This is a genomic window from Azotobacter chroococcum, assembly GCF_004339665.1.
Lineage (GTDB): Bacteria > Pseudomonadota > Gammaproteobacteria > Pseudomonadales > Pseudomonadaceae > Azotobacter > Azotobacter chroococcum.
Genome location: NZ_SMMU01000005.1, coordinates 112853 through 167111, shown reverse-complemented (window position 1 = coordinate 167111; position 54259 = coordinate 112853). Strand labels below are relative to the sequence as shown.

Sequence of the window (54259 nt, the reverse complement as noted above, 5' to 3'; positions counted from 1 at the left end):
TCGGATTTCACCACCAGCACCTTGTCGACGACTCGTCCATCGCCGGCAACGGGCACGCTGGCCTGCGAGAGGCCGGCAAGAAACAGGCAAAGGAATGCAAGCAACCAGCGCATCGAAAGTTCCCTATCAGCGATCAGGATTGTTCCAGGGGGTTCGTCAGGAGTGTGTGCAAGGGCGCAAGCGGTTCGTTGCGCACCGGGTAGAACTGCCGAACCCGGTCCTTGAAGAAATATTCTAGGGTATGACCGACCGTCGGAAAAGCCAGCTCTGGCCAGGGGATGTCAGCTTCATCAAAGAGACGCACCTCAAGGCTCTCCGCGCCGGCGGCAAAGTCGGCAGCGACCAGGCGGGCGCGGAAGAATACATGCACCTGCTGGATGTGTGGTAGATCGAACAGGGTATACAGCGCGAGTCCTTCGACGCGCGCGCAGGCCTCCTCCAGGGTTTCCCGGGCCGCTGCCTGCTCCATGGTTTCGTCGTTCTCCATGAACCCGCCGGGCAGCGTCCAGAAGCCGCGGCGCGGTTCGATGGCCCGCCGGCACAGCAGGAGCTGCCCGTCCCAGAGCGGCAGGCAGCCGGCGACTATCCGGGGGTTCTGGTAATGCACGGTGTGGCAGGCGGGACAGACGAAGCGCGGACGATGGTCGCCGCTGGGTATCTGCCAGTTCAGCGAGCTGCCGCATTGGCTGCAGAATTTCATGGGGGCTTTCCCGAGCATTGGTTGTCGGCCGCCGCCGACGCCGCGGGTGGAGCGAGGCTTGGGCGGGCTGTGCGGTTCGTGTCATGATGTTTTCATGGAGTAAAGATAGAGAATGACGATGCAGGAAGATCTACTCCGACGCGTGCGCAGCTATTCGCCCCGGCTCCTGGAGTCCGCTGGGCGTTTTTCCGAAGCGGCGGTGCTGATGCCGATCACCCGCAGCGACGAGCCCGAGCTGGTGCTGACCCTGCGCGCCAGCGGCTTGTCCACCCACGGCGGCGAAGTGGCCTTTCCCGGCGGGCGCCGCGATCCGGAAGATCTCGATCTGGTCCGCACCGCCCTGCGCGAGGCGGAGGAGGAGATCGGCCTGCCGCCGGGGCTGGTCGAGGTGGTGGGGCCGCTCAGCCAGCTGGTGTCGCGTCACGGCATCCAGGTCACCCCGTACGTGGCGCTGGTGCCCGACTACGTCGAATACCGGCCCAACGATGGCGAGATCGCCGCGCTCTTCTCGGTGCCCCTGGCGTTCTTCTGCGAAGATCCTCGAGAAACCACCCACCGCATCGATCACGAGGGGCGCAGCTACTATGTGCCCTGTTACCGCTATGGCCCGTACAAGATCTGGGGGCTGACGGCGATGATGGTGGTCGAGCTGGTGAATCTGTTGTTCGATGCAGGCATCGAAACCGGACATCAGCCGGCGAGCTTCGTCGAGCTGAGCTGAGGATGTGACAATGACGCCTCCTGCCGCCGCGTGCCCGGTGCGTGGCGAAGGTCGTGATTTCGCGGTTAAAGACTGATGAACGACGAACGACCCGTCCCTTCGCCCTGTGTGCAGTTGTGCGCCCTGGACGAGCATGATGTCTGCCTCGCCTGCCAGCGTACGGTGGATGAAATCAGATGCTGGCGACGATTGGACAATTTTGAACGTCGCCAGATACTGGCATTGTGCGCCGAACGGGCCCGCGCCAAGGGCCTGATCGCGTAGATTGCACCTGTTCGTGCCTCCGGGCGTGGGCAGGTCCCCTCATGTTGAAGGAAAATCCATGTCCCGTATTGGAACTCCGCTGTCGCCGAGCGCGACCCGTGTATTGCTCTGTGGCTCAGGCGAGCTGGGCAAGGAAGTGGTGATCGAGCTGCAGCGTTTCGGTGTGGAGGTGATCGCCGTGGATCGTTATGCCGATGCTCCGGCCATGCAGGTCGCCCATCGCAGTCACGTGATCAACATGCTCGATGGTGCCGCCCTGCGCGCGGTGATCGAGCAGGAGCGACCGCACTACATCGTGCCGGAAATCGAAGCCATCGCCACCGCGACCCTGCTCGAGCTGGAGCGCGAGGGCTTTACGGTGATTCCCAGCGCGCGTGCGGCCCATCTGACCATGAACCGCGAGGGTATCCGCCGTTTGGCCGCGGAAGAGCTGGGGTTGCCGACCTCGCCCTACCGGTTCGCCGACAGCTTCGAGGAGTACCGTGCGGCGGCGGAAGCGCTCGGCTTCCCCTGCGTGGTCAAGCCGATCATGAGTTCCTCCGGCAAGGGGCAGAGCCTGCTGAAAGGGCCGGAGCAGCTGCAGGCTGCCTGGGACTATGCCCAGGAGGGCGGGCGTGCCGGCAAGGGGCGGGTGATCGTCGAGGGATTCATCGACTTCGACTACGAAATCACCCTGCTCACCGTGCGCCATGCAGGCGGTACCACCTTCTGCGCGCCCATCGGTCACCGCCAGGAGAAGGGCGACTATCAGGAGTCCTGGCAGCCGCAGGCGATGACCGCCGCGGCGCAGGCCGAGTCCGAGCGCATCGCCAGGACGGTCACCGAGGCGCTGGGCGGGCGCGGGCTGTTCGGCGTCGAGCTGTTCGTCAAGGGCGACCGGGTCTGGTTCAGCGAGGTTTCGCCGCGTCCCCACGACACCGGGCTGGTGACGCTGATTTCCCAGGATCTCTCCGAGTTTGCCCTGCACGCACGGGCCATTCTCGGCCTGCCGATCCCGGCGATCCGCCAGTTCGGGCCGGCCGCCTCGGCGGTGATCCTGGTCGAGGGCAACTCCCGCGAGGTGAGCTTCGCCAATCTGGGTGCGGCGCTCGCCGAGCCGGATACGGCACTGCGCCTGTTCGGCAAGCCGGAAGTGGCAGGGCAGCGGCGGATGGGCGTGGCCCTGGCGCGGGACGCTTCGGTGGAGGCTGCACGGCAGAAGGCAACGCACGCCGCGCAGGCGGTCGAGGTGCTGCTGTAACGGCTCCAGGCGGCCCGCGGGGCCGCCTTCCCGTCATTCGGTCGTCGGTGTCGACGAAGGCTGCGCTTCGGCCTCCCAGATGCGCACGTTTTTCACCCGGTTCCCCGTCGTTTCGAGGATCTCCAGGCGATAGGCGCCGATGCTCAGGCAGACCCCGCACTCGGGCATGCTTTGCAGGGCTTCGGTGATCAGTCCGTTGAGGGTCCGCGGGCCGTCGCTCGGCAGCTGCCAGCCGAGCACCTTGTTCACTTCGCGTATGTGGGCGGCGCCATCGATGATCTGGGCGCCGTCTTCCTGCGGCTGGATGTCCGGACCGAGCAGGCTGTCGCGGTTGGTGAACTCGCCGACGATCTCCTCCAGGATGTCCTCGAGGGTGACGATGCCCTGCACGTCGCCGTATTCGTCGACCACTATGGCGATGCGCCGCTTCTGCTGCTGGAAATGGATCAACTGGGTGGCCAGCGGCGTGTTCTCCGGGACGAAGTAGGGTTCCTGGCAGGCCTCGCGCAGATTCTCCTTGGTCAACTGGTCCCGGGTGAGCAGGCGGGCGATGTGGCGCATGTGCACCACGCCCTCGATCTGGTTGATGTCTCCGCGGAACACCGGGAGGCGTGTGTGCGAAGTGCTGCGCAGCTGGTCGACGATGGCTTCCAGCGTATCGTCCAGATCGATGCCGACGACCTCGTTGCGCGGGATCATGATGTCGTTGACGCTGACCCTCTCCAGATCGAGGATCCCGAGCAGCATGCCCTGCCGGTTCAACGGCAGCGCTTCGCCGGACTCGTGGAGCATGCTGCGCAGCTCCTCGCTGGTCAGGCTCTCGCTGCCCTGGCTGTGCGGGGCGATGCCGACCAGGCGGAGCAGACCGTTGCTGATCCAGCCGAGCAGGACTACCAGCGGGTAGAGGATCTTCTGCAGCTGTGCCAGCGGCAGACTGAAAGGGTAGGCCACCATTTCCGGGCGTACGGCGGCCAGGGTCTTGGGGGTGATCTCGCCGAAGATCAGCAGGGCGAGGGTCAGGCCGAGGGTGGCGATGGCGATGCCGGCCTCGCCCCACAGGCGCGTGGCCAGCACGGTGGCGATGGCGGAGGCGAGGATGTTGACGAAGTTGTTGCCGATCAGGATGGTGCCGAGCAGGCGGTCGGGACGTTTAAGGAGCGCATTGGCGCGCTGGGCGCCGCGATGCCCCTCACTGGCGCGGTGACGCAGGCGATAGCGGTTGAGGCTGAGCAGACCTGTTTCGGCGCTGGAGAAGAACGCCGAGCACAGCAGCAGAAAAATCAGCAGTCCGATCAGGTAACCGGGATGCAGGGCGTCCATGGGTGGTCCGGGGTGTGCGCGGGAGAGTGGACGAGGCATGCCTCCTGCCGGCCTGCCTGCTGGCTGGGACTGCCCTTGCGTCGGGCGGCCTTTCGGGATGGAGCGCTAGACATGCAGGATGAATTCGCGGACCAGCTTGCTGCCGAAGTAGGCGAGCATGAGCAGGCAGAAGCCGCTCAGAGTCCAGCGGATCGCCGTGTGCCCGCGCCAGCCGAGCCGGTGGCGGCCGACCAGCAGGGCGGCGAAGACCAGCCAGGCCAGGCAGGCGAGCAGGGTCTTGTGCACCAGATGCTGGGCGAACAGGTCGTCGAGGAACAGCCAGCCGGAGATCAGCGACAGCGAGAGCAGTCCCCAGCCGGCCCAGAGAAAGCTGAACAGCAGGCTCTCCATGGTCTGCAGCGGCGGGAAGTTGCGGGTCAGGCCGGAGGGATGCTTGTGCTTCAGCTGGTGATCCTGCAACAGCAGCAGCAGGGACTGGAACATGGCGATGGTGAGCATGCCGTAGGCGAGGATCGACAGCAGGATATGGGCGAGAATCCCGGGGTCCTCGTCGATTCCCTGCAGGGTGCCGACCGGCATGAACTGGGCCAGCAGCACGGTGAGTGCGCTCAGCGGCAGCAGCAGCAGCAACAGGTTCTCCACCGGCATGTAGCAGCTGGCGAGCAGGGTCAGGGCGATCACCGAGGCGGCAACCAGGCTGGAGGCATTGAAGAAGTGCAGGGTCAGGCCGTTCGGCCCCAGCAGTTGCGGAACCAGGCTGATGCCGTGGGCGATCAGGGCCAGGATGCCCAGCAGGAGCAGCAGGCGCTTGTCCGGCAGGCTGCGTCTGGCCAAGCGCACGCCTTGGTAGAGCGTGGCGGAGGCGTATAGACCGGCGGCGGCGAGGCTGGGCAGCAGTGGGTGCATGAGTCCGTGTCTGGCAGGTCCTAAAGCCCGGAGTGTGGCATATAACGGGCTTCTCACGAAAGACCGCCAGCGGTGTCGGCTCCAAGTGCCTTCGTTTATAATTGTCGGCCCGCTGCAAGCCCACCCCAGGCTCTTCAGAGCCCGAAAGGAACGCGCATGTTCGAAAACCTTACCGATCGCCTTTCCCAGACCCTTCGCCATGTCACCGGCAAGGCCAAGCTGACCGAGGACAACATCAAGGACACCCTGCGCGAGGTGCGCATGGCCCTGCTCGAGGCCGATGTCGCGCTGCCGGTGGTCAAGGAGTTCGTCAATCGGATCAAGGAGCGTGCCGTCGGCACCGAGGTCTCGAAGAGCCTGACCCCGGGGCAGGCCTTCGTGAAGATCGTCCGCGCCGAACTGGAAGAGTTGATGGGGGCGGCCAACGAGGATCTGGCGCTGAATACGGCGCCACCGGCGGTGGTGCTGATGGCCGGCCTGCAGGGGGCGGGCAAGACCACTACCGTGGGCAAGCTGGCGCGCTTCCTCAAGGAGCGCCGCAAGAAGTCGGTCCTGGTGGTTTCCGCCGACATCTATCGTCCGGCAGCGATCAAGCAGCTGGAAACTCTGGCCGGGGAGGTCGGCGTCACCTTCTTTCCGTCCGATGCCAGCCAGAAGCCAGTGGACATCGCCCAGGCGGCGATCCGCGAGGCCCGGCTCAAGTTCATCGATGTGGTGCTGCTGGATACCGCCGGTCGCCTGCACGTCGATGCCGAGATGATGGAGGAGATCAGGCTCCTGCATGCCGCCGTCAAACCGGTCGAGACCCTCTTCGTGGTCGATGCGATGACCGGCCAGGATGCCGCCAACACCGCCAAGGCCTTCGGCGACGCCCTGCCGCTGACCGGCGTGGTGCTGACCAAGGTGGATGGCGATGCGCGCGGCGGCGCGGCCCTGTCGGTCCGCTACATCACCGGCAAGCCGATCAAGTTCATCGGCATGGGTGAGAAGAGCGAGGCGCTGGAGCCCTTCCATCCGGACCGCATGGCCTCGCGCATCCTCGGCATGGGCGACGTGCTCAGCCTGATCGAGGAGGCCGAGCACAAGCTCGATCGCGAGAAGGCCGAGAAGCTCACCAGCAAGCTGAAGAAGGGCAAGGGCTTCGATCTGGAGGACTTCCGCGACCAGTTGCAGCAGATGAAGAACATGGGCGGGCTCGGCGGGCTGATGGACAAGTTGCCGGCCATCGGCGGCATCAACCTGGCGCAGATGGGCAATGCCCAGGGTGTGGCGGAGAAGCAGTTTATGCAGATGGAGGCGATCATCAACTCCATGACTCCGGCCGAGCGTCGCGATCCGGACATGATCAGTGGTTCGCGCAAGCGCCGCATCGCCCTCGGCTCCGGCACCCAGGTGCAGGATGTCGGCCGGCTAATCAAGCAGCACAAGCAGATGCAGAAGATGATGAAGAAGTTCAGTGCCAAGGGGGGCATGGCCAAGATGATGCGCGGCATGAGCGGCATGTTCCCGGGCGGCCGGCTTCCCAAGGTCTAGTGGCCGGTTTGGCCGGCCCGGTTGCCCCGCCGGTTCCTGGGGCCCTGGGCGGTTCGGGGCGAGGTTCGTCGGCCGTCTGGTGAAAAGCCGTTTGCAAAACGCTGCATAACCTTTAGAATCTGCGGCCTTTCGGGCCATGAGCCCAGTATGCAATCTGGTTTTGCAGCACCGACTACAGGAACGATGTTCACATGGTAACCATCCGTCTTGCCCGTGGCGGCTCCAAGAAGCGCCCCTTCTACCACCTGACCGTGACCAACAGCCGCAACGCCCGCGACGGTCGTTTCGTCGAGCGCATCGGCTTCTTCAATCCGGTCGCCTCGGGTGCCGAAGTCAAGCTGTCCGTGGATCAGGAGCGTGCCACCTACTGGCTGAGCCAGGGCGCCCAGCCGTCCGAGCGCGTTGCCCAGCTGCTCAAGGAAGCGGCCAAGGCGACTGCCTGAGTTCGCTATGGACACGACGCCTGCATCCGCCGATGAGCTGATCGTTCTCGGCAAGATCACTTCGGTGCACGGCGTCCGCGGGGAAGTGAAGGTCTATTCCTTCACCGATCCGATCGACAACCTGCTCGACTATCGTCGCTGGACGCTCAGGCGCGGCGATGAGTGGCGGCAGGCAGAGCTGGTCGGGGGCCGCCTGCAGGGCAGGGTCCTGGTAGCCAAGCTGAGGGGGGTCGATGATCGCGACGAGGCGCGCGCCTTGGCGGACTTCGAAATTCTCATTCCCCTCGCTCAGCTGCCCCGGCTGGATGAAGGCGAGTACTACTGGCATCAGCTTGAAGGCTTGCGGGTAATCGACCAGGCGGGCCGCTTGCTCGGCAGGGTCGACCATCTGCTGGAAACCGGCGCCAACGATGTGCTGGTGGTCAGGGCCTGTGCTGGCAGTCTGGATGATCGCGAGCGCCTGCTGCCCTATACGGAGCAGTGCGTGCTGCGGGTGGATCTGGCCGCCGGTGAGATGCAGGTGGACTGGGATGCGGATTTCTGAGCATGCAAGTCGAAGTCATCAGCATCTTTCCGGAGATGTTTGCCGCCATCCGTGATTTCGGCATAACCAGCCGCGCGGTCAAGCAAGGGCTGCTCAGGCTCAACTGCTGGAATCCCCGGAGCTTCACGGAGGACCGCCACCAGACGGTGGATGATCGTCCGTTCGGCGGCGGCCCGGGCATGGTCATGAAGATTCAACCCCTGGAGCGTGCGCTGGCTGCTGCCAGGGAGGCCGTCGGGGGGCGGGCGAAGGTGATCTACCTGTCGCCGCAGGGCCGCCAGCTGAAGCAGCAGGCGGTGCGCGAGCTGGCGCGGGAGGAGGCTCTGATCCTCATCGCTGGTCGTTACGAGGGCATCGACGAGCGCTTCATCGAAGCGCACGTGGATGAGGAATGGTCGATCGGCGACTACGTCCTGTCCGGCGGCGAGCTGCCGGCCATGGTGCTGATCGATGCGGTTACGCGGTTGTTGCCCGGTGCGCTGGGGCATTCCGATTCAGCCGAGGAGGACTCGTTCACCGACGGCCTGCTCGACTGCCCGCACTACACCCGACCGGAGGTGTATGAGGGTAAAGGTGTTCCTGAGGTGCTGCTCAGCGGCAATCACGAGCACATCCGGCGCTGGCGCTTGCAGCAGTCCCTTGGGCGGACCTGGGAGCGCCGTGCCGATCTTCTGGATAGCCGCTCGCTTTCTGGAGAAGAGCAAAAGCTGTTGGCGGAATACCTTCGCCAGCGGGACGATAGTTGACGTATCGATGGCAGGCCAGGGGTCTGTCTCAGGAGCACTCAGATGACCAACAAGATCATTCAGCAGCTCGAAGCCGAGCAGATGAGCAAAGAGATTCCGGCCTTCGCCCCGGGCGATACCGTGATCGTGCAGGTTAAGGTGAAGGAAGGCGAGCGCCAGCGTCTGCAGGCTTTCGAGGGCGTGGTCATCGGCAAGCGCAACCGCGGCCTGAACAGCGCCTTCACCGTGCGCAAGATCTCCAGCGGTGTGGGCGTCGAGCGTACCTTCCAGACCTACAGCCCGCTGGTCGACAGCATTTCCGTCAAGCGTCGCGGTGACGTGCGCAAGGCCAAGCTGTATTATCTTCGCGACCTGTCCGGCAAAGCGGCACGTATCAAGGAAAAGCTCTCCTGATCAGCGCTTTTCACCTCGAAAAAGCAGCCGAAAGGCTGCTTTTTCGTTTGTGCGGCGTTGTGTGGCACGTAGTCCTGCCTTGCCGCGCACAAAGGCAACATCCCGCCAGTGGCAGCCACCTATTTTTATCAGGAAGTAGTGGCATGACCCCTAGAGAGCAAGAAATCCAGCGTCGGATCGCGTCATCCGAAACCCGCATCACCAAAGTGGTCTTTCCGTTCACCACTAACCACCACAACACCCTGTTCGGCGGCACCGCGCTGGGCTGGATGGACGAAATCTCGTTCATCCCCGCGACGCGCTTCCGCCGTCTGCCGCCCGTCACGGTCTCTTCGGACCGGGTCGATTTCAAGCATCCGATTCCAGGCGGCTCAATCGTCGAACGGGTCGGTCGGGTGGTGAAGGTCGGCAACACCAGTTGCAAGGTCGAGGGAGAGATCTTCGTCGAAGGCATGTGTTGCGGCAGCCGCAAGAAGGCGATCACCGGCGTCTTCAGCTTCGTCGCCATCGACGAGGACAGGCGGCCGCGGGCGATACTGCCCGATTTCCCCATGGAAAAGGACGAGGCAGCCTGATTGGACTGCCGCTGCCAGCGGGCCGCCGCTGGCGGCTCTTCTCTGTCCGTCTTGTTGGCAAGGAGCAGCATGACCGCCGTCGAGCATCCACAGATCGAGCGTTTTCTCGAGGTCCTCTGGCTGGAGAAGGGCCTGTCGGCGCATACCCGGGCGGCCTATCGCAGCGACCTCGAGCTGTTCAACGGCTGGCTGCGCGAGCGCGGTCTGGAACTGATCGGGGTGGGGCGCGAGCTGATCCTCGATCATCTGGCCTGGCGGGTCGATGCCGGTTACAAGGCCCGCTCCACGGCGCGCTTCCTCTCCGGTCTGCGCGGCTTCTTCCGCTACCTGCTGCGCGAGGGGGTGATCGCCAGCGATCCGACCCTGCAGGTGGATCTGCCGCAACTGGGCCGTCCCCTGCCCAAGTCCCTCTCCGAAACCGATGTCGAGGCGCTGCTGGCTGCTCCGGAAAGCGACGACCCGCTCGGCCTGCGCGACCGGGCCATGCTCGAGGTGCTGTATGCCTGCGGCCTGCGCGTCAGCGAGCTGGTCGGCCTGCGCCTGGAGCAACTGAACCTGCGCCAGGGCGTGGTGCGGGTGTTCGGCAAGGGCAGCAAGGAGCGCCTGGTGCCGCTGGGTGAGGAGGCCATCGTCTGGCTCGAGCGCTATCTGGCCGAGGGCCGGTCGCTGTTGCTGGGTGGCCGGCCGAGCGACGTGCTCTTTCCCAGCCTGCGCGGCGAGCAGATGACCCGGCAGACCTTCTGGCACCGCATCAAGCATCACGCCCGGGTGGCGGGGATCGACAAGAGCCTGTCGCCGCACACCCTGCGCCATGCCTTCGCTACCCATCTGCTCAACCACGGCGCCGACCTGCGCGTGGTGCAGATGCTCCTCGGCCACAGCGACCTGTCGACCACCCAGATCTACACTCACATCGCCCGGGCACGCCTGCAGGAGCTGCACGCGCGGCATCATCCACGCGGCTGAATAGACCGTTCGGCGTGTCCCGCCTGTGATAGGCTCTGCCCATTCGCACCATCCCATCCCTCCGGAGTATCCATGCGCGTTTCCTCCCTTTTCGCCGTCGCGGCGCTCGGCCTGGCAAGCACTCTGGCCCTGGCTGCCGATCCCGACCAGGCCATTCGCAAGGCCCTGCAGCAGATGCAGCCGGGGCTGCCGATCGAGTCCATTGCCGAAAGTCCGATGGCAGGGCTCTACCAGGTCCAGTTGAAGGGTGGGCGGATGCTCTATGCCAGTGCCGATGGTCAGTTCGTCATGCAGGGCTACCTGTATCAGCTCAAGGGCGGCAAGCCGCTCAACCTCACCGAGAAGGCGGAAAGCCAGGCCGTGGCGAAGACCATCAATGGCATTCCGGCCAGCGAGATGGTGATCTTCGCGCCCAAGGAGCCGAAGACCCACATCACCGTCTTCACCGACACCGACTGTGGCTACTGCCAGAAGCTGCACAGCGAGGTGCCGGAGCTTAACCGGCTCGGTGTCGAGGTGCGCTACGTGGCCTTCCCGCGCCAGGGCGTCGGCTCCCATGGCTATGGGGACCTGGTCAGCGTCTGGTGCGCCAAGGACCGCCAGGCGGCGATGAACAAGGCCAAGGCGCGCGAGAAGGTGCCGGCGGCCACCTGCGACAACCCGGTCGCCAGGCAGTTCGAGCTGGGCCAGATGGTCGGCGTGCAGGGCACCCCCGCCGTGGTGCTGGCCAACGGGCAGATGATCCCAGGCTACCAGCCGGCGCCGCAACTGGCCAAGCAGGCGCTGGCCGCCCAGGCGACCAACTGACCGTGCAGCCGTCGGGTCGCGCCGCCGGCGCCCTGCGGGCGGTGCGCCAATTGACTAAAGGCTGAGTGCTTCGTAATGTGCGGCTCTTTTCTCTGCGCCCGGGGCATGCCCGGTCGTTTTCTGCGGTGAGGATGGGGAGTTTCAGCGTGAAACCGGTCAAAGTAGGCATCTGTGGACTGGGTACCGTCGGTGGCGGCACCTTCAATGTGCTCAAACGCAATGCTGAGGAGATCGCCCGCCGTGCCGGGCGCGAAATCGAGATTGCCCAGATCGCCATGCGCAGCGCCAACCCGAAATGCGATATCGCCGGCACCCCCATCGCCGCCGATGTTTTCGAGCTGGTCGACAATCCGCAGATCGAGGTCGTCGTCGAGCTGATCGGTGGTTGCGGCCTGGCCCGCGAGCTGGTGCTCAAGGCCATCGACAATGGCAAGCACGTGGTCACCGCGAACAAGGCGCTGATCGCCGTGCATGGCGACGAGATCTTCGCCAAGGCCCGCGAGAAGGGCGTGATCGTCGCCTTCGAGGCGGCGGTGGCCGGCGGCATCCCGGTGATCAAGGCCATTCGCGAGGGGCTGGCCGGCAACCGCATCAACTGGGTGGCCGGCATCATCAACGGCACCGGCAACTTCATCCTCAGCGAAATGCGCGAGAAGGGCCGGGCCTTTGCCGACGTGCTCAAGGAAGCCCAGGCGCTGGGTTATGCCGAGGCCGATCCGACCTTCGACGTGGAAGGCATCGATGCCGCCCACAAGCTGACCATCCTCGCCTCGATCGCCTTCGGCATCCCGCTGCAGTTCGACAAGGCCTACACCGAAGGCATCTCCAGGCTGACCAGCGCCGACGTCAACTATGCCGAGGCGCTGGGCTATCGCATCAAGCATCTGGGCATCGCCCGGCGCACCAGCGAGGGCTTCGAGCTGCGCGTGCATCCGACACTGATCCCCGCCGAACGCCTGATCGCCAACGTCAACGGCGTGATGAACGCGGTGATGGTCAACGGCGACGCGGTCGGTTCGACCCTGTTCTGCGGCGCCGGCGCCGGTATGGAGCCGACCGCCTCGGCGGTGGTGGCCGATCTGGTGGACGTGGTTCGCGCCATGACCTCCGACCCGGAGAACCGCGTGCCGCACCTGGCCTTCCAGCCCGATGCGCTGTCCGCCCACCCGATCCTGCCGATTGCCGCCTGCGAGAGTGCCTACTACCTGCGCATCCAGGCCAAGGACCATCCGGGCGTGCTGGCCCAGGTGGCGAGCATCCTCTCCGAGCGCGGCATCAACATCGAATCCATCATGCAGAAGGAAGCCGAGGAGCACGACGGCCTGGTGCCGATGATCCTGGTCACCCACCGGGTCCGGGAGCGTTGCATCGACGAGGCCATCGCTGCCATGGAGGCGCTCGAGGGCGTGGTCGGCAAGGTCGTCCGCATCCGCGTCGAACAGCTCAACTAATCCGCTACAAGCCGCCCGCCGCCCGCCGCCAGTGCCCACGTCGCTGCGGCCTGGGGCCTGCGGCCCGAACCGAAGGTTTGCACACATGCGCTACATCAGCACCCGCGGCCAGGCGCCGGCCCTGAATTTCGAAGACGTGCTGCTGGCCGGCCTCGCCAGCGACGGCGGTCTCTACGTGCCGGAAAACCTGCCGCGCTTCACCGTCGAGGAAATCGCCTCCTGGTCCGGCCTGCCGTACCACGAGCTGGCCTTCCGTGTGATGCGCCCGTTCGTCGCCGGCAGCATCGCGGACGCCGACTTCAAGCGGATTCTGGAAGAAACCTACGGCGTGTTCGCCCACAAGGCGGTCGCCCCGCTGACCCAGCTGGGCGCCAACGAGTGGGTGCTCGAGCTGTTCCAGGGACCGACCCTGGCGTTCAAGGACTTCGCCCTGCAGCTGCTCGGCCGCCTGCTCGACCACGTGCTGACCAGGCGCAACGAGCGCGTGGTGATCATGGGCGCCACCTCCGGCGACACCGGCTCGGCCGCCATCGAAGGCTGCAAGGCCTGCGACAACGTCGACATCTTCATCATGCACCCGCACAACCGCGTGTCCGAGGTGCAGCGCCGGCAGATGACCACCATCCTCGGCGACAACATCCACAACATCGCCATCGAAGGCAACTTCGACGACTGCCAGGAGATGGTCAAGGCCAGCTTCGCCGACCAGGGCTTCCTCAAGGGCACCCGGCTGGTGGCGGTCAACTCGATCAACTGGGCGCGGATCATGGCCCAGATCGTCTACTACTTCCACGCCGCCCTGCAGCTCGGCGCGCCGCACCGCTCGGTGGCCTTCTCGGTGCCGACCGGCAACTTCGGCGACATCTTCGCCGGCTATCTGGCGCGCAACATGGGCCTGCCGGTCAACCAGCTGATCGTCGCCACCAACCGCAACGACATCCTGCACCGCTTCATGTCCGGCAACCGCTACGACAAGGACACCCTGCACCCGTCGCTGTCGCCGTCGATGGACATCATGGTGTCATCCAACTTCGAGCGCCTGCTGTTCGATCTGCACGGCCGCAACGGCGCCGCCGTGAGCGCGCTGATGGACAGCTTCAAGGCCACCGGCAAGCTGACGGTGGAGGACGAGCGCTGGACCGAGGCGCGCCGCCTGTTCGACTCGCTGGCGGTGGATGACGAAGGCACCTGCGCCACCATCGCCGAGGTGCACGGCGAGACCGGCTATCTGCTCGACCCGCACACCGCGATCGGCGTCAAGGCCGCCCGCGAATGCCGCCGCAGCCTGGCCCTGCCGATGGTGATCCTCGGCACCGCCCATCCGGTCAAGTTCCCGGAAGCGGTGGAGAAGGCCGGCATCGGCGCAGCTCCGCAGCTGCCGGCACACCTGGCCGACCTGTTCCAGCGCGCAGAGCGCTGCACCGTGCTGCCCAACGACCTCAAGGCGGTACAGGCCTTCGTCGGCCAGCACGGCAACCGCGGCAAGCCGCTGTGAGGCGTGCCGCTGGCCACTGAAGCGCGCTGACGCTCGAGCTACGAAGCCGCCTCCCGGCAGGGAGGCGGCTTTTTTCTTTCATATTCCCTCCGTAGCCTGTTCTGTGCATCGCGGGCCGGTCATGGCGACCGCTCGCGGGTCTCTCTGCTTTCCATGAGCGCCGTGCCCCGATGCCTGGAGAACAGGCCGGGCGGAAACTTTCCGCGTGCTGGCAAGTCATTTGCAGGCTGTAAGCAGCCTTCTCATCACCTGAGGTGTTTGGATATGGAGAGCACGCGTGCGTTGCTGGTCGAGGCGCTGGCGCCTTACAAGATCGATATAGGAGCGGTTCGCCCGGATGGAAGTCGGCTGCTGACCCTGCACAATGGAGCAGGCGAGATCCTGATCGAGCGTCTGCTCCGTCCGGTGCAATTGATGGACAAGTGGTTGCTCATCGATGTGGTGGATGGTCTCCATCGCGACCTGCGCATCCTCGAAGGGCGTCTCTCGCCCAAGGTGATCGCGGCGCTGGAGCGGGGGCAGTGCGCTCGGCAGAGCGCCGTGTTCTGAGCCCTGCGAGCGACGAAAGGCCCCGCGACGACTGCGGGGCCTTTCGTTTGGGGCCCCGGACAGGGCAATGCCGGAGGTCAGACCGCTCCGTTTTCGCGCAGGGCGGCGATCCGCTCTGCACTGTAACCGAGCGCTTGCAGCAGCTCGGCCGTGTGCTCGCCCAGCGCCGGCCCCACCCAGTCCGCCGAGCCGGGCGTGTCCGACAGCTTGGGCACGATGCCGGGCATCTTGAACTGCTTGCCGTCCGGCAGGCGGGCGGAGAGGAACATCTCGCGGGCGAGAAACTGCGGGTCGGCGACCATGTCTTCCACCGAATAGATGCGGCTGGCCGGTACCTCGGCGCGGTTGAGCAGGGCCATGGCCTGGTCTGCCGGCAGGGACGCGGCCCAGCGGTCGATCACCCCGTAGAGTTCGTCGCGGCACGCATCGCGGCCGGCGTTGTCGGCGAGCGTCGGGTCGTCGGCCAGATCAATGCGGCCGATGGCCCGCATGAAGCGCCGGAAGATCGCATCGCCGTTGGCGCCGATCTGCAGATGGCGGCCGTCGGCGCAGGTGTGGATGGAGGAGGGGGTGATGCCGGGCATGATGTTGCCGCTGCGCTCGCGGATGAAGCCGAACACGTCGAACTCCGGCACCAGGCTTTCCATCATGGCAAACACCGCCTCGTAGAGCGCCACGTCCACCACCTGGCCCTGGCCGCCGCCGACCTCGCGATGGCGCAGCGCCATGAGCGCGCCGATCACCCCCCAGAGCGCGGCGATGGAGTCGCCGATGGAGATGCCGGTGCGCACCGGCGGACGGTCCTCGAAACCGGTGATGTAGCGCAGGCCGCCCATCGACTCGCCGACCGCGCCGAAGCCCGGCTGCTCCTTCAGCGGCCCGCTCTGGCCGAAGCCGGACAGGCGCACCATCACCAGCTTCGGGTTGAGTTCATGCAGTACCTCCCAGCCGAGGCCGAGCTTCTCCAGCACGCCGGGACGGAAGTTCTCGATCAGGATGTCCGCATCGGCCAAGAGCTGCCTGAGGATCGCCAGGCCGTCCGGATGCTTGAGGTTGAGGGTGAGCGACTTCTTGTTGCGCGCCTGGACGAACCACCACAGTGAGGTGCCCTCGTAGAGCTTGCGCCACTTGCGCAGCGGATCGCCGCCGTCGGGTGATTCGACCTTGATCACCTCGGCGCCGAACTCCGCGCAGAGGCGCGCAGCGAAGGGGCCGGCGATCAGACTGCCGAGTTCGATCACCTTGAGGCCGGCGAGAGGTTTGGCTGGGCTGGGCATGGCGTGGGGTCCGTCGGGCTGGCGATGGCGGCGACTCTACCCCGTGCCGCCGGACCCGAACAGTCCGGGCGTGGCATCCAGGCTCTGGCGCCCGGCCGGTGGCGCACGTAGAGTTTCGCCTTCCGGTACCGCTTCCGGCCCGCCCATGAGCCTGCATCTGCCCACGCTGTTTTTGCTGAATGTCTACGTGCTCACCCTGCTGGGCTGCCTGATGCTGCATGTATGGTGGCGCAGTGATGGCGAGTTGACCCTCGGCTGCTCGGCCGGAACGCTCCTGCTGGCGGGGCTGGGCGTGCTGGTGGTCGGCTTGCGTGGCCGGGGGATGGACACCCTGTCCATCATGCTTGGCCATATGCTGCTGCAGCTGGCGAGCGGCCTGGGCTGGGCGACCATGCGCATATTCGTCGGGCGGCGCCTCTGGTGGCCGGGCATTGCCGGCGGTGCGCTGCTGTGGGCGCTACTCTGCCAGTGGCCGTACTTCATGAGCACGGTATCGTTGCGGCTGACGGTCGCCACCCTGCTCACGATCCTCTATACCCTGCTGACGGCTGGGGAGCTGTGGGGCGCGCGCCGGCTGCTGGAGGTCGCCATTGGTCCGGTACTGGCCTTGCTGCTGGCGCACGCACTCTTCTGCAGCGGGCTTCTGTTGCTGAGCGGCAGGCACGACATCGACTGGATATGGGGCGGACTGGACGGCGGCTTCCTGACCTGGCGGCTGCTGGAGGCCTTCCTGTTCGTCATCGGCATGGCCTTCGCCACCCTGGCCATGGTCCGCGAGCGCGCCGAGCTGCGTTACCGCGCGGTGGCCTATCGCGATCCGCTCACCGACATCGGCAACCGCCGGGCCTTCACCGTCGGCAGCGAGGCCCTGCTGGTTCGCTGCGCCGCCGAGGGGCGGCCGGCGACCCTGTTGCTCTGCGACCTCGATCACTTCAAGCGCTTGAACGACACCCATGGCCACGCCATGGGCGATGCGGCGCTGATCGCCTTCGGCCGTCTGCTGGCGCTGGGCATCCGCCAGCAGGATATCTGCGGGCGCATCGGCGGCGAGGAGTTCGCCTGCCTGCTGCCCGGGGCCGACGAGATGGCGGCGCTGCAGGTGGCCGAGCGCATCCGCCGGGCCTGCAGCGAGTTGTTGCTGGGGACGGAGGTGCGCGTCAGCGTCAGCATCGGCATCGCCTCCACGGCGCAGGCCGGTTACGAGCTGTCGCGCCTGCTGGCGCTGGGCGATCAGGCGCTGTACCGGGCCAAGGCCAAGGGCCGCAACCGGGTCGAGCGGTTCGCCGACTGAGTGCTGCAGTCCGGTGTCCTGATTCGGGGTACACTTGCCGCCCCTCGGATCGGACCGGACGCCTGCCATGGCCCTGCAAGCCACCCCCTACAAAGTCGAACTCAACCTCACCGACCTGGATCGCGGGGTCTACGAGAGCCTGCGCTTCACCGTCGCCCGGCATCCCTCGGAGACCGAGGAACGTCTGGCCGTGCGGCTGATCGCCTATGCCCTCTGGTACGACGAGCAGCTGGCCTTCGGCCGCGGCCTGTCGGACGTCGACGAGCCGGCGCTGTGGCAGAAGAGCCTCGATGACCGCATCCTGCACTGGATCGAGGTCGGCCAGCCGGACGCCGAGCGTCTGACCTGGTGCTCGCGCCGCGCCGAGCGGGTCAGCCTGCTGGCCTATGGCAGCCTGCGGGTCTGGCAGGGCAAGGTCGTGGACGCGGTGAAGGGCCTGAAGAACCTCTCCATCGCCGCCGTCGATGCCGAGGCGCTGGGCGCGTTGGCTCGGGACCTGCCGCGCAGCATCCAGTGGAGCGTGATGATCAGCGACGGCGAACTGTTCGTCACCGACGAGCGCGGCCAGCACGAGGTCCCCCTGGAGTGGCTGCTCGGCGAGCGCTGATCGCCGTTTCTTCGTGGGAGCCCATTCATTTGCGATCGGCTTTGCTCCCAAATGCGCTCACCGCCATAGAATTTGAGTCCCTTTCCCCGTCATGCGTATCGAACCCCGCCCGCTGCCCGAACGACTGCCCGCGCTGGGCGACCTGCCGCCGCTGCTGACCCGCCTCTACGCCGCCCGCGGCGTGCAGTCCGCGGCCGAACTGGACAAGGGGCTGGCACGGCTGCTGCCCTTCCGCCAGCTCAAGGGCATCGAGACGGCGGTGGAGCTGCTGATCGAGGCGTTGCGCGAGCGCCGGCGCATCCTCTTCGTCGGCGACTTCGACGCCGACGGCGCCACCGCCAGCACGGTCGGCGTGCTCGGTCTGCGCCTGCTCGGCGCGGCGCATGTCGACTACCTAGTGCCGAACCGCTTCGAGTACGGCTACGGGCTGACCCCCGAGATCGTCGCCGTGGCCCTGGAGCGCCGGCCGGAGCTGCTGGTGACGGTGGACAACGGCATCTCCAGCCTCGATGGCGTGGCCGCGGCCAGGGCTGCCGGCCTGCGCGTGCTGGTCACCGACCACCACCTGCCGGGCCGCGAGCTGCCGGCGGCGGACGCCATCGTCAATCCCAACCAGCCGGGCTGCGATTTTTCCAGCAAGGCCATGGCCGGGGTTGGGGTGATCTTCTACGTGCTGCTGGCGCTGCGCGCCCGGCTGCGCGAGCTGGGCTGGTTCGCCGGGGCGCGAAGCGAGCCGAACCTGGCCGAGCTGCTCGATCTGGTCGCCCTGGGCAGCGTCGCCGACGTGGTGCCGCTGGACGCCAACAACCGCATCCTGGTCCACCAGGGGTTGGCGCGCATCCGTGCCGGACGGGCTCGGCCGGGGCTGCGCGCGCTGCTCGAGGTGGCCGGCCGCGACTACCGGCGGATCACCTCCACCGACCTCGGCTTCATTCTCGGACCGCGGCTGAACGCCGCCGGGCGGCTCGACGACATGTCCCTCGGCATCGAATGCCTGCTCTGCGAGGACGAGGGGCTGGCCCGCGACATGGCGGTACAGCTCGACCAGCTCAACCAGGACCGCAAGGCCATCGAGCAGGGCATGCAGCGCGAGGCGCTGGCCCAGCTCAAGGAGCTGCCGGTCGAGGAGTTGCCCTTCGGCCTCTGTCTGTTCGAGCCGGACTGGCACCAGGGGGTGATCGGCATTCTCGCCTCGCGTCTCAAGGAGCGCTATCACCGTCCGGCCATCGCCTTCGCCGATGCGGGCGACGGCCTGCTCAAGGGCTCGGCGCGCTCGGTGCCGGGCTTCCACATCCGCGATGCGCTGGATGCAGTGGCGGCCCGCCATCCGGGTCTGATCAGCAAGTTCGGCGGGCATGCGATGGCCGCCGGGCTGTCGCTCCCGGAGGAGAACTTCGCTGCCTTCGCCGCCGCCTTCGACACCGAGGTGCGCCGCCAGCTCTGCGCCGACGATCTGACCGGACGGCTGCTCTCCGACGGCCAGCTCGGCGTCGAGGAGTTTCACCTCGACCTGGCCCGCGCCCTGCGCCAGGCCGGCCCTTGGGGCCAGCATTTTCCCGAGCCGCTGTTCCATGGAATGTTCCAGGTCGTTCAGCAGCGCCTGGTCGGCGAGCGTCATCTGAAGCTGGTGGTACGCAGCGAGTGCGGCGCGCTGCAGCTCGACGCCATCGCCTTCAACATCGACCGCGAGCAATGGCCGAACCCCACGGTGCGCTGGATCGAGCTGGCCTACCGGCTGGACGTCAACGAATACCGCGGGCAGGAGAGCGTGCAGCTGGTGGTGGTGCATCTCGAGGCCCGCTGAGCGGGCTCGATGGGTTGCCGATCCTCTCGCTCCGGCGGCGCGTGCGCGCCAGAACGAAGGCTAGAGTTGTTGAAGCATCGACCATCCGTTAGGACCCAAGGGAGTGTTGCCATGAGCCTGCTGTTCGAGCCCCTGACCCTGCGTCAGCTGACCCTGCCCAACCGCATCGTGGTGTCGCCGATGTGCCAGTACTCGGCTCGCGACGGGCTGGCCAACGACTGGCATCTGGTGCACCTGGGCAGCCGCGCGGTGGGCGGGGCCGGGTTGGTGATCGTCGAGGCCACCGCGGTCGCCGCCGAGGGCCGGATCTCCGCCCAGGATCTCGGCCTCTGGTGCGACGAGCAGATTGAGCCGCTGCGCCGGATCACCGCCTTCATCGAGGCCCAGGGCTCGTTGGCCGGCGTCCAGCTGGCCCATGCCGGGCGCAAGGCGAGCGTCTGGCAGCCCTGGCTGGGACGGCCGGGCAGCGTACCGCCCGCGGCGGGCGGCTGGGTTCCGGTCGGCCCGTCGGCGATTCCCTTCGATCCCCGCCACACGGTGCCCCGGGTCCTCGACGAGGCCGGTGTCGGCGAAATCGTCCAGGGCTTCGTGCGCGCCGCCGAGCGCGCCCTGACCGCCGGCTTCAAGGTCGCCGAGGTGCATGCTGCGCACGGCTATCTGCTGCATCAATTCCTCTCGCCGTTGTCCAATCAGCGTCGGGACCAGTACGGTGGCAGCTTCGATAACCGCATCCGCCTGCTGCTGGAGGTGACCGAGGCGGTGCGCGCGGTGTGGCCCGAGACCCTGCCGCTGTTCGTCCGCCTGTCGGCCACCGACTGGGTGGAGGAGGGCTGGAACCCGGAGGAGACGGTGGAGCTGGCCCGGCGCCTGAAGGCGCTGGGCGTCGACTTGATCGATGTGTCCTCCGGCGGCACCGCGGCGGCGGCGGAAATCCCCGTCGGCCCGGGCTACCAGACCCGCTTCGCCGAGCAGGTGCGCCGCGAGGCGGGCATCGCCACCGGCGCGGTGGGCATGATCACCGAGGCGGCGCAGGCCGAGCACATCCTGCGCACCGGTCAGGCCGACCTGATCCTGCTGGCCCGCGAGTTGCTGCGCGACCCCTACTGGCCGCTGCATGCAGCGGATTTTCTCGGCGACAAGACGGTGCCCTGGCCGGCGCAGTACGTGCGGGCCACGCATCGCGACACGCCGTTCCGCGAGCCCGGCGAACTCGACTGATCCGCCGGTCTCGCGCTTCGACCAGAGGAGACTGCGCGATGAACACCAGTGGATTGCTCGATCAACTGCTCAGGTCCGCCCAGGGCTTTCGCCGCCAGGGGCAGCCACTGCCCGGCAGTGGAAGCGGGGTTGGCGGGCTCGGCGATCTTCTCGGCGGTGCCGGCGGCGCCCTGATGGGCGGCAAAGGCAAGGGCGCGCTGGCAGCCGGCGCCCTCGGCCTGCTGCTCGGCAAGCGGCGACTCGGCAAGCTGGGCGGCAACGCCATGGCCTATGGCGGTCTCGCCGCTCTCGGGGTGCTGGCCTACCAGGCCTTCAGCAACTGGCAGGCACGGCAGGCCGGCGCTCCCCGGCGCGAGCCGCAGACCCTCGACCGCCTGCCGCCGGAAAAGGCCGAGGAGCACAGTCAGGCACTGCTCAGGGCGCTGGTCGCCGCGGCCAAGGCCGACGGGCATGTGGACGAGCGCGAGCGTCAGCTGATCGAGAGCGAGCTGGCGAAGGTCGCTGAGGATGACGAGCTGCAACGCTGGCTGCATGCCGAGTTGAACAGGCCGCTGGACCCGGCCGAGGTGGCCAGGGCCGCCGACACGCCGGAACTGGCTGCGGAGATCTACCTCGCGAGCCTCCTGGCGGTCGACGAGGAGCAGTTCATGGAGCGTGCCTACCTCGACGAGCTGGCCCGGCAGCTGAGGCTCGACCCGCAGCTCCAGGCGGAGCTGGAGGCTCAGGCCAGGGCCGCCTGAGCCCGGCTGGCGCGGCACGGCGTGCGGACGCGCGGGCTGTCAGTCACGGCCCGCTGCGTTATACTCCCCGGCTTTTCGAACTGTCCGACCGCGAGTGCTGCCCACCATGGAAATCAACCCGATCGTCAACAGCATCAAGGACCTGTCCGAACGCACCCAGACCATTCGGGGGTATCTTTGACTACGATCAGAAGCATGACCGCCTGATTGAAGTCAACCGCGAGCTGGAAGACCCGAACATCTGGAGCAATCCGGAATACGCGCAGAATCTGGGCCGCGAACGCGCCCAGCTGGCGCAGATCGTCGAAACCCTGGACGAACTCACCGGCAGCCTGGCCGACTCCCGTGACCTGCTGGAGATGGCCGCCGAGGAGAGCGACGAGGGCGCGGTGAACGACGTCGCCAGCGAAGTCGAGCGCCTGCGCGGGATCCTCGAAAAGCTGGAGTTCCGCCGCATGTTCAGCGGCGAGATGGATGCCAACAACGCCTATCTCGACATCCAGGCCGGCTCCGGCGGCACCGAGGCCCAGGACTGGGCCAACATGCTATTGCGCATGTACCTGCGCTGGGCCGACAAGCACGGCTTCGACGCCACCATCATGGAGCTCTCCGAAGGTGAGGTCGCCGGTATCAAGGGCGCCACCGTGCATGTCAAGGGCGAATATGCCTTTGGCTGGCTGCGTACCGAGATCGGCGTGCACCGGCTGGTGCGCAAGAGCCCGTTCGATTCCGGCAACCGCCGGCATACCTCGTTTACCGCAGTGTTCGCCTCGCCGGAAATCGACGACAACATCGAGATCGATATCAACCCGGCCGACCTGCGCATCGACACCTACCGCTCCTCCGGCGCCGGTGGCCAGCACGTGAACACCACCGACTCCGCCGTGCGCATCACCCACCTGCCGACCAACACCGTGGTGAGCTGCCAGAACGAGCGTTCCCAGCACGCCAACAAGGACACGGCGATGAAGATGCTGCGCGCCAAGCTGTACGAGCTGGAGGTGCAGAAGCGCAATGCCGCGGCCCAGGCCCTGGAAGACACCAAGTCGGATATCGGCTGGGGCCACCAGATCCGCTCCTACGTGCTCGACCAGTCGCGGATCAAGGATCTGCGCACCGGCATCGAGAACAGCAACTGCGATGCGGTGCTGGACGGCGATCTCGACGACTTCATCGAGGCCAGCCTCAAGCAGGGGCTCTGAAGCCTTGACGCCCCCTTCCGCCGGGCGGGCTGGGGGCAGGGGGGAGGGGCTTGCTGCACCTCTTCCGAACCCTCTCCCCGGCGCGGCGAGGGGATGCAACCTATCAGGAACATGACACGACCATGAGCGAACAACCGCTGAACCAGCATGCCCTCCACGAAGAAGAAAACAAGCTGATCGCCCTGCGCAAGGAAAAGCTTGCCGCCGAGCGGGCGAAGGGCAACGCCTTCCCCAACGATTTTCGCCGCGACAGCCACTGCGCCGACCTGCAGAAGCGCTATGCCGAGGCGAGCAAGGAGGAGCTGGAAGCGGCGGCGATCCCGGTCAAGGTGGCCGGACGCATCATGCTCAACCGCGGCGCCTTCATGGTCATCCAGGACATGACCGGGCGTATCCAGGTCTACGTCGACCGCAAGACTCTGCCGGCCGAGACCCTGGAAGCCGTCAAGCACTGGGACCTTGGCGACATCATCGCCGCCGAGGGCAGCCTGGCGCGTTCCGGCAAGGGCGACCTCTACGTGCACATGCAGAGCGTGCGCCTGCTGACCAAGTCGCTGCGCCCGCTGCCGGACAAGCACCACGGCCTGACCGACACCGAGCAGCGCTACCGCCAGCGCTATGTCGACCTGATGGTCAACGAGGAAACCCGCCACACCTTCCGCGTGCGCTCGCAGATCATCGGCTACATCCGCCGCTTCCTCGCCGAGCGCGATTTCCTCGAAGTGGAAACGCCGATGCTGCAGGTCATCCCCGGCGGCGCCGCGGCCAAGCCCTTCCAGACCCACCACAACGCGCTGGACCTGCCGATGTTCCTGCGCATCGCGCCCGAACTCTACCTCAAGCGCCTGGTGGTCGGCGGCTTCGAGCGGGTCTTCGAGATCAACCGCAACTTCCGCAACGAAGGCGTCTCGACCCGCCACAACCCCGAGTTCACCATGCTCGAGTTCTACCAGGCCTACGCCGACTACGAGGACAACATGGACCTCACCGAGCAGCTGTTCCGCGAGCTGGCGCAGCTGGTGCTGGGAACCACGGACGTGCCCTACCAGGGCAAGGTGTTCCACTTCGGCGAGCCCTTCACCCGCCTGTCGGTGTTCGACTCGATCCTCCGCTACAACCCGGAAATCTCCGCCGAGGATCTGCGCGACATCGAGAAATGTCGCGTCATCGCCAGGAAGGCCGGTGCCGACGTCAAGGGCTTCGAGGGCCTCGGCAAGCTGCAGACGATGATCTTCGAGGAACTGGTCGAGCACCGCCTGGAACAGCCGACCTTCATCACCCGCTATCCCTTCGAGGTCTCGCCGCTGGCGCGGCGCAGCGATGACGACCCGAGCGTCACCGACCGCTTCGAGCTGTTCATCGGCGGCCGCGAGATCGCCAACGCCTACTCCGAGCTGAACGACGCCGAAGACCAGGCCGAGCGCTTCATGCAGCAGGTCCGGGACAAGGATGCCGGCGACGACGAGGCCATGCACTTCGACGCCGACTTCGTGCGCGCCCTGGAATACGGCATGCCGCCGACCGCCGGTGAAGGCATCGGCATCGACCGCCTGGTGATGCTGCTGACCGATTCGCCGTCGATCCGCGATGTGATCCTCTTCCCGCACATGCGCCCGGAGCTCTGATCCGGCGTCGCGTAGCCGCTTCCCGAAAAGGCCCGCACTCCGCTGCGGGCCTTTTCGTTGCTGGCGGATGCATCCGGCCGGCTGCACATTTTGGCATTGAAGTGCCATGATGGATTGCTTCCTGCGCCGAAAGCCCTAACAATGGGGGCAGGTCTTAGTTGGAAAAGGATGCCCGTCTTGACCCAGTTCATCGCTCTGAACAGTGCCGCCCGCATGGCCAGCGCTGTCGCCCACAGTGTCCAGTATCAAGGTCGCAAGACCAGCCGGCGCGGCAGCGAACAGCGCCGCCAGGCGATTCTCGACGCCGCCATGCGCATCATCATCCGCGACGGCGTGCGTGCCGTGCGCCACCGGGCGGTAGCCGCCGAGGCCGGCGTGCCGCTGTCGGCGACCACCTACTATTTCAAGGACATCGACGACCTGCTGACGGACACCTTCGCGTTGTTCGTCGCACGCAGCGCGGCCTACATGGCCGGCTTCTGGGAGCGAACCCAGGGGCTTCTGCTGGAGCAGGTCGACCGCCTGGAGGACAGCGGCGAGTCGCGCCGCCAACTGGCCGAGGAGATCGCCCGGCTGGCGGTGGGCTACGTGCGCCACCAGCTGCATTTCCGCCGCGACGAGCTGATCGCCGAGCAGGCCTTCCAGCAGGAGGCGTTGATCAACCCGCGTCTGCACGAGCTGGCGCGTTCCCACCGGCGCATCCTCCAGCAGGGGGCCATCCAGTTCTTCCAGGTGCTCGGTTCGCAGCATCCGGAACAGGATGCCAGCGTGCTGACCGGGATCATCGGACGCATGGAGTACCAGGGCCTGCTCGACGGTCCGGGACGCCTGGACGACGGGGAGATGCTGGCCATTCTCAGTCGCTACATGTACCTGGTGCTCGGGCTCTGAAGGTGGGCCGTCCCCGGTGCGGACATCGGGGACGGCCCTTTCGGACGGAGGAAAGCGTTATGCAAGCCTGGCGTCTTCCGGTCCTCCTGCTGTGCTTCCTCCTGCTCGCCGGCTGCCTGGTGAGCTTCACCGAGCGGATCGTCCCCGGCGAGGCGGCGCCGATTCCGCTGCTCGGCCAGTGGAGCCGGCGCAACGAATGGGGCGAGCAGCTGGCCCTGGAGATTCGCCAGGCCGGTCCCGACCGCTATCGCGCCCACCAGTACCAGGAAGGCGCGGATGACGGGCAGGCTCTGCTGCAGGCCGAATTCACCGTGGCCCGCCATGGCCGGCGCTGGTATCTTTCCGCCGGGCTGCCGGACGATCTCGGTGGTGGTTTCCTCATCCTCGGCTTCGAGCTGACGGCGCAGAACGAGCTGGTGCTCTACAACCTGGAGCCGGCCCGGATTCGCCAGGCGCTGGAGCGGGGCGCGCTGGCCGGCAAGCCGATCGCCACCGCAGGGGGGCCCGGGGTGCGCGTCCTCAGCCCGCTGGACAGGGTCTTCGCCTATCTGGACGATCCTGCCCATTCCGACGTTTTCAGCGAAGTGGCGCGTTATCAGCGCGTCGGCCAGTGAGAGCTCGATGAGCAGACGCAACAAGCAGAAAGACGATTACCAGCAGATCATCCGCAGTCTCTCCGACCGGCTGGTCGAGGCGCAGATGCCGATCCGCGTGCTGGATGCGGTGAAATGGGACGACGAGGTGCGCCAGCGCTTCTTCGCCGCCGGCTGCCGCAAGCTGCCGCCGGTGGACCGGGCCTACTACGAAAGTCGCCCGTTATCCTTCGATCCGGTGGCGAAGAAGCAGGAATTCCAGGGCATCGAACGGGACATCACCCGCCAGCTCGGCCAGTTCAGTCCGGTCGGGCAGATCATGCGGCGCATGTGCAAGGAATACCGCATGGTCATCCGCATGCTCGAGGCGCGCGGCACCGCGGATTTCGGGCTGATTTCCGAGGAACTCTACGGCGCCGCCTCGGATGCCTTCCATGCCGGCGACCCGACCCTGGCCGATTTCGGCCTGATGCTGTCCGACTACCTGAACCAGATCGCCGATCGCGGCGACCTCAAGGACGAGCCCAAGACCCTCAACGCCAGCACTGCCGTGCAGATGCTCCAGGAGCGCCTGAACCGGGTGTTCGGCGAGAGCGAGTCGACGGTGCGCGTGTTCGAGTCCGATGGCATCGTCGCCGACGCCGCGGCCGGCGCCGACTACATCAAGATCCGCAGCGACGCGCTGTTCAACGAGCGCGACGTGCGCGCCTTGGAGGTGCATGAGGGGCTGGTTCACGTGGCCACCACGCTCAACGGGCTGAGCCAGCCGATCTGCACCTTTCTGGCCAAGGGCCCGCCGTCCTCCACAGTGACCCAGGAAGGCTTGGCGATCCTGATGGAGGTGATCGCCTTCGCCTCCTATCCGAGTCGCCTGCGCAAGCTGACCAACCGCACCCGCGCCATCCACATGGCCGAGCAGGGGGCGAACTTCCTGGACATCTTCGAGTTCTTCCGCGATCAGGGACTGAGCGACGAGGACAGCTACACCAACGTCAGTCGCGTGTTCCGCGGCTCGCGGCCGGACGGCATGCCCTTCACCAAGGACCTGTCGTATCTGCGGGGCTTCATCCTGATCTACAACTATATCCAGCTGGCGGTGCGCAAGGGCAAGCTGGAGCAGATCCCGCTGCTGTTCTGCGGCAAGACCACCTTGGAGGACATGCGCACCCTGCGCCAGCTGGTCGACCAGGGCCTGGTGGTGCCGCCGAAGTACCTGCCGGAGCAGTTCCGCGATCTCAATGCCCTGTCGGCCTGGATGTGCTTCTCCAACTTCCTCAACCACCTCAGCATGGAGCGGATCGAGGCGGATTACGCCAACATTCTCTGAGGCGCGCGGCGTGCGGCGCTTCACGTCGCCGTGCGCCGCGCCGGCAGGCTCGCGGAGTATCCTTGCAGGCCTCCTGCCTCGATAAGGACAGTTTCCATGGCCAGCCATCAGCTCGACTACGAAATCCTCGGTTCCCACGCCCAGTCGGTGGAGATCATCCTCGATCCCGGCGAGACGGTGGTCGCCGAGGCCGGCGCGATGAATTACATGACCGAGGGCGTGCGCTTCGAGACCCGCATGGGCGACGGCTCCGAAGACGGAGTGCTGGGCAAGCTGTGGGGCATGGGCAAGCGCATGCTGACCGGCGAGTCGCTGTTCATGACGCACTTCTCCAACCAGGGCAAGCGGCAGGCGCGGGTCGCCTTCGCCGCGCCCTATCCGGGGACCGTGGTGCCGGTGGACCTCGCCCAGATCGGCGGCACCCTGGTCTGTCAGAAGGACAGCTTCCTCTGCGCGGCCCGCGGCACCGAGATCGGCATCACCTTCAGCAAACGCATCGGCGCCGGCTTCTTTGGCGGCGAGGGCTTCATCCTGCAGAGGCTGTCCGGCAACGGCCTGGCCTTCCTGCATGCCGGCGGCGCGGTGATCCGCAAGGAACTGCATGACGAGACCCTGCGCCTGGATACCGGCTGCCTGGTGGGCTTCAGCGAGGGCATCGACTACGACATCCAGCTGGCTGGCGGGCTGAAGAGCATGCTGTTCGGCGGCGAGGGCATTCTCCTGGCGACCCTCAAGGGCACCGGCACCGTGTGGCTGCAGAGCCTGCCGTTCTCGCGGCTGGCCGAGCGGGTCTACGAGGCGACGGTCAAGGCCCGCGAGGACGTGCGCGGCGGAGGCGACTGATGCTGCAGCCGAGGCGCGCGCTGCGCCTGGCCCTGCTCGCTCTGGTCCTGGCCGGCAGCGGCTGCAGCTCCCTGCTGTTCTATCCCGAGCCCGGCCAGCCCCTCACGCCGCGGGCCGCCGGGCTGGATTATCGCGACGTCGAGTTGCGCGCCGCCGACGGCACGCGCCTGCACGCCTGGTGGCTGCCGGCCAAGGCCGGGCAGGAGGTGCGCGGCACCGTGCTGCACCTGCACGGCAACGGTGGCAACCTGGCCTGGCATCTGGGCGGCAGCTGGTGGCTGCCGGAGCAGGGCTGGCAGGTGCTGCTGCTGGATTACCGCGGCTACGGGCTCTCCGAGGGCTCGCCCGCGCTGCCGGAGGTGTATGGCGATCTGGAGGCGGCCTTCGCCTGGCTGGAAGCGGAGCCGGCGGTGCGCGGCAAACCGCTCGCCGTGCTCGGCCAGAGTCTTGGGGGCGCCCTGGCGGTGCGTTTCCTCGCGCAGCAGCGAGAGCGCCGGGGCCAGGTTTCGGCGCTGGTGCTCGACGGCGTGCCGGCCAGCTATCGGGAGGTGGCGCGGCACATGCTGGGCAGCGCCTGGCTGACCTGGCCGCTGCAGGTGCCGCTGTCCTGGCTGGTGCCGGACGGCGACAGTGCGGTCGAGGCGATGCCGCAGCTGCAGGGCCTGCCCGTGCTGATCTACCATAGCCGCGACGATGCGCTGGTGCCTCTTGCCAACGGCCTGCGCCTGTACCGGGCCGCCGCTCCGCCCCGGCTTTTCCAGCCGACCCGCGGCGGCCATGTGCAGACCTTCGCCGAGCCGGCGTGGCGGGCGCTGATGCTGCGCTTTCTCGCCGATCCGCAGGCGGCGGGCGGGCTGGCCGAATCTTCCCCTGACGAGATTTCCCGATGACTGCGACCAATCCCGTTCACCTGATCCTCACTGCCGTCGGCAGCGTCGCCGCCACGGTGGCGGCGCTCGGCTATTACGGCTATCTGCATGTGGCCAGGCCGGAGGACGCCCTGCTGCTGGCGGAGTTCACCATGCTCAAGACCATTCCCGGCGAGGATTACCGGCTTTCCCTGAAGCCGGCCAGCCAGGTGGCGCAGTGCATCGATGGCGTGCTGGTGCTGTTCGACACCGAACAGAAGGGCCTCACCGGTGTGCTGGTGGACCAGCGCCGGCAGGCGGTGCGCTGCTTCGGCCAGGAAGCCCCGCAGGCCGAGCGATGAAGGTCGAGCTCTGGGAGGGCGACTTGACCCGCCTGGCGGTGGATGCGCTGGTCAATGCCGCCAACTCCAGCCTGCTCGGTGGCGGCGGAGTGGACGGCGCCATCCATCGCGCCGCCGGCCCCGAGCTGCTCGCCGCTTGCCGCCAGCTGGGCGGCTGCCCGACCGGCGAGGCACGCCTGACCCCGGGCTTCCGCCTGCCGGCACGCTACGTGATCCACACGGTCGGCCCGGTCTGGCAGGGCGGCGGCCGGGGAGAGGCGGAGCTGCTCGCCGCCTGCTACCGCAACAGCCTGGCGCTGGCCGAGCGGCACGGGCTGGAGACCATCGCCTTTCCGGCGATCAGCTGTGGCATCTATGGCTACCCGCCGGAGCAAGCGGCGGCCATCGCACTGGCCGAGCTGCGTCGCCCACGACCGGACGACAGTTCCCTGCGCCAGGCGCTGCTGGTGGCCTTTTCGGCGGACATGGCCACGCTCTATCGGCGCCTGCTGGACGCCTGATCCTCAGTGGCTGGCGCTGTCGGTCTGGACGGCCATCTCCTGCAAGTAGCGGCGCGACAGGGCGAGAAAGCGCGGCGTCGGGCCGATGTCCTCGTAGAGGGGGTCGCCCTGCTCGTCGGTGGAGACGACCTGGCTGCCCTTCACATAGGGCATGCTGGTTTCCAGCTCCTCGAGAGCGGCGCCGATCAGCTCGCCGAGCAGTTCCTCGACGCTGCGTCTGGGGTACATCTCGGTCAGCGCGGCAAGGCGCGCGGCGGACTCCAGATCGAGCCGGATCTGATAGTTGCTGGGCGTCAGACGTCCTCTGGCGCCGCGCTCCCAGTGTTGGAGCAGTTCGCGGATCTTCATGAGGCACCTCATCCTGCTGCACGGGCTGCCGGACGACCTGTCGGGCAGTGACGGATCGTGCTTGGGTATGACTTCAGACTAGCTCAGTAGCGCTGCCTCTTGTCAGAAATCGGCATGCTGGGCACTCTACGGCAAGCGATCCGGCACGACGGAGAGGCCGCCGGAGGTCCGGTCGGCTGCCTGTTCCCCTAGTGCTGCTGGAGGTTGCGATGGAGGAGATTGACGCCCGTCTGCGCGAGGAGGTCCGCCTGCTTGGCGAGCTGCTCGGCGAATACATCCACGCCCAGTGCGGCGAGGACTTCTTCGACAAGATCGAGCGCATCCGCCTGGGGGCCAAGACCGGCCGCCTCGGCTCGGAGGAGGGCGCCGAGCAGTTGACCCGCACCCTGGGCGAGCTGCAGGAGGACGAGCTGCTGCCGGTGGCACGGGCCTTCAACCAGTTCCTCAACCTGGCCAACATCGCCGAGCAGTATCACGAGATCCGCCGCCGCGCTGCCGAGGAGCCGCCGCCCTTCGCGCTGCGCGCCCTGCCCGAGCTGCTCGGCCGGCTGCTCGCCGGCGGGCATGCCGCCGACGCGCTGGCCCGCCAGCTCGGGCGGCTGGAGATCGACCTGGTGCTCACCGCCCATCCCACCGAGGTGACGCGCCGTACCCTGATCCGCAAATACGAGGCGATCGCCGCCGAGCTTGCCGTATTGGACCACAGCGACCTGCTGCCGGCCGAGCGCGAGGCGGTGCGCGAGCGCTTGCGCCGGCTGATCGCCGAGGCTTGGCATACCGACGAGATCCGCCGCAGCCGGCCGACCCCGGTGGACGAGGCCAAATGGGGCTTCTCGGTGATCGAGCACTCCCTCTGGCAGGCCGTGCCGGCCTTCCTGCGCGGGGTCGACCGGGCGCTGCACCAGGCCACCGGGCTGCATCTGCCGCTGGAAGCGGCGCCGATCCGCTTCTCCTCGTGGATGGGCGGCGATCGCGACGGCAATCCCAATGTCACCGCCGCGATTACCCGCGAGGTGCTGCTGCTGGCGCGCTGGGCGGCCGCCGATCTCTATCTGCGCGACATCGACCAGTTGGCCGCCGAGCTGTCCATGCAGGAGGCGAACAGCGAGCTGCGTGCCCGGGTCGGCGAGGTCGACGAGCCCTACCGGGCTCTGCTCAAGCAGCTGCGCGAGCGCCTGCTGGTCACCCGCGACTGGGCCGCGGCAGCCCTGCACGACGAGACGGTGCGTCCGCCGGCGGTGCTGCAGAGCAACCGCGAACTCCTGCAACCGCTGGAGCTCTGCTACCGCTCGCTGCATGCCTGCGGCATGGGGCTGATCGCCGACGGTCCGTTGCTCGACTGCCTGCGCCGGGCGGCCACCTTCGGCCTGTTTCTGGTGCGCCTGGACATCCGTCAGGACGCCGCCCGGCATGCCGCGGCGCTCAGCGAAATCACCGAATACCTCGGGCTCGGCCGCTACGCCGACTGGGACGAGGAGGCCCGCACCGCCTTTCTGGGGCGCGAACTGGACAGTCGCCGGCCGCTGCTGCCGGTGCACTTTCCCGCCACGGAGGAGACCGCCGAGGTGCTCGCCACCTGCCGCGAGGTGGCGCTGGCGCCGGCGGCCTCGCTGGGCTCCTACGTCATTTCCATGGCCGGCGCGCCCTCCGACGTGCTGGCCGTGCAGCTGCTGCTCAAGGAGTGCGGGCTGCAGCGGCCGATGCGTGTGGTACCGCTGTTCGAGACCCTGGGCGACCTGGAGCAGGCCGCGCCGACGGTGGAGCGGCTGCTGCTGCTGCCGGGCTACCGCGCCCGCCTGCACGGCCCGCAGGAGGTGATGATCGGCTACTCCGACTCGGCCAAGGACGCCGGCACCACGGCCGCCGCCTGGGCGCAGTACCGCGCCCAGGAGGGGCTGGTGGAGGTCTGCCGGCGGCAGGGTGTCGAGCTGCTGCTGTTCCATGGCCGCGGCGGCACCGTCGGCCGCGGTGGCGGTCCGGCCCATGCGGCCATCCTGTCGCAACCGCCGGGTTCGGTGGCCGGACGCTTCCGCACCACCGAGCAGGGCGAAATGATCCGCTTCAAGTTCGGCCTGCCGGACACCGCCGTGCAGAACCTCAATCTCTACCTGGCCGCCGTTCTCGAGGCCACCCTGCTGCCGCCACCGACGCCGGAGCCGGCCTGGCGCGCACTGATGGACCGCCTGGCCGCCGAGGGTCTGGCTGCCTATCGCGGCGTGGTGCGCGAGCATCCGCAGTTCGTCGAGTATTTCCGTCAGGCCACTCCCGAGCAGGAGCTCGGGCGCCTGCCGCTGGGCAGTCGTCCGGCCAAGCGGCGGGCCGGCGGGATCGAGAGTCTGCGGGCGATTCCCTGGATCTTCGCCTGGACCCAGACCCGTCTGATGCTGCCGGCCTGGCTGGGCTGGGAGACGGCCCTGGGCAATGCTCTGGCGCGCGGCGAGGGCGAGTTGCTCGAGCGGATGCGCCAGCACTGGCCGTTCTTCGGCACGCGCATTGACATGCTGGAGATGGTCCTGGCCAAGTCCGACGCCTCCATCGCCTGGCTTTACGACGAGCGTCTGGTGGAGCCGCACCTGCGCCCCCTGGGGCAGCAGTTGCGCGGCCTTTTGTCGCAAGCCTGTGATGCGGTTCTCGAATTGACGGGGCAGGAGCGTCTGCTCGGCCACAATCCGGAGGTCTGTGCCGCCTTCAGCGTGCGCAATACTTACCTGGATCCCTTGCACCTGCTGCAGGTCGAGCTGCTGGCGCGCTATCGGCAGCATCAGGAGCAGGCCGGCAGCCCGCTGGAACAGGCACTGCTGGTGAGCGTGGCGGGCATCGCCGCCGGTCTGCGCAATACGGGCTGACCAACGGCAGGTGCGAAGGGGCTGGCGGATGGAGCTTCGGCATGCATTTGCCGTCATGCTTTTCGCCGAGGTTTTCTGTCGTTTGCGGCAAGTTCGTTACGGTTTTGTCTGACTTGTGCACCCAGGGTCGGCTGTGTATCTTGTGCACCCTTTTGGCTGCCCGAAAGCGCCAAATTCGTTGTTTAGATGATCGATCAGAGACAATTCGAAGATTTTAATAATCACTCAAGGAGCTACATCGATGCGCATGATTCTGCTGGGGGCGCCCGGTGCCGGTAAAGGCACCCAGGCCCGCTTCATTACCGAAAAGTTCGGTATTCCGCAGATTTCCACCGGTGACATGCTGCGTGCCGCGGTCAAGGCCGGCAGCCCGCTGGGACTCAAGGTAAAGGGCGTGATGGACAGTGGCGGCCTGGTTTCCGATGACATCATCATCGATCTGATCCGCGAGCGTATCGCCCAGCCCGACTGCGCCCGCGGCTTTCTCTTCGACGGCTTCCCGCGCACCATTCCCCAAGCCGAAGCCCTGCGCGACGCCGGCGTGACCATCGACCATGTGCTGGAAATCGCCGTGGACGACGAGGAGATCGTCTCGCGCATGTCCGGCCGCCGCGTGCACCCGGCCTCGGGGCGCGTCTATCACGTCCTGCACAACCCGCCGAAGGTGTCCGGCAAGGACGACGAGACCGGCGAAGACCTGATCCAGCGCGAGGACGACAAGGAGGAGACCGTGCGTCACCGTCTGGCCCTCTACCATTCGCAGACCAAGCCGCTGGTCGACTTCTACCAGAGGCTCGCCGCGACCAGCGGCACGCCTCGCTACAGCCGCATCGAGGGTGTCGGCTCGGTGGGCGAGATCACCGCCCGCGTGCAGGCAGCCCTGGCCTGATCCGCAATGCCTGCAACGGACGGCCCGCCCTGTGCGGGCCGTCTGCTTTTCGGCTTCTGGTCGGGTGGCGTTTATAATGTTCGCCCTTCTTCTCCTGCCCGGATGACCCGATGACCACTCTGCTGGCCCTGGATACCGCCACCGAAGCCTGTTCCGTCGCCCTCCTGCACGAAGGGCGTGTGCTCGGCCGTTGCGAGGTGATTCCACGCGTGCACGCCCAGCGCGTGCTGCCCATGGTGCAGGAGCTGCTGGGCGAGGCGGGCATCGCCCTCTCGGCGGTCGACGCCATCGCCTTCGGCCGCGGCCCGGGCGCCTTCACCGGGGTGCGCATCGCCGTCGGCGTGGTTCAGGGGCTGGCCTTCGCCCTCGAGCGGCCGGTGCTGCCGGTCTCCAACCTGGCGCTGCTGGCCCAGCGCGCCCATCGCGAGCAGGGCGTTGGTCAGGTGGCGGCAGCCATCGACGCGCGCATGGACGAGGTCTACTGGGGCTGCTACCGCCTGGAGGCCGGCGAGATGCGCCTGGCCGGCGCCGAGGCGGTGCTGCCGCCGGAGCAGGTCGAGCTGCCGCGCCTGGCGACCGGCGACTGGTTCGGCGCCGGCACCGGCTGGGTCCATGCCAGGCGCATGCCGGTCGTGCCGGCCGCCGTGGGCGCCAGCCTGCTGCCCGATGCCCGCGATCTGCTGATCCTGGCCGGCTTCGCCTGGCAGCGTGGCGAGGGCGTGCCGGCCGAGCAGGCGCAGCCGATCTACCTGCGCGACAAGGTCGCCACCCCCAAGGGCGCCCGGTAGCTTCGCCGATGCTGCCCTATTGTCTCGGCTGTCCCTCCTGGAGCGAGGCGGCCTGGCGCGGCGGCCTCTACCCGGACGGCGCGCCGGCGGCCGACTACCTGGCCCTCTACGCGCGGGTGTTCAACGCGGTCGAGGGCAACACCACCTTCTATGCCCGGCCCTCGGCGGTCACCGTGCAGCGCTGGGCGCAGCGCATGCCGGCGCATTTCCGCTTCTGCGCCAAGCTGCCGCGGGACATCAGCCACTCGGCCGACCTGCGTCAGCAGATATCGGCTACCCGGGCCTTCGTCGCGCTGCTGGCGCCATTGGGCGAGCGGGTCACGCCGTTCTGGCTGCAACTGCCGGCCAGTTTCGGCCCGGCGCGCCTCGGCGAGCTGACGGATTTTCTCGCCCGGTTCGAGCGCCCCTTGGCGGTGGAGGTCCGCCATCCGGCCTTCTTCCAGCGCGGCGCGGAGGAGCGGGCGCTGAACCGCCTGCTGCGCGATGCCGGCGTCGAGCGCCTGTGCCTGGATTCCCGGGCCCTGTTCAGCTGCCACGATGACACGCCGGCGGTGCGCCACGCCCAGGCGAAGAAGCCGCGGTTGCCGGTGCGCCCGGCTGCCCTCAGCGCATTCCCGCAGGTGCGCTTCATCGGCCATCCCGTGCTCGCCGCCAATGACCCCTTCATGGCGCCCTGGGTGGACAAGATCGCCGCCTGGATCGAGGAGGGCCGGCATCCCTACGTCTTTCTGCACACCCCGGACAACCTCCTGGCTCCCGAGCTGGCGCGGCGCTTCCATGAGCAACTGAGGACACGTCTGCCGGGACTGCCGCCGCTGACGGACCCGCCAGCAGTTGGGAGTTCTCAGCTCGATCTGCTTTAAGTGCAACCAAGCCGCTTGTTCGTTGCCTCAAGGACATGCCCTTCGTTCTCTGGCTCTTGATGTGCGCGCTGCTGGCAGGGATCGTCTGGATCGGCTGGCAGGCCTGGCCGGCCGTGCCGCCCCGCTGGAATCCCTGGGCGCCGCTGGATGTGCGGGCCCCGCCGAACCTGCTCACCCCCTTCAAGCAGTGGCGTCTGCGACATGATCCCGCGCTCTGCGCCGCGGCGCTGGCCAGCTCCGCACTGCGCTACACTGCCTTGGCCGACACTCGGCCGGCGCCCGACTGCCCGATCGAGAACAGCGTGCGCCTGTATTCCGCCGAGGTTGCCTTCAATGCCAGCTTCACGGTCACCTGCCCGCTCGCCGTCGGCTATGCCCTGTTCGAGCGCCATGGCCTGCAGCCTGCGGCCCGGCAGGTGTTCGGCCAGCCGGTAGTGCGCATCGATCACTATGGCAGCTTCGCCTGCCGCAACATCGCGCGCAGTGCCAGGCGCAGTCAGCATGCCAGCGCCAATGCCCTGGACATCGCCGGTTTCCGCCTGGGTGACGGCCGGCGCATCACCGTGGCCCGCGACTGGGGCGGCGATGACGAGGCGGCACGCTTTCTGCGCCTGGTGCGCGATGCCGCTTGCCGCTTCTTCAACGTCACCCTAGGCCCGGATTACAACGCCGCCCACCGCGACCACCTGCACGTCGACATGGGGCCGGGACGGCTCTGCCGCTAGAACCGGAGGCTTCAGCCTTCCGAAGCGCCGGGAATGGCCCCGACTCTGGCAGAATGCCGGGCCTGGAGTTGACGGCCGCCGCGGCGGCCCTTTTCGAGCGTGTGGTGATGATCGACGAAAGCCCTGCGGTATGCGTTCGGGTCGAGGCCCTGGACCCGGTATTTGATCAGACGGCACAGGCCCTGGCCGAGCGCCTGGGCCTGCCGCTCGGCGGCGAGGCGCAGTTCGCCCTGCAGCTCGGCGAGCAGGGGCTGCAACTGGCCGAACTGGGAGCGCAGGCGCCCGGGCCGGTGCGGGTCGACTTCGTCGAGGGGGCGGCGGCGCACCGGCGGCTGTTCGGCGGCGGCAGCGGGCAGATGATCGCCAGGGCGGTCGGCGTGCAGCCGGGCGTGCGGCCGAAGGTTCTCGACGCCACCGCCGGGCTGGGACGCGACGCCTTCGTGCTCGCCTGCCTGGGCTGCGAGGTGACCCTGATCGAGCGTCAGCCCTTGATCGGCGCGCTGCTCGCGGACGGCCTGGCCCGTGCCGCCCGGGACCCGGAGATCGCTCCCATCGTCGCGCGCATGCGCCTGCTGCAGGGCGACGCCATCGCGCTGATGCGCCAGTGGCAGGACGAGCCGCCGCAGGTGATCCATCTCGATCCGATGTTCCCCCACCGCGACAAGAGCGCCCTGGTGAAGAAGGAGATGCGCCTGTTCCGCCCGCTGGTCGGCGACGATCCAGACGCGCCGGCCCTGCTCGCGGGCGCCCTGGCGTTGGCCAGCCACCGGGTGGTGGTCAAGCGCCCGCGCAAGGCGCCCTGCATCGAGGGGCCGAAGCCAGGCTACAGTCTGGACGGCAAGTCGAGCCGCTATGACATCTACCCCCTGCAGTCGCTGAAGGGATAGGCGCGCGCGTCACAGCGCGCCGAGCACCTTCTTCGCCAGGCTGCTGGCGGCCGCGGCCGGGTTCTCGCGGATCTTCGCCTCTTCCGCGGCGATCACCTCGAACAGGCCGTCGAGCGCCTGGTCGGTGACGTAGCCCTCGAGGTTGGTGCTCTTCGCATCGATCGCGCCGAAGCTCGCCGCCTGGCTGGCGAAGGCGTTGTACTTCTGGGCCAGGCCGACCTGGTCGGTCGCCTGCTTGACGATGGGCAGGAAGCGGGCGCGGATCTGCTCGCGGCTGCTGCGGTCGAGGTACTGGGTGGCCGCATCCTGCGGACCGGCGAGGATCGCTTTGGCGTCGGTCACGGTCATCCGGCGCACGGCGTCCAGCAGCAGGGCCTGGGCCTGTGGCACGGCGGCCTCGGCGGCCTGGTTCATGCGGGTCTCGAGCTGCTCGACCTGGCTGCCCATGCCCATCATCTTCATGGTCTGAGCGATCTTGCCGAGCTTGCCCGGCAGTTCGATGCGCCGTTCGGGGTCGTTGCTGAAACCGCCGGGCCGGCCCAGTTGCTGCACTGCCAGCTGGGCGCCCTGGCTGAGCGTATCCTTGAGTCCGCCACTGGCGTCCTGTTGCGTGAGATCGGCGAGGGTGAGGGCGAGGGCGTTGGCGCTCAGCATGAGGCCGGCGAGCAAGGGGACGAGGCGACGCATGATGGCATTCCGTGCGGAAAAGGGGCGGCCAGCTTAGCCGAGGCGGGTGGGGCGGAACATCCGGGCGCATCGCGAAACGCTTCCCGACCGTGTGGCAGAGCGGCTGCGTGGCGACAGTCCACGGCGCCGGGCAGTCTCTTGCCAGGCCGTCGACCGACTCCTTATAGTCCGCCGGCATTCACTACATCGGCCGTTGAACGCGTCCTTAGGCGGCCATCGGCTTCCGGGCCGACCCGGCACGCCGGGTTTTTCAACGGATCGAACGAGGCGCTTCCCGCCCAAGGCCGCCGGCTGGCGGGAGGGCCTCACCACACGGATGAGAGGCCATGATCGAGATAGACAACCTGACCAGGCGCTTCGCGCAGCACACCGTGGTGGACAACCTGTCCTTCCGCGTCCAGCCGGGGGAGGTGCTGGGCTTTCTCGGCCCCAACGGCGCCGGCAAGTCCACCACCATGAAGATGCTCACCGGCTTTCTCGCGCCGACCTCCGGCAGCGCGCGCATCCTCGGCTTCGACATTCAGCGCCAGACCCTCCAGGCCCAGCGGCAGATCGGTTATCTGCCGGAGGGCGCGCCCTGCTATGGCGACATGCGCGTGGCCGGCTTCCTCGGCTTCATCGCCGAGGTGCGCGGCTTCCGCGGCGCGGAGAAGCGGCGCCGGGTCGAGGCGGCGGTGGCCCGGCTGGAGCTGGAGATGGTCCTCGGCCAGACCATCGACACCCTCTCCAAGGGCTTCAAGCGCCGGGTCGGCCTGGCCCAGGCGATCCTCCACGAGCCGCCGGTGCTGATCCTCGACGAGCCGACCGACGGCCTCGATCCCAACCAGAAGCACCAGGTGCGCCAGTTGATCGCAGAGCTTGCCCGCGACCGCATCGTCATCATCTCCACCCATATCCTCGAGGAGGTGGCGGCGGTGTGCAGCCGCGCGCTGATCATCGCCGCCGGCCGGCTGGTGGCCGACGGTACGCCGCTGGAGCTGGAAAGCCGCTCGCGCTACCACCAGGCGGTGACCCTGGTCGGCGAGGGCCTGGAGCAGGACGCACTGGCGGCGCTGCCGGGCGTCGCCGGGGTCGAGGCCAATTCCCGGGAGGGCAGCCTCACCGTGCTGGCCAGGCCGGGCGAGGTGATCTTTCCCCAGATCAATGCGCTGATCCACCAGCGCGGCTGGAAGGTGCGCGAGCTGGACGTGGAGCGCGGCCGCCTCGATGAGGTGTTCCGCGCCCTGACCCGGGGGGAGGCGGCATGAGACAGCTACCGGCGGTCTTCAGGCGCGAGCTGGGCAGCTATTTCGCCACGCCCCTGGCCTACGTGTTCATCCTGATCTTCCTGGTCCTCTCCGGGGTGTTCACCTTCTACCTGGGGCGCTTCTTCGAGAGCAACCAGGCGAGTCTCGCGCCCTTCTTCAATTTCCATCCCTGGCTCTACCTGTTCCTGGTGCCGGCCATCGCCATGCGCCTCTGGGCCGAGGAGCGCAAGTCGGGCTCCATCGAGCTGCTGATGACCCTGCCGATCAGCCGCTTCGAGGCGGTCGCCGGCAAGTTCCTCGCCGCCTGGGCGTTCGCCGGCCTGGCCCTGCTGCTGACCTTTCCCCTGGTGCTCACCGTCAACTATCTGGGCGAGCCGGACAACGGCGCGATCCTCACCGGCTACCTCGGCAGCTGGCTGCTGGCCGGCGCCTACCTGGCGATCGGCTCGTGCATGTCGGCGCTGGCGAAGAACCAGGTGATCGCCTTCATCCTCGCCGTCAGCCTGAGCTTCCTGTTCGTCGTCAGCGGCTTTCCGCTGGTGCTCGACGCCTTCGCCGGCTGGGCGCCGCAGTGGCTGCTCGACGCGGTGGCCTCGCTGAGCTTCCTGGTGCGTTTCGATGCGATCAGCAAGGGCGTGCTCGACCTGCGCGACCTGCTCTACTTCGTCTCCCTGATCGCCGCCTGGCTGGCCGCCACCGCCGTGGTGGTCGATCTGAAGAAGGCCGACTGACATGAAGAAGATCCTGTATTCCGGCGCCGGGCTGCTGCTCATCGCCGCGGCGTTTCTCGTCTTCAACATCCTCTCCGGGCAGCTGCTCGGCAACGCCCGCCTGGACCTCACCGAGCAGAAGCTCTACACCCTGTCCGCCGGCACCGAGCGGGTCCTCGCCGAGCTGGACGAGCCGCTCGACCTGTACTTCTTCTACTCCGACCAGGCCACCCGCGAGCTGGCGCCGCTGCGCAACTACGCCCGGCGCGTCGAGGAAATGCTCAAGGCCTACGAGCGCGTCGCGGACGGCAGGCTGCGCCTGCACATCGTCGATCCCGAGCCGTTCTCCGAGGATGAGGACCGCGCCGCCGAGTTCGGCCTGCAGGCGGTGCCGCTGAACCAGGGCGGCGAGCAGATCTACTTCGGCCTGGCCGGCCGCAATCCGGCGGGCAACACCCAGGCGATCCCGTTCTTCCCGCTGGACCAGGAGGAATTCCTCGAGTACGAGATCAGCCGCCTGGTGCAGAGCCTGGCGCATCCCGCGCTGCCGGTGGTCGGGGTGCTTTCCGGGCTGCAGCTGAACGGTGGCTTCGACATGCTGGCCGGGCAGCCGACGCCGCCCTGGATGGTGCTCGAGGAGATCCGCCAGCTGTTCCACATCGAAAGCCTGGAGACCGGCATCGACCAGATTCCCGAGGAGGTTTCGGTGCTGCTGCTGGTGCACCCGAAGCAGCTGCCGGAGCAGACCCTCTACGCCATCGACCAGTTCGTGCTGCGCGGCGGCAAGCTGCTGGCCTTCGTCGATCCGCTCAGCGAGACCGACACGGGCATGAGCCTGAGCGGCGAGATGGGCGCTGGCCGGGCCTCCGACCTGGAGCCGCTGTTCAAGGCCTGGGGCCTGCGCCTGCGCCCCGGCGAGGTGCTCGGCGATGCCGCCTACGCCATGGCGGTGAGCGTTGGCCAGGGCCAGCGGGCGGTGCGCCATCCCGCCTGGCTGAGCCTGCCGGCCGCGGCGCTGGACGAGCAGGACGTCAGCACCGCCGGGCTGGAAACCCTGACCGTCGCCAGCGCCGGCATCCTCGACCCCGTGGAGGGCGCCTCGACCCGTTTCGTGCCGCTGATCCACAGCTCCGCCTACGCCATGCCGCTGGATGCCGAGCGGGTCGCCGCCGTCGACGATCCGCAGACCCTGCTCGGCGACCTGCAGCCGACCGGCGAGCGCTACACCCTGGCCGCGCGGATCAGCGGGCCGGCCAGGTCGGCCTATCCGGGTGGCATCGAGGGACGCAAGGACGGTCTCAAGGCGGCCGACAACATCAACCTGATCGTGGTCGCCGACAGCGACCTGCTCAGCGACCGCATGTGGGTGCGGGTGCAGGACTTCTTCGGCCAGCGCATCCCGCAGCCGTTCGCCGACAATGCCAGCCTGGCGATCAACGCGCTGGACAACCTGGCCGGCTCCGACGCGCTGATCGAGGTGCGTTCGCGCGGCCGCTTCAGCCGTCCGTTCGTGGTGGTCGAGGCGCTGCAGCGCGAGGCCGAGGCGCGCTTCCGCAAGAAGGAGGAGGTGTTGCAGCAGCGCCTGGCGCAGACCGAGCAGCAGCTCGCCGCCCTGCAGCAGAGCGAGGAGCCGGGCAAGGCCCTGGAACTGAACGCCGAGCAGCAGGCCACGCTGCAGCAGTTCATGCAGGAGAAGCTGCGCATCCGCAAGGAGCTGCGCGAGGTGCGCTACCAGCTCAACGCCGACATCGAGGCCCTCGGGCGCACCCTCAAGCTCCTCAACATCGCCCTGGTGCCGCTGCTGCTGACCCTGGGCGTGCTGGCAGTCTGGCTGTGGCGTCGTCGGCGCTGGGTCTGAGGGGAAAATCGCCTATCAAACATAGGGTTATTGCTGGTGGAGTGGGCGAAAAGCCTGAAATCAGTCGAAAATACTCAGATTTTCGACTGATTTATTGATCTGGAGGGGTTGCGTGCCTGCGACAAAAAGTCCTTTCCAGCCCTGACGGTTGCTTTATACTGCCGAAGCGGTGCTTCCAGGGATGCGCCTTCAACACCCTAGTGATCGAGCATGTTTGAGGGTTTGGAGCACGTCCGCGGGCCTTGGTGGCCTCTGGTAAGGCAAACAACAAAATTGCATGTTTGGAGAGAGTGGTAATGGCTGATCGTGAGGTCGGAACCGTCAAGTGGTTCAATGATGCCAAAGGCTATGGATTCATTCAGCGCGAGAGCGGCCCGGACGTGTTCGTCCATTACCGCGCCATCCGCGGCGAAGGTCATCGCTCCCTGATCGAGGGACAGAAGGTGGAGTTCTCGGTGATCCAGGGCCAGAAGGGCCTGCAGGCGGAAGACGTCTCCAGAGTGTAGTACCCGACAGGCCCGTCAGCGACGGGCCTGTTCGCTTCCGGCTTCCGGCTGCCGCCGGTGCCTTCCCGGGACCCTCACTGGGTCCGCCAGATAAACTCCTGCTCACCCTCGCCGTTGATCTTGATCCAGCGGTCGGCGGCATCGATGCCGTCCTCTTCCTGCCAGCCTCCCGGCGCACAGCGGATCTCCACGCCCAGTGCGGCAAAGGCGGCGCGGGCGAAGGCCAGGTCGTCCTCCCAGGGCGTCCGCTCGCTCTCGATGAACAGGGTGTGCCACTTGCCCACCGCGTTCGGCAGCCAGGTGACGGGCGCGCCGTTGGCGGCCTGGCACTTGAAGGTCTGGCCCTGGCGGCGCCAGGGCGTGCAGGGGCCGATCGTCGCGTTCAGCCAGTCGGTGACTGCCTGCTGATCGCCGTCCTTCAGGTAGATCTCGATATCGGGTTGGCGCATGGCTGGCGGACTCTCCGGCTAGTTTCGTTCGATCCAATCGTAGCGTATGGCAATGGTGACCTCTAAGGGCGCGGCGATCACCGCGGCGCGGCGCTCGGCGTTGGCGCGCCAGCCGTGCGGGGTCATCGCCAGCAGGTCGGCGCGGTCCTCGGCGTTGTCCAGCCGCAGCCGGTAGCTCAGCGTTTCGCTGTGCGCGAGATGCATGCCCGGCGGAATCAGCGACAGGTGCTTGGCGTCGTCGTACTCGCGCACCTCGTCGTAGAGCAGGCCGCGCAGCTCCAGCAGGTGCTCGCGGGTCGGTCCCATGCGCAGCAGGCCGCCGCCGGGGGCCAGCAGGCGGCGGGCCTCCTGCCAGTCGAGCGGGCTGAACACGCTGGCCAGCAGCCCGCAGCTGGCGTCGGCCAGCGGCACCCGGGCCATGCTGGCGACCAGCCAGGTCAGCTGCGGGGCCCGGCGGCAGGCCCGCTTGACCGCCTCGCGGGAGATGTCCAGGGCATAGCCGTCGGCCTCGGGCAGGGCTTCGGCCAGTTGCGCGGTGTAGTAGCCCTCGCCGCAGCCGATGTCCAGCCAGCGGCGTGGCGCGCGTTCGGCGGCCAGTTCGGTCAGGCGGCGGGCCAGCGGGGCATAGTGTCCGCCGTCGAGGAAGCGCCGACGCGCTTCGACCATTGCCTGGTTGTCGCCGGGGTCGCGGCTCTTCTTGTGCTGCACTGGCAACAGGTTCAGGTAGCCCTGGCGGGCGCGGTCGAAGCGGTGCCCGGCGGGACAGGTGACGCCCCGCTCATCGGCGCTCAGGGCGCCGTTGCAGAGGGGACAGGTCAGCATGCCAGCAGCCGCACCAGGGTCTGGTAGTAGATCTCGGTGAGCAGTTCCAGATCGCTGGCCAGGATGCGCTCGTCGACCTGGTGGATGGTGGCGTTGAGCGGGCCGAGCTCGACCACCTGGGTGCCGAGAGTGGCGATGAAGCGCCCGTCGGAGGTGCCGCCGCTGGTCGAGGGTGTGGTTTCCCGGCCGGTCACCGCGCGGATGCTGGCCGATACGGCGTCCAGCAGCGCGCCCGGCTCGGTAAGGAACGGCAGGCCGGACAGCGCCCAGTCGATCTGCCAGTCCAGGCCGTGACGGTCGAGGATCGCCGCGGCGCGCTGCTGGAGGCCTTCCACCGTGGATTCGGTGGAGAAGCGGAAGTTGAACAGTACCTGCAGCTCGCCGGGGATCACGTTGGTGGCGCCGGTGCCGGCCTTGATGTTGGAGATCTGGAAGCTGGTCGGCGGGAAGAAGGCGTTGCCGTCGTCCCAGTGCTCGGCGGCCAGCTCGGCCAGCGCCGGCGCGGCCAGGTGGATGGGGTTCTTCGCCAGCTGCGGGTAGGCCACGTGGCCCTGCTTGCCGCGCACCGTCAGGGTCGCGCCGAGGGAGCCGCGCCGGCCGTTCTTCACCGTGTCGCCGAGCGCTGCGCTGCTCGACGGCTCGCCGACGATGCACCAGTCGAGGCGCTCGCCGCGCGCGCGCAGGCGCTCGACCACCGCCTGGGTGCCGTGCAGCGCCGGGCCTTCCTCGTCGCTGGTGATCAGGAAGGCGATCGCCCCGCGATGGCGCGGGTGGTCGGCGACGAAGCGCTCGACCGCGACCAGCATGGCCGCCAGGCTGCCCTTCATGTCCGCCGCGCCGCGCCCGCGGAGCATGCCGGCGTCATCGATGGTGGCCGCGAAGGGCGGGCTCTGCCAGGCCTCGTGCGGGCCGGTCGGCACCACGTCGGTGTGGCCGGCGAAGCACAGCACCGGCCCCTCGCCCGTGCCGCCGTCGCGACGCGCCCAGAAATTCTCCACCTCCTCGATGTGCATCGGCTCCAGGGCGAAGCCGGCGGCGCCCAGACGGGCCATCATCAGCGCCTGGCAGCCTTCGTCCAGCGGCGTGACCGAGGGGCGGTTGATCAGCTCGCAGGCGAGCGCCAGGGTGGGGGAGAGGGCGGGGGCGGTCATTGCGGCTCCGGGGCGGAAAAAGGGCGCCATCTTAAAGCAAAAGCCGCTGCGCGACTGCAGCGGCCTTGCCGGGGGACGGGGTTAAGGATAGGCGACTGCCGACTGCCGGGCGGGAGCCCGGCGGGGGTGGCCGACACGCCTCAGGCGGTCTCGGCGAGCGGAGCCTCCTCGGCCTTCGGCAGCGACGACAGCAGGGCCATGATCAGCGCCGCCAGGTAGGGCAGCGACTGGATCAGCAGGACCGCCACCCAGAAGATCACGTCGTTGCTCGGGAAGCCCTGCACCAGGGCGATGCCGGCGGCCGCCCCCCACAGCACGAGCATGATCACAACCTCCTCGCGGGCTTCCGCCAGGGCCACCAGGAAGCCATGGCTGGTCGCCATCTTCGGCGTGCGGAAGAACGGGATGCTGCTGGTGAAGAAGCCGTAGAGCACCGCCTTGGCGATGGTGTGCGACAGCGCCAGGCCGGCGATCGCGGCGTAGAAGGCATCCTTGAGGTTGAGGCCCACCGCGCGGCGATAGAGGAACAGGATCTTGCCGACCTTGAAGGCGAACAGCGCCAGCGGCGGGATGGCGAAGATCATCAGCGGCGGATCGACCCGGTGCGGGACGATGATCATCGCCGCCGACCAGAGCAGGGCGCCGAGGGTGAAGAAGATGTTCAGCCCGTCGGCGATCCACGGCAGCCAGCCGGCGAGGAAGTGGTAGCGCTGGCCGCGGGTCAGCTCGGTGTCCTTGCCCCACAGCAGGCTGCGGGTGTGGCGCTTCATGATCTGGATGGCGCCGTAGGCCCAGCGGAAACGCTGCTTCTTGAAGTCGATGAAGGTGTCGGGCATCAGGCCCTTGCCATAGCTGCGTTCCGAGTAGGCGGCGGAGAGGCCCTTCTCGAACACCCGCAGGCCCAGCTCGGCGTCCTCGGTGATGCACCAGTCGGCCCAGCCCAGCTCGTCCAGCACCGCGCGGCGGGTCATGGTCATGGTGCCGTGCTGGATGATCGCGTCGCGGTCGTTGCGGGTGATCATGCCGATGTGGAAGAAGCCCTTGTATTCGGCGTAGCAGAGCTTCTTGAAGGCGCTCTCCTTGTCGTCGCGGTAGTCCTGCGGCGACTGCACCACGGCGATTTTCGGATCGGCGAAGTGCGGCACCATGTGCTTGAGCCAGTCGCGCTCGACGCAGTAGTCGGAGTCGATCACCGCAATCACCTCGGCGTCCGGCGCGGTGTGCTGCATCACGTAGTTCAGCGCGCCGCCCTTGAAGCCGGCCAGCGGCGCGACGTGGAAGAACTTGAAGCGCGGGCCGAGGCGCGCGCAGTGCTCCTCGAGGGGCTGCCAGACCGCCGGGTCCTTGGTGTTGTTGTCGATCACCAGCACCTCGTAGTCCGGATAGTCCAGACGGGCGAGGGCGTCGAGGGTCTGCTTGACCATCTCCGGCGGCTCGTTGTAGCAGGGCACGTGGATCGACACCTTGGGCCGGTAGGCTTCGTCGCCAGTGACCGGCGGGAACGGCCGGCGGCGCTTGAGCATCCACACCGTTTCGGCCAGCTCGTGGGCCTCGGTGAGCAGCACGATGAACACGCCGAGTGCGCCGAGGGCGAGGAGGAAGCCGACGGTGAGGCTGAACCAGGTGCTGTACTGCTGGCTGTAGTCGTAGGCGATCCACACCAGGATCGAGCCGCAGGCGAAGGCGACGAAGGTCAGGAAGGTGCGCCCGCGCTGGCGCAGCGAGCTACCGTCGATCAACAGCAGGGCCAGGGCCAGCACGGCGAGGACCACCGAGCCGATGGCCAGCAGGCGCCACTGGGGAATCGCCACCACCGGCCCTTCGAAGGCGAACTTGGGCTGGCGCTCGAAGTTGTAGACGCCCCAGTAGGCGCCCACCGAGCCTTCGTCGTCGATCTTCCAGGGCTGGTCGAAGGCCTCGATGACGAAGTAGTTGTAGCCCTGGGCGTTGAGGGTGTTGACCAGGGTGCGCAGGTAGATCGCCTGGTCGGCCTGGGAGGCCTCGGCGCCGCCGCGGGTGCGGCCGTTGCTCGGCCAGCCGACTTCCGAGAGCAGCAGCGGCTTTCTCGGGAACAGCTTCTTCAGGTCGCGGGCACGGTCGAGGACGAACTGGGTGGAATCCTCCATCGGCACGAATTCCCAGTAGGGCAGGATGTGTGCGGCGATCAGGTCGACGTGGCGGCCCAGCTCCGGATATTCCTGCCAGATGTGCCACTGCTCGGAGGTGGTCACCGGCACCTTGACCGCGGCGCGCACCTGGTCGACGTAGGCGATCAGCGCCTCGGGGGTGATCTCGCCGCGGAACAGCGCCTCGTTGCCGACCACCACGCGCACCACGCTGCGCGAGCTCTTCGCCAGTTCGATGGCCTTGGCGATCTCCCGTTCGTTGCGCTCGATGTCCTGGCTGATCCAGATGCCCAGGGTCACGCGCAGGCCGAACTCCTCGGCCAGGCGCGGCACATTGGCCAGGGCGCCGTCCACCGAATAGGTGCGGATGCTGTCGGTCTGCCGGCTGAGCAGCTCCAGGTCGGCGCGGATCTCCTCGTCGCTCGGGTAGACGTCCTCCTGGGGATTTTGCCCCGGGCGGAACGGCGAGAAGGAGTAGCCGGAGATTTGTTCGGGCCAGTCCGGTGCGCTGACCGGCAGGTTGTAGAGCGCCCAGAAGCCGGTGAAGAGCGCGGCGACCGCCACGACCACCACCAGATTGAGTCCGAATTTATGCGATGACATGACTGATTCAGGTTCCAAGGGGTGGAGCAGGGGAAGCCGGCGAACGCCGTCGGCGCATCCTACTGTGCCATCCCTGACCTGTATAGCTCCCGCCTGTCCCGCCACGCCAGGGCTGGCGTAGCCTGCAGCCGTTTGGCAACGACCGGGCAGGCAAGTTCTGGGAGCTGCTCGCGGGAGCACGGCGAAGGCTTCAATCCCGCCTCGCCAGCGTCGATAATACCCGCCTGTTCGCGAGGTAGGTCAATGATTACAGAAGATCAGCGCTTCGGCGGCATCGCCCGCCTGTATGGCCGTGACGGCCTGGCCCGCCTGGCGGCGGCCCATGTGGCGGTGGTCGGGATCGGCGGGGTCGGCTCCTGGGCGGCGGAGGCGCTGGCGCGCAGCGGGGTCGGCGAGATTTCCCTGTTCGATCTGGACGACGTCTGCATCACCAACACCAACCGCCAGGTGCATGCCCTCGAGGGCGCCGTCGGGCGGCCCAAGGTCGAGGCGATGGCCGAGCGCCTGCGCGCCATCAGCCCCGCGTGCCGGGTGCATGCGGTGGCCGACTTCGTCACCCGCGAGACCATGGCCGAACACATCACCGAAGACCTGGACTTCGTCATCGACTGCATCGACAGCGTGGCGGCCAAGGCGGCGCTGATCGCCTGGTGCAAGCGGCGCAAGATCGGCATCGTCACCACCGGCGGCGCCGGCGGGCAGATCGACCCGACGCAGATCCAGGTCGGCGACCTGAACAAGACCTTCAACGACCCGCTGGCCGCCAAGGTGCGCTCGACCCTGCGCCGCGACTACGGCTTCTCGCGCACGCCGGGACGGACCTACAGCGTGCCCTGCGTGTTCTCCAGCGAGCAGCTGCGCTACCCCAAGCCGGACGGCACGGTGTGCCAGAGCAAGGGCTTCGTCGGCGAAGGGGTGAAGCTCGACTGCGCCGGCGGCTTCGGCGCGGTGACCATGGTCACCGCCAGCTTCGGCATGGCCGCCGCGGCCAGGGCGGTGGACAAGCTGGTGGCTGGCGCGCGGCGTCCGGCGGAGCGGCGCGCGCCTTCCGCCTGATGTCCCTATTGCATCTGGAAGCGGTAGCCCACCCCAGGCTCGGTCAGGATGAAGTCGGGGCTGGCCGGATCGTTTTCGATCTTCTTGCGCAGATGGCCCATGTAGACGCGGACGTAATGGCTGTCCTCGGCATGGGTGGGACCCCAGACCGCCTTGAGCAGTTGCCGGTGGGTCAGCACGCAGTCCGGGTTCGAGACCAGGTAGGCCAGCAGGCGGAACTCGATCGGGGTGAGATGGACGGGCTGGCCGTCCTTTTCCACCAGGCGCCGCCCGAAGTCGATCCGCACCGGGCCGAAGCGGACCGACTCCGCTCCCTCGGCGCCGCTGCGGTGCCGCCTGAGGTGCGCCCGGACCCGGGCCAGCAGCTCGGCGGAGCCGAAGGGCTTCGACAGGTAGTCGTCGGCTCCCGCATCCAGGGCGGTGACCTTTTCCGCCTCGGCGGTGCGGGCCGACAGCACGATGACCGGGATGTCGGACCAGGTCCGCAGATCCCGGATCAGCTCGATGCCGTCCCCGTCCGGCAGGCCGAGGTCGAGGATGAGCAGGTCGGGCTTGCGGGTCCCCGCCTCGATCAGCCCGCGCCTGACCGAGTCCGCCTCGTGGACCTCGCAGCCCTCGGCTTCCAGGGCCAGGCGCACGAAGCGGCGCAGGTTGGCTTCGTCCTCGACAATGATCACTCGCGGCGTTGGCGTGGACATGAGGGCTTCAGTTTCCGGGTGGAGGGGATTGCCCATCGTCCAGTGCGACGGGCGGCGGATTGCCGAGGGGCAGGGTGATGACGAAGCAGGCCCCGCCCCCCGGTCGCGGGCGGGCGAGGATGCTTCCCCGGTGCGCCTCGACGATGGCCCGGCAGATGGCCAGGCCCAGGCCGACGCCCGGCGTGCTGCCCTCCTGCTGGCCCCGCTCGAACTTCCTGAATATCGCCTCTTCGCGTCCTTTCGGCAAACCCGGACCGTTGTCCTCGACGTGGATTTCCATCTGGCGGCCCGAGGTGAAGGCACCGATCCAGATGCCGCTGCCGGGCGGCGTGTATTTCACCGCGTTCTCCAGGAGGTTGCAGAACACCCGCTGCATCAGCACCGAATCGACCTCGACCAGCGGCAGGTCGTCCGGCAGGTCCACCTTGAGCCGATGCTCGGCCAGCATCGGCCTGAGGCTCCGGATGGCGCTGCCGACCACTTCCTCCAGGGGCTGCCATTGCCGGTTGAGATGGATGCGGCCGGCCTGCAGGCGCGCCATGTCGAGCAGGTTGTTCACCTGGGCGTTGATGCGCAGGGCCTGCTCGCGCAGCTTGCGGGCGATGCCGGCCTGCGCTTCGTCGAGGGCCGGCTGGCTGAGGAACATGGAGTCGACCAGGCCGATGAGCACGCTCAGGGGGGTGCGCAGGTCGTGGGAGATTGCCGACAGCAGGGAGTTGCGCAGGCGCTCCGACTCCATCTGCAGCATGGTTTCCTGGGCCACGCTGACGTAATGCACCCGCTCCAGGGCGATCGCGATCAGAGAGGCGAAGGTGTCCAGGAGCCGGCGCTGTTCGGGGCCCAGCAGCCGGGCCGGGTCGCGCATCTCGAGGGCCAGGACGCCGCGAAAGCGCATCGGCGCCTTGAGCGGCAGGTAGAGAATCGGGCTGGCCGGCAGGGTGTTGGTTCCCTGGCCGGCCGCCTCGCCGTGGTCGAAGGCCCACTGGGCGATGCCCGGGTCGATCTCCGGAAAGCCGGCCGCGACCTGTGCCGGCACCACCAGCCGGTCTGTGGCATCGGTCAGCAGGAAGGCCGCGCGCATGTTCATTTCGGTGGCGAGGAAGCGGCTGCCGATCTCGGTGATCTGCTCCGGGACCAGGGCCCCGGAAAGGTCCCGCGACATCTCGTAGAGTGCCTTCACCCGCGCCTCCCGCCAGCCGGCCACCTGCGCCTGGTACTTGAAGCCGGCGGTGAGCTGGCCGATCACCAGCCCCACCACCAGCATCACCGCGAAGGTCATCAGGTACTGCATGTCGCCGACCGCGAAGGTGAAGCGCGGTGGAACGAAGAAGAAGTCGAAGATGGCCACGCCGAGGAACGAGGCCAGCACCGCCGGCCCGCGGCCGAAGCGGACGGCGACCGTCACCACCGCGAGCAGGAAGACCATCACGATGTTCGCCAGGTCCAGGAAAGGGTAGAGCGGCGCCGCGACCAGTCCGGCCAGTCCGCATACCGCGGCACTCAGCGCGTAGGCCGGCCAGTCCGCGGGGGCGATCCGCTCCCTGGCGGGCCGCGCCTGCCGGGGGGTTTCCCGCTCGGCCCGGGCCACCTGGATCACGTCCAGGTCCGCCGCGAGGCGGCCGATCCGGTCGGCGACCGAGCGCTGCCAGAAGCGCCAGAGCGGCGGGTCGTCGCGTCCGACCATGAGCCGCGACAGATTGTGGGTCCGTGCGTAGCGGACGGCCTCGTCCTCCACGCGGGTTCCGGACAGGGTGGCGGTCTGCGCGCCGAGCTCCTGGGCCAGCCGCAGGGTCTTCAGGGGGCGTTCGCGGTCGGCCGGGGGCAGCCGTTGCAGGTCGGGCGTCTCCACATGGACCGCATGCCAGGAGGTTTCCAGCCGTCCGGCGATGCGCGCCGCGCTGCGCACCAGCTTCTCGCTGCCGGCGCCGGCGCCGATGCACACCAGCAGGGTGTCATGGGTCTGCCAGACTGGCGTGACCAACTGGTCGCGGCGGTACTGCTGGACGTCCTCGTCCACCCGGTCGGCGGTGCGACGCAGGGCCAGCTCGCGCAGGGCCAGCAGGTTGCCCTTGCGGAAGAAGTTGCGGATCGCCCGCTCGGCCTGGTGGGGCAGGTACACCTTGCCTTCCCGCAGGCGCTGCAGCAGCTCGTCCGGTGGCAGGTCCACCAGCACCACCTCGTCCGCCTCGTCGAACACCCGGTCCGGCACGGTTTCCCAGACGCGGATGCCGGTGATCCCGCTGACCACGTCGTTGAGGCTCTCCAGGTGCTGCACGTTCACCGTGGAGTACACGTCGATGCCAGCCGCGAGCAGCTCCTCCACGTCCTGCCAGCGCTTGGGATGGCGGGAGCCGGCGACGTTGGCGTGGGCCAGCTCGTCGACCAGGATGAGCGCCGGCCGCCGGGCCAGCGCCCGGTCGAGGTCGAATTCCCGCAGTATCCGGCCGCGGTAGGGAATTTCCTTGAGCGCGATCTGCTCGACCCCCTCGACCAGTACGGCCGTCTCCTGGCGTCCGTGGGTTTCCACCACGCCGATGACCAGGTCCACGCCCTGGACGAGCTGCTGGCGGGCGGCGACCAGCATGGCGAAGGTCTTGCCCACGCCGGCCGAGGCGCCGAAGAAGATCTTCAGGCGGCCCCGCTTGGTCCGTGCCTCCTCCAACTGGAGCCTGGCCAGCAGATCGTCCGGATCGGGACGACGCGTGGTTGGTTCGGGGATCACTGGCATGGCTCTTATCCTCCCTCCTTCAAAAATGTCGGCAATCAAATATTGGATATTTGCGGCCGCCTTTTTCGTTTTCAATGTATCGTGAATTTTATTGCCCGACCAATATACGTTTGGCTTTTACATTCATAATGTCAACAAATATGCGGAGCCTGTAAACATGACCGGGTAGGTAATTTGAAGTTTTTAGAATCGTGTTGAAAAGCCCGTATAGAACTGGAAGTCCGGCGTGTGGTCGTTCAAGCCAAAGTTTGCGCCGACATCGAGCTGCACTGTTTCACTGAGTGCATACGCCGCAGCGAAGTCTGCCGAAGATTGACTAGACGTTCCTTCCGGCTCGAAGTTGTTAGACACCCACAATTCGCCATAAAGCGTAAGCCCGGGTGCCACCGGTCCGCTCAGGTTCACGAGGTTGACAATGTTGGGATGATAACCGTTTCGATCCGCATCGAGCAGGGCATCAATCTGCGGACCCAGTGTGAGTGTAAGGCTGTTTGGCAGAGAGAAACTGATCGGCACGGCGATGCCGCCCTCGACCCGTTCATTGCCGATACCGCGCTTCGCCGTGGGAATCTTGACGTATGGAATGATCGAAGCACCAACTGAGGCGCCCTCGTCCGTCAGGCGCCGTTTATAACGCAGGTAAGCGTCACCGATGCCATTCAGCCGGTGTTCATCGTCTGTTTTAACCGACACATAAGGTGCCCAGTTGAACTCGATGTCGGACCTGTCATCCAGACCATATTTGATCGTTGGATTGGGCACAAGCCAGGTGTTGGTCGTGACGCCCTCATCTCTGTAGTGGGTGTAGCTGAACGCGTCGCTTTCGATCTGCCAGAAGCCGTCAGGCACCGTGCACACGCTATTGGCTTTGGTCGGACGGTCCGTGCATAGGGCGGGCTCCTCTTCTGCTTGGGCGGTCACCATCACGAGCGTTGCAACGGATGCGATAAGGCACACTCGACGAGACATGGAATTCCTCTCGATTAATTACAATGATCAACTAGTGGTATGAGTCGCAAATTTGCCGCGATTTTTCAAAAAGAAACAAGGGCTTATATGCTGAAAACAGCATGCGAATTTATGACTCGCCCTACTAGTACGGTGAATCATCAATTCGCAAGCAGCTTTCAATGCGTAACTTCGCGTTTTTCTCAAGGGATTCGCAGCGAATTTACGACTCGCACTACTAGGGGGCTGTTTGAAAGATCGCTTTTGGCTTTATGCTTACGAAAAACTTGCCTCGTGAATGAGCCGAAGGGAATACGGCTCTTGGCATTCCCGAGGCAGGATGCCCCTCGGCTTCCAGATTTCTCAGGCAAACACTACTTTCGAATATGTTGAAGATGGTTTTGTCCGTTCGTGCCTATGAGCGATAAAGCCAACTGGCCCAGCCAAGCGTGCAGGCTCAGGAAGTAGCTCTCTGCAGTAACAAGTCGAACGGCATAAAGTCTCTGTCTTTTTCATGTTTTCAATGCATGGTGAATTTTATTGCTTGGTTGGTATCCAGAGGGAAGTCGCCGCCCCGGCTCTTGTCGCCACCGCAGAAATCCTTTTCCAGGCGGCCGCCCGGATAGCCCAGGCCGCTCGCTGCTGAGGTTGGCGTTCCAGTTGCCGGCATGGAAGCCACTGGCATGGCTGCAGTCGAAGCCACCCTGCAGGGCAGGCCTGCCGAAGGTCTGGTCGATGCCGCGGAAGCGGTATTCGCTGAACAGGCCGAGATTGGCGGTGAAGCTGTGCGGCATCGCCTGAGGCTGGTCGGCGGCGAGCGTCAGGCTCGCGCTGGCCAGGGTGGTCAGTGCGTAATGCTTGAGGGTCATGGGTTTCGGCTCACGAAAAGGGGGCATCACTGCCCCAGGGCATCCAGCGCGAGATTGAGCTTCAGCACGTTCACCCGCGGCTCGCCGAGCAGCCACCATTGGCGGCCTTCGGCATGGCCTTCCACCAGGGATCTGACCTGCGCTTCGGCCAGGCCCCTGGCGCGGGCCACCCGGGGCACCTGCCAGAGAGCCGCGGCCGGGCTGATGTGCGGGTCGAGACCGCTGGCCGAGGCAGTGACCAGATCCACCGGCACCGCCCGGGCGTTGCCCGGATCGGCGGCGCGCAGCGCCTCGAGGCGAGCCTCGACCGCCTCGATCAGGGCCGGATTGAGCGGCCCCAGGTTGGAGCCGGACGAGGCGGCCGCGTTGTACGGCTGGGGAGCGGTCGCCGAGGGGCGCCCCCAGAAGTGTTTCGGATCGCTGAAATGCTGGCCGATCAGTTCCGAACCGACCACCTGGCCGTCCTCGAGGATCAGACTGCCGGCGGCCTGTTCGGGAAAGACGGCCCTGGCGATGCCGGTCACCGCCAGGGGATAGGCCAGGCCGGTGACGGCGCTCAGCAGCAGAAACAGGCTGACGGCGGGGCGAACGAGGGTTTTCATGGGCGGATCTCCAGGTCAGGCAAGGCCGGTGGCGGTCAAGAGCAGGTCGATCAGCTTGATGCCGATGAAGGG

Annotated in this window: 56 protein-coding genes (2 of these 56 cut by a window edge); 39 read left to right on the top strand and 17 right to left on the bottom strand. The window is 67.3% G+C overall.

Annotated features, from left to right (window positions below):
* A protein-coding gene (locus EV691_RS07080) for a L,D-transpeptidase family protein (RefSeq protein ID WP_089168955.1) crosses the window boundary here: on the bottom strand, positions 1–113 show its 5' portion. It extends 391 nt beyond the left edge of the window; only the first 113 of its 504 coding nucleotides appear in the window; the start codon lies at positions 111–113; its stop codon lies off the left edge, out of view.
* Positions 114–133: 20 nt separating this feature from the next.
* Positions 134–700 carry an NUDIX hydrolase gene (locus EV691_RS07075; protein WP_131301434.1) on the bottom strand — a complete coding sequence of 189 codons (567 nt, stop codon included), beginning with the start codon at positions 698–700 and terminating at the stop codon, positions 134–136.
* A 118-nt stretch (positions 701–818) separates the two neighbouring features.
* On the opposite strand from EV691_RS07075, the gene EV691_RS07070 reads away from it, so the two are divergent.
* The 3 genes from EV691_RS07070 to purT all read left to right on the top strand — a co-directional run bounded on the left by EV691_RS07070 (position 819) and on the right by purT (position 2925).
* Positions 819–1421, top strand: a complete 603-nt coding sequence (locus EV691_RS07070; protein WP_131301484.1) for a CoA pyrophosphatase — start codon at positions 819–821, stop codon at positions 1419–1421.
* A gap of 75 nt (positions 1422–1496) precedes the next feature.
* The gene (locus tag EV691_RS07065; protein ID WP_377802330.1) at positions 1497–1685 is read left to right on the top strand and encodes a DUF1289 domain-containing protein; all 189 of its coding nucleotides are present in this window, start codon (positions 1497–1499) and stop codon (positions 1683–1685) included.
* A 58-nt stretch (positions 1686–1743) separates the two neighbouring features.
* Positions 1744–2925, top strand: a complete 1182-nt coding sequence (purT, locus tag EV691_RS07060) for a formate-dependent phosphoribosylglycinamide formyltransferase (RefSeq protein WP_131301430.1) — start codon at positions 1744–1746, stop codon at positions 2923–2925.
* Between the two features lie 33 nt (positions 2926–2958).
* Here purT and EV691_RS07055 read toward each other — a convergent pair whose 3' ends face one another.
* Entirely contained in the window at positions 2959–4245 is a 1287-nt protein-coding gene (locus tag EV691_RS07055) for an HlyC/CorC family transporter (RefSeq protein ID WP_131301428.1), read from the bottom strand.
* Positions 4246–4350: 105 nt separating this feature from the next.
* Positions 4351–5151, bottom strand: a complete 801-nt coding sequence (locus tag EV691_RS07050; protein WP_089168949.1) for a cytochrome C assembly family protein — start codon at positions 5149–5151, stop codon at positions 4351–4353.
* Positions 5152–5307: 156 nt separating this feature from the next.
* Here EV691_RS07050 and ffh point away from each other — a divergent pair, with 156 nt between their 5' ends.
* The 11 genes from ffh to EV691_RS06995 all read left to right on the top strand — a co-directional run bounded on the left by ffh (position 5308) and on the right by EV691_RS06995 (position 14653).
* Entirely contained in the window at positions 5308–6684 is a 1377-nt protein-coding gene (gene ffh, locus EV691_RS07045) for a signal recognition particle protein (RefSeq protein ID WP_131301426.1), read from the top strand.
* A gap of 191 nt (positions 6685–6875) precedes the next feature.
* Positions 6876–7127 carry a 30S ribosomal protein S16 gene (rpsP, locus tag EV691_RS07040; RefSeq protein WP_131301424.1) on the top strand — a complete coding sequence of 84 codons (252 nt, stop codon included), beginning with the start codon at positions 6876–6878 and terminating at the stop codon, positions 7125–7127.
* Between the two features lie 7 nt (positions 7128–7134).
* A complete protein-coding gene (rimM, locus tag EV691_RS07035; RefSeq protein ID WP_089168946.1) occupies positions 7135–7671 on the top strand; it encodes a ribosome maturation factor RimM in 537 nt (178 codons plus the stop codon).
* Between the two features lie 2 nt (positions 7672–7673).
* On the top strand, positions 7674–8417 hold the full coding sequence (trmD, locus tag EV691_RS07030) for a tRNA (guanosine(37)-N1)-methyltransferase TrmD (protein WP_131301422.1): 744 nt from the start codon (positions 7674–7676) through the stop codon (positions 8415–8417).
* Positions 8418–8459: 42 nt separating this feature from the next.
* Positions 8460–8810 carry a 50S ribosomal protein L19 gene (rplS, locus tag EV691_RS07025; RefSeq protein ID WP_131301420.1) on the top strand — a complete coding sequence of 117 codons (351 nt, stop codon included), beginning with the start codon at positions 8460–8462 and terminating at the stop codon, positions 8808–8810.
* Between the two features lie 143 nt (positions 8811–8953).
* Positions 8954–9385 (top strand): acyl-CoA thioesterase, encoded by a 432-nt coding sequence (locus EV691_RS07020; protein ID WP_131301418.1) that lies wholly within the window; start codon positions 8954–8956, stop codon positions 9383–9385.
* Between the two features lie 69 nt (positions 9386–9454).
* Complete coding sequence (gene xerD / locus EV691_RS07015; protein ID WP_089168943.1) at positions 9455–10351, top strand: site-specific tyrosine recombinase XerD; 897 nt, start codon at positions 9455–9457, stop codon at positions 10349–10351.
* Positions 10352–10423: 72 nt separating this feature from the next.
* Positions 10424–11158, top strand: coding sequence for a disulfide isomerase DsbC N-terminal domain-containing protein (locus tag EV691_RS07010; protein WP_089168942.1), 735 nt, complete (start codon positions 10424–10426; stop codon positions 11156–11158).
* A 146-nt stretch (positions 11159–11304) separates the two neighbouring features.
* Entirely contained in the window at positions 11305–12609 is a 1305-nt protein-coding gene (locus EV691_RS07005; protein WP_131301416.1) for a homoserine dehydrogenase, read from the top strand.
* An 85-nt stretch (positions 12610–12694) separates the two neighbouring features.
* A complete protein-coding gene (thrC, locus tag EV691_RS07000; RefSeq protein WP_131301414.1) occupies positions 12695–14104 on the top strand; it encodes a threonine synthase in 1410 nt (469 codons plus the stop codon).
* Between the two features lie 264 nt (positions 14105–14368).
* The gene (locus tag EV691_RS06995) at positions 14369–14653 is read left to right on the top strand and encodes a DUF3509 domain-containing protein (protein WP_089168939.1); all 285 of its coding nucleotides are present in this window, start codon (positions 14369–14371) and stop codon (positions 14651–14653) included.
* A gap of 77 nt (positions 14654–14730) precedes the next feature.
* On the opposite strand, the gene EV691_RS06990 is transcribed toward EV691_RS06995, so the two are convergent.
* Positions 14731–15930, bottom strand: a complete 1200-nt coding sequence (locus EV691_RS06990; RefSeq protein ID WP_131301412.1) for a CaiB/BaiF CoA transferase family protein — start codon at positions 15928–15930, stop codon at positions 14731–14733.
* Positions 15931–16075: 145 nt separating this feature from the next.
* Here EV691_RS06990 and EV691_RS06985 point away from each other — a divergent pair, with 145 nt between their 5' ends.
* The 14 genes from EV691_RS06985 to EV691_RS06920 all read left to right on the top strand — a co-directional run bounded on the left by EV691_RS06985 (position 16076) and on the right by EV691_RS06920 (position 29781).
* Entirely contained in the window at positions 16076–17221 is a 1146-nt protein-coding gene (locus EV691_RS06985) for a GGDEF domain-containing protein (RefSeq protein ID WP_242672639.1), read from the top strand.
* Positions 17222–17288: 67 nt separating this feature from the next.
* Positions 17289–17828 (top strand): YaeQ family protein, encoded by a 540-nt coding sequence (locus EV691_RS06980; RefSeq protein ID WP_131301409.1) that lies wholly within the window; start codon positions 17289–17291, stop codon positions 17826–17828.
* A gap of 91 nt (positions 17829–17919) precedes the next feature.
* Positions 17920–19632, top strand: coding sequence for a single-stranded-DNA-specific exonuclease RecJ (recJ, locus tag EV691_RS06975; RefSeq protein ID WP_131301407.1), 1713 nt, complete (start codon positions 17920–17922; stop codon positions 19630–19632).
* A 111-nt stretch (positions 19633–19743) separates the two neighbouring features.
* Positions 19744–20850: an NADH:flavin oxidoreductase/NADH oxidase gene (locus EV691_RS06970; protein WP_131301405.1), complete on the top strand. Its 1107-nt coding sequence runs from the start codon at positions 19744–19746 to the stop codon at positions 20848–20850.
* 38 nt (positions 20851–20888) lie between these two features.
* Positions 20889–21590, top strand: a complete 702-nt coding sequence (locus tag EV691_RS06965; RefSeq protein WP_131301403.1) for a tellurite resistance TerB family protein — start codon at positions 20889–20891, stop codon at positions 21588–21590.
* A 106-nt stretch (positions 21591–21696) separates the two neighbouring features.
* Positions 21697–22792, top strand: a protein-coding gene (gene prfB / locus EV691_RS06960; protein WP_131301401.1) for a peptide chain release factor 2 whose coding sequence is annotated in 2 segments (ribosomal slippage) — positions 21697–21768 and positions 21770–22792 — 1095 coding nt in all. Because the reading frame shifts where the segments join, the coding sequence is not laid out codon by codon here.
* Positions 22793–22914: 122 nt separating this feature from the next.
* The gene (gene lysS / locus EV691_RS06955) at positions 22915–24417 is read left to right on the top strand and encodes a lysine--tRNA ligase (protein ID WP_039802554.1); all 1503 of its coding nucleotides are present in this window, start codon (positions 22915–22917) and stop codon (positions 24415–24417) included.
* Between the two features lie 213 nt (positions 24418–24630).
* Positions 24631–25308, top strand: a complete 678-nt coding sequence (locus EV691_RS06950) for a TetR/AcrR family transcriptional regulator (RefSeq protein ID WP_240931527.1) — start codon at positions 24631–24633, stop codon at positions 25306–25308.
* A 59-nt stretch (positions 25309–25367) separates the two neighbouring features.
* Positions 25368–25922 (top strand): hypothetical protein, encoded by a 555-nt coding sequence (locus EV691_RS06945; protein ID WP_131301399.1) that lies wholly within the window; start codon positions 25368–25370, stop codon positions 25920–25922.
* A 7-nt stretch (positions 25923–25929) separates the two neighbouring features.
* A complete protein-coding gene (locus tag EV691_RS06940; protein WP_039802558.1) occupies positions 25930–27228 on the top strand; it encodes a flavohemoglobin expression-modulating QEGLA motif protein in 1299 nt (432 codons plus the stop codon).
* Positions 27229–27324: 96 nt separating this feature from the next.
* Positions 27325–28071, top strand: a complete 747-nt coding sequence (locus EV691_RS06935) for a TIGR00266 family protein (RefSeq protein ID WP_131301397.1) — start codon at positions 27325–27327, stop codon at positions 28069–28071.
* A complete protein-coding gene (locus EV691_RS06930; RefSeq protein ID WP_131301395.1) occupies positions 28071–28961 on the top strand; it encodes an alpha/beta hydrolase in 891 nt (296 codons plus the stop codon). Before EV691_RS06935 ends, EV691_RS06930 begins: the two co-directional genes overlap by 1 nt.
* Positions 28958–29281: a PA3694 family proteiin gene (locus tag EV691_RS06925; protein ID WP_131301393.1), complete on the top strand. Its 324-nt coding sequence runs from the start codon at positions 28958–28960 to the stop codon at positions 29279–29281. The genes EV691_RS06930 and EV691_RS06925 overlap by 4 nt, the downstream gene beginning before the upstream one ends.
* Entirely contained in the window at positions 29278–29781 is a 504-nt protein-coding gene (locus EV691_RS06920) for an O-acetyl-ADP-ribose deacetylase (RefSeq protein WP_131301391.1), read from the top strand. Before EV691_RS06925 ends, EV691_RS06920 begins: the two co-directional genes overlap by 4 nt.
* A gap of 3 nt (positions 29782–29784) precedes the next feature.
* Here the strand turns inward: EV691_RS06920 and EV691_RS06915 are convergent, their stop codons facing one another.
* The gene (locus EV691_RS06915; RefSeq protein WP_039802568.1) at positions 29785–30129 is read right to left on the bottom strand and encodes a hypothetical protein; all 345 of its coding nucleotides are present in this window, start codon (positions 30127–30129) and stop codon (positions 29785–29787) included.
* Positions 30130–30338: 209 nt separating this feature from the next.
* Here EV691_RS06915 and ppc point away from each other — a divergent pair, with 209 nt between their 5' ends.
* The 6 genes from ppc to EV691_RS06885 all read left to right on the top strand — a co-directional run bounded on the left by ppc (position 30339) and on the right by EV691_RS06885 (position 37127).
* On the top strand, positions 30339–32975 hold the full coding sequence (ppc, locus tag EV691_RS06910) for a phosphoenolpyruvate carboxylase (protein ID WP_131301389.1): 2637 nt from the start codon (positions 30339–30341) through the stop codon (positions 32973–32975).
* A 241-nt stretch (positions 32976–33216) separates the two neighbouring features.
* Positions 33217–33864 carry an adenylate kinase gene (gene adk, locus EV691_RS06905; RefSeq protein ID WP_039802571.1) on the top strand — a complete coding sequence of 216 codons (648 nt, stop codon included), beginning with the start codon at positions 33217–33219 and terminating at the stop codon, positions 33862–33864.
* 110 nt (positions 33865–33974) lie between these two features.
* Positions 33975–34652, top strand: a complete 678-nt coding sequence (gene tsaB / locus EV691_RS06900; RefSeq protein WP_131301387.1) for a tRNA (adenosine(37)-N6)-threonylcarbamoyltransferase complex dimerization subunit type 1 TsaB — start codon at positions 33975–33977, stop codon at positions 34650–34652.
* 8 nt (positions 34653–34660) lie between these two features.
* Entirely contained in the window at positions 34661–35515 is an 855-nt protein-coding gene (locus tag EV691_RS06895) for a DUF72 domain-containing protein (protein WP_131301385.1), read from the top strand.
* 35 nt (positions 35516–35550) lie between these two features.
* Positions 35551–36240: an extensin-like domain-containing protein gene (locus tag EV691_RS06890; protein ID WP_207390278.1), complete on the top strand. Its 690-nt coding sequence runs from the start codon at positions 35551–35553 to the stop codon at positions 36238–36240.
* A gap of 107 nt (positions 36241–36347) precedes the next feature.
* Positions 36348–37127, top strand: a complete 780-nt coding sequence (locus tag EV691_RS06885) for a class I SAM-dependent methyltransferase (protein WP_377802328.1) — start codon at positions 36348–36350, stop codon at positions 37125–37127.
* Between the two features lie 9 nt (positions 37128–37136).
* On the opposite strand, the gene EV691_RS06880 is transcribed toward EV691_RS06885, so the two are convergent.
* Complete coding sequence (locus EV691_RS06880; protein WP_131301381.1) at positions 37137–37814, bottom strand: DUF4197 domain-containing protein; 678 nt, start codon at positions 37812–37814, stop codon at positions 37137–37139.
* Positions 37815–38140: 326 nt separating this feature from the next.
* On the opposite strand from EV691_RS06880, the gene EV691_RS06875 reads away from it, so the two are divergent.
* From EV691_RS06875 to EV691_RS06855, 4 genes are all read left to right on the top strand, one after another.
* Complete coding sequence (locus EV691_RS06875; RefSeq protein WP_131301379.1) at positions 38141–39061, top strand: ABC transporter ATP-binding protein; 921 nt, start codon at positions 38141–38143, stop codon at positions 39059–39061.
* Complete coding sequence (locus EV691_RS06870) at positions 39058–39792, top strand: ABC transporter permease subunit (RefSeq protein ID WP_039802583.1); 735 nt, start codon at positions 39058–39060, stop codon at positions 39790–39792. The genes EV691_RS06875 and EV691_RS06870 overlap by 4 nt, the downstream gene beginning before the upstream one ends.
* A gap of 1 nt (position 39793) precedes the next feature.
* On the top strand, positions 39794–41629 hold the full coding sequence (locus EV691_RS06865; protein ID WP_131301377.1) for a GldG family protein: 1836 nt from the start codon (positions 39794–39796) through the stop codon (positions 41627–41629).
* A 296-nt stretch (positions 41630–41925) separates the two neighbouring features.
* Positions 41926–42135 carry a cold-shock protein gene (locus EV691_RS06855; RefSeq protein ID WP_039802587.1) on the top strand — a complete coding sequence of 70 codons (210 nt, stop codon included), beginning with the start codon at positions 41926–41928 and terminating at the stop codon, positions 42133–42135.
* A 74-nt stretch (positions 42136–42209) separates the two neighbouring features.
* On the opposite strand, the gene EV691_RS06850 is transcribed toward EV691_RS06855, so the two are convergent.
* The 4 genes from EV691_RS06850 to EV691_RS06835 all read right to left on the bottom strand — a co-directional run bounded on the left by EV691_RS06850 (position 42210) and on the right by EV691_RS06835 (position 47286).
* Positions 42210–42584, bottom strand: coding sequence for a hypothetical protein (locus EV691_RS06850; protein WP_131301375.1), 375 nt, complete (start codon positions 42582–42584; stop codon positions 42210–42212).
* Positions 42585–42602: 18 nt separating this feature from the next.
* Positions 42603–43406: a putative RNA methyltransferase gene (locus tag EV691_RS06845; protein ID WP_131301373.1), complete on the bottom strand. Its 804-nt coding sequence runs from the start codon at positions 43404–43406 to the stop codon at positions 42603–42605.
* Complete coding sequence (gene dapE / locus EV691_RS06840; protein ID WP_131301371.1) at positions 43400–44557, bottom strand: succinyl-diaminopimelate desuccinylase; 1158 nt, start codon at positions 44555–44557, stop codon at positions 43400–43402. The genes EV691_RS06845 and dapE overlap by 7 nt, the downstream gene beginning before the upstream one ends.
* Before the next feature lie 140 nt (positions 44558–44697).
* Positions 44698–47286: a glycosyltransferase gene (locus EV691_RS06835; RefSeq protein ID WP_131301369.1), complete on the bottom strand. Its 2589-nt coding sequence runs from the start codon at positions 47284–47286 to the stop codon at positions 44698–44700.
* Between the two features lie 243 nt (positions 47287–47529).
* Here EV691_RS06835 and tcdA point away from each other — a divergent pair, with 243 nt between their 5' ends.
* Entirely contained in the window at positions 47530–48342 is an 813-nt protein-coding gene (gene tcdA / locus EV691_RS06830) for a tRNA cyclic N6-threonylcarbamoyladenosine(37) synthase TcdA (RefSeq protein WP_131301367.1), read from the top strand.
* A 5-nt stretch (positions 48343–48347) separates the two neighbouring features.
* On the opposite strand, the gene kdpE is transcribed toward tcdA, so the two are convergent.
* The 6 genes from kdpE to kdpB all read right to left on the bottom strand — a co-directional run.
* The gene (gene kdpE / locus EV691_RS06825) at positions 48348–49040 is read right to left on the bottom strand and encodes a two-component system response regulator KdpE (protein ID WP_089168914.1); all 693 of its coding nucleotides are present in this window, start codon (positions 49038–49040) and stop codon (positions 48348–48350) included.
* 7 nt (positions 49041–49047) lie between these two features.
* Positions 49048–51768: a two-component system sensor histidine kinase KdpD gene (gene kdpD, locus EV691_RS06820; protein WP_131301365.1), complete on the bottom strand. Its 2721-nt coding sequence runs from the start codon at positions 51766–51768 to the stop codon at positions 49048–49050.
* A 183-nt stretch (positions 51769–51951) separates the two neighbouring features.
* Complete coding sequence (locus EV691_RS06815; RefSeq protein ID WP_131301363.1) at positions 51952–52737, bottom strand: transporter; 786 nt, start codon at positions 52735–52737, stop codon at positions 51952–51954.
* A 491-nt stretch (positions 52738–53228) separates the two neighbouring features.
* Positions 53229–53585, bottom strand: coding sequence for a TorF family putative porin (locus EV691_RS06810; protein WP_131301362.1), 357 nt, complete (start codon positions 53583–53585; stop codon positions 53229–53231).
* Between the two features lie 26 nt (positions 53586–53611).
* Positions 53612–54187, bottom strand: a complete 576-nt coding sequence (gene kdpC, locus EV691_RS06805; RefSeq protein WP_131301360.1) for a potassium-transporting ATPase subunit KdpC — start codon at positions 54185–54187, stop codon at positions 53612–53614.
* 15 nt (positions 54188–54202) lie between these two features.
* Positions 54203–54259, bottom strand: partial view of a potassium-transporting ATPase subunit KdpB gene (gene kdpB / locus EV691_RS06800; RefSeq protein ID WP_446681727.1) — the end only. Its footprint extends 2037 nt past the window's final position; only the last 57 of its 2094 coding nucleotides appear in the window; the start codon falls outside the window, past its right edge — the gene reads right to left on this strand; its stop codon occupies positions 54203–54205.

Excerpts from the sequence above, each read along its gene's own strand:
- rimM (WP_089168946.1), top strand. The coding sequence starts at position 7,135 with ATGGACACGACGCCTGCATCCGCCGATGAGCTGATCGTTCTCGGCAAG.
- EV691_RS06920 (WP_131301391.1), top strand. The coding sequence starts at position 29,278 with ATGAAGGTCGAGCTCTGGGAGGGCGACTTGACCCGCCTGGCGGTGGAT.
- EV691_RS06895 (WP_131301385.1), top strand. The coding sequence starts at position 34,661 with ATGCTGCCCTATTGTCTCGGCTGTCCCTCCTGGAGCGAGGCGGCCTGG.
- EV691_RS06925 (WP_131301393.1), top strand. The coding sequence starts at position 28,958 with ATGACTGCGACCAATCCCGTTCACCTGATCCTCACTGCCGTCGGCAGC.
- tcdA (WP_131301367.1), top strand. The coding sequence starts at position 47,530 with ATGATTACAGAAGATCAGCGCTTCGGCGGCATCGCCCGCCTGTATGGC.
- EV691_RS06880 (WP_131301381.1), bottom strand. The coding sequence starts at position 37,814 with ATGCGTCGCCTCGTCCCCTTGCTCGCCGGCCTCATGCTGAGCGCCAAC.
- EV691_RS06875 (WP_131301379.1), top strand. The coding sequence starts at position 38,141 with ATGATCGAGATAGACAACCTGACCAGGCGCTTCGCGCAGCACACCGTG.
- lysS (WP_039802554.1), top strand. The coding sequence starts at position 22,915 with ATGAGCGAACAACCGCTGAACCAGCATGCCCTCCACGAAGAAGAAAAC.
- EV691_RS06865 (WP_131301377.1), top strand. The coding sequence starts at position 39,794 with ATGAAGAAGATCCTGTATTCCGGCGCCGGGCTGCTGCTCATCGCCGCG.
- EV691_RS06940 (WP_039802558.1), top strand. The coding sequence starts at position 25,930 with ATGAGCAGACGCAACAAGCAGAAAGACGATTACCAGCAGATCATCCGC.
- EV691_RS06870 (WP_039802583.1), top strand. The coding sequence starts at position 39,058 with ATGAGACAGCTACCGGCGGTCTTCAGGCGCGAGCTGGGCAGCTATTTC.
- rpsP (WP_131301424.1), top strand. The coding sequence starts at position 6,876 with ATGGTAACCATCCGTCTTGCCCGTGGCGGCTCCAAGAAGCGCCCCTTC.
- EV691_RS06995 (WP_089168939.1), top strand. The coding sequence starts at position 14,369 with ATGGAGAGCACGCGTGCGTTGCTGGTCGAGGCGCTGGCGCCTTACAAG.
- kdpE (WP_089168914.1), bottom strand. The coding sequence starts at position 49,040 with ATGTCCACGCCAACGCCGCGAGTGATCATTGTCGAGGACGAAGCCAAC.
- EV691_RS06930 (WP_131301395.1), top strand. The coding sequence starts at position 28,071 with ATGCTGCAGCCGAGGCGCGCGCTGCGCCTGGCCCTGCTCGCTCTGGTC.
- EV691_RS07050 (WP_089168949.1), bottom strand. The coding sequence starts at position 5,151 with ATGCACCCACTGCTGCCCAGCCTCGCCGCCGCCGGTCTATACGCCTCC.
- EV691_RS06950 (WP_240931527.1), top strand. The coding sequence starts at position 24,631 with ATGGCCAGCGCTGTCGCCCACAGTGTCCAGTATCAAGGTCGCAAGACC.
- EV691_RS07055 (WP_131301428.1), bottom strand. The coding sequence starts at position 4,245 with ATGGACGCCCTGCATCCCGGTTACCTGATCGGACTGCTGATTTTTCTG.
- ppc (WP_131301389.1), top strand. The coding sequence starts at position 30,339 with ATGGAGGAGATTGACGCCCGTCTGCGCGAGGAGGTCCGCCTGCTTGGC.
- EV691_RS06885 (WP_377802328.1), top strand. The coding sequence starts at position 36,348 with ATGATCGACGAAAGCCCTGCGGTATGCGTTCGGGTCGAGGCCCTGGAC.
- EV691_RS06915 (WP_039802568.1), bottom strand. The coding sequence starts at position 30,129 with ATGAAGATCCGCGAACTGCTCCAACACTGGGAGCGCGGCGCCAGAGGA.
- purT (WP_131301430.1), top strand. The coding sequence starts at position 1,744 with ATGTCCCGTATTGGAACTCCGCTGTCGCCGAGCGCGACCCGTGTATTG.
- EV691_RS07020 (WP_131301418.1), top strand. The coding sequence starts at position 8,954 with ATGACCCCTAGAGAGCAAGAAATCCAGCGTCGGATCGCGTCATCCGAA.
- EV691_RS06855 (WP_039802587.1), top strand. The coding sequence starts at position 41,926 with ATGGCTGATCGTGAGGTCGGAACCGTCAAGTGGTTCAATGATGCCAAA.
- trmD (WP_131301422.1), top strand. The coding sequence starts at position 7,674 with ATGCAAGTCGAAGTCATCAGCATCTTTCCGGAGATGTTTGCCGCCATC.
- EV691_RS07075 (WP_131301434.1), bottom strand. The coding sequence starts at position 700 with ATGAAATTCTGCAGCCAATGCGGCAGCTCGCTGAACTGGCAGATACCC.
- EV691_RS07065 (WP_377802330.1), top strand. The coding sequence starts at position 1,497 with ATGAACGACGAACGACCCGTCCCTTCGCCCTGTGTGCAGTTGTGCGCC.
- dapE (WP_131301371.1), bottom strand. The coding sequence starts at position 44,557 with ATGACCGCCCCCGCCCTCTCCCCCACCCTGGCGCTCGCCTGCGAGCTG.
- thrC (WP_131301414.1), top strand. The coding sequence starts at position 12,695 with ATGCGCTACATCAGCACCCGCGGCCAGGCGCCGGCCCTGAATTTCGAA.
- tsaB (WP_131301387.1), top strand. The coding sequence starts at position 33,975 with ATGACCACTCTGCTGGCCCTGGATACCGCCACCGAAGCCTGTTCCGTC.
- EV691_RS06810 (WP_131301362.1), bottom strand. The coding sequence starts at position 53,585 with ATGACCCTCAAGCATTACGCACTGACCACCCTGGCCAGCGCGAGCCTG.
- EV691_RS06890 (WP_207390278.1), top strand. The coding sequence starts at position 35,551 with ATGCCCTTCGTTCTCTGGCTCTTGATGTGCGCGCTGCTGGCAGGGATC.
- recJ (WP_131301407.1), top strand. The coding sequence starts at position 17,920 with ATGCGTATCGAACCCCGCCCGCTGCCCGAACGACTGCCCGCGCTGGGC.
- EV691_RS06935 (WP_131301397.1), top strand. The coding sequence starts at position 27,325 with ATGGCCAGCCATCAGCTCGACTACGAAATCCTCGGTTCCCACGCCCAG.
- EV691_RS06990 (WP_131301412.1), bottom strand. The coding sequence starts at position 15,930 with ATGCCCAGCCCAGCCAAACCTCTCGCCGGCCTCAAGGTGATCGAACTC.
- EV691_RS06835 (WP_131301369.1), bottom strand. The coding sequence starts at position 47,286 with ATGTCATCGCATAAATTCGGACTCAATCTGGTGGTGGTCGTGGCGGTC.
- EV691_RS06850 (WP_131301375.1), bottom strand. The coding sequence starts at position 42,584 with ATGCGCCAACCCGATATCGAGATCTACCTGAAGGACGGCGATCAGCAG.
- EV691_RS06985 (WP_242672639.1), top strand. The coding sequence starts at position 16,076 with ATGAGCCTGCATCTGCCCACGCTGTTTTTGCTGAATGTCTACGTGCTC.
- EV691_RS06815 (WP_131301363.1), bottom strand. The coding sequence starts at position 52,737 with ATGTCTCGTCGAGTGTGCCTTATCGCATCCGTTGCAACGCTCGTGATG.
- EV691_RS07070 (WP_131301484.1), top strand. The coding sequence starts at position 819 with ATGCAGGAAGATCTACTCCGACGCGTGCGCAGCTATTCGCCCCGGCTC.
- EV691_RS06965 (WP_131301403.1), top strand. The coding sequence starts at position 20,889 with ATGAACACCAGTGGATTGCTCGATCAACTGCTCAGGTCCGCCCAGGGC.
- EV691_RS06845 (WP_131301373.1), bottom strand. The coding sequence starts at position 43,406 with ATGCTGACCTGTCCCCTCTGCAACGGCGCCCTGAGCGCCGATGAGCGG.
- EV691_RS06945 (WP_131301399.1), top strand. The coding sequence starts at position 25,368 with ATGCAAGCCTGGCGTCTTCCGGTCCTCCTGCTGTGCTTCCTCCTGCTC.
- adk (WP_039802571.1), top strand. The coding sequence starts at position 33,217 with ATGCGCATGATTCTGCTGGGGGCGCCCGGTGCCGGTAAAGGCACCCAG.
- xerD (WP_089168943.1), top strand. The coding sequence starts at position 9,455 with ATGACCGCCGTCGAGCATCCACAGATCGAGCGTTTTCTCGAGGTCCTC.
- EV691_RS07010 (WP_089168942.1), top strand. The coding sequence starts at position 10,424 with ATGCGCGTTTCCTCCCTTTTCGCCGTCGCGGCGCTCGGCCTGGCAAGC.
- kdpD (WP_131301365.1), bottom strand. The coding sequence starts at position 51,768 with ATGCCAGTGATCCCCGAACCAACCACGCGTCGTCCCGATCCGGACGAT.
- ffh (WP_131301426.1), top strand. The coding sequence starts at position 5,308 with ATGTTCGAAAACCTTACCGATCGCCTTTCCCAGACCCTTCGCCATGTC.
- EV691_RS06970 (WP_131301405.1), top strand. The coding sequence starts at position 19,744 with ATGAGCCTGCTGTTCGAGCCCCTGACCCTGCGTCAGCTGACCCTGCCC.
- rplS (WP_131301420.1), top strand. The coding sequence starts at position 8,460 with ATGACCAACAAGATCATTCAGCAGCTCGAAGCCGAGCAGATGAGCAAA.
- kdpC (WP_131301360.1), bottom strand. The coding sequence starts at position 54,187 with ATGAAAACCCTCGTTCGCCCCGCCGTCAGCCTGTTTCTGCTGCTGAGC.
- EV691_RS06980 (WP_131301409.1), top strand. The coding sequence starts at position 17,289 with ATGGCCCTGCAAGCCACCCCCTACAAAGTCGAACTCAACCTCACCGAC.